Genomic DNA, 55852 nt, shown 5'->3' on the forward strand with positions numbered 1-55852 from the left:
CCGACCTCGCCTGGGGCGCAGTGCTCTGCGCGGTGACGACGGCGGCGGTGGTCACCCTCGTGCGGTCCCGGCGCCCACCGGCCGAGCGCGCCCCGGGCCGGGACTGACCGCGAACCCCGGTGTCGGTGCCGCGCAGGCTCAGGACGACCGGCCCTGCTCCGGGGGTAGCGGGAAGAACATGCTCGTGCGCTCCTGGTACTCGGGGTAGCCCGGACGCTTGGCCATCTCCGACTCCAGCAGCCTCGCGCCCGTGGCGAACGCGAGGAAGTACGTCATGACGACCGGCGACAGCACGGTGAGGACGCCGGGCCAGGCGCCGGCGGCGACGACCCACAGGCCCCACCACACGGCCGAGTCGCCGAAGTAGTTCGGATGCCGGGTCCAGGCCCACAGCCCGCGGTCCATGACCTTGCCCTTGTTCGCGGGGTCGGCCTTGAACGCCTTGAGCTGGGCGTCGCCCACCGCCTCGAAGGTGACCCCGACGAGCCAGACGAGCACTCCCAGCGCCGCGACCCAGCCGAGCGCGGTGTCGGTGGCCGCCGCCACCTGCAGTGGCAGCGACACGAACCAGGCCGCCACGCCCTGGGTGCCGAACACCCGCACGAGCGCGTACCGGAACCGTTCCTCCTCCGGCTTCTCCGACAGCAGCTTCTCGTAGCGCGGGTCCTCGCCCTGGCCGAGTGCCCGGCCGCGGATGTGCCACGCGAGCCGGCCGCCCCACAGCGTGACGAGCACGGCCAGCAGCAGCGAGCGGCCCGAGTGCTGCCCGACGGCGTAGGCGACCCAGCCGATGGCGACGAAGACGAGCCCCCACGTGATGTCGACGACCGCGACCTTCCCGACCCGGCGCGCGACGAGCGCCGTCACGCCCATCGCCACGGCGGACGTCACCGCCGACGCCACGACGACGGCGACCAGGGTGCCGCCCGAGAAGCCCTCGCCCATCAGCGGGCGGGGTCCGTGACGACCGGCTCCCCGCCCGGGCGGCGCAGCAGCAGCTGGTCGACGCCCATCCGGTTGTCCCGGAACGCCTGCGCGCCACCGACGAGGTACAGGCGCCACACCCGGGCACCCTCCTCGCCGATGAGCTCGACGGCGCGGTCCCACTGCTCCTCGAGGGTGCGGTGCCAGGCGTCGACGGTCCACACGTAGTGCTCGCGCATCGCGTGCACGCCGCGCACCTCGAGGCCGGCGCCCTGGAGGAAGCCCAGGGTCTCGCCGACCGGGCGCATCGTCATGTCGGGGGCGATGAACTGCTCGATGAACGGCCCGCCGCCGGGGTGCACTCCGCGCCGCGACATCTGCTGGACGAGCACGTAGCCACCGGGCCTGACCGACCGGTGCAGCATCGCGGCGTAGGCGTCGTAGTTCTTCTCACCGACGTGCTCGCCCATCTCCAGCGAGGCGACGGCGTCGAACGGCTCGTCGCGGACCTCGCGGTAGTCCTGCAACCGGATCTCGACCCGGTCCTCCAGGCCGCGCTCCCGGATCCGCGCGTCGATGAACGCCTTCTGCTCCGCGGCGATCGTGACACCCGTGACCCGCGCCCCGAAGTGCTCGGCCGCGTACAGCGAGAGCGACCCCCAGCCGCAGCCGACGTCGAGGAAGCGCATGCCCTCCCGCAGCCCGACCTTGCGGCAGACGAGGTCGAGCTTGGCGGCCTGGGCGTCCTCGAGCGCCATCTGCGGACCGTCGGCGTAGAACGCGCACGAGTACGCCATATGGGGGTCGAGGAGGAAGGCGTAGAAGTCGTTCGAGAGGTCGTAGTGATGACTGATCGAGGCGCGGTCGCGGGCCAGCGAGTGCAGCCGGCCCTTGACGACGGCCTGCGTGGCGGGTGGCGCCGGCGGCAGGGCCAGCGCACCGGTGTCCCGGGCGAGGCGGACGAGGTCGGGCAGCAGCCGCGCGACCCGGGCCGGAGTGAGCCGCGGGAGGTCGCGCGCGCCCACCGTCTCGCGGACGAGGTCGAGCGCCGCGCCGATGTCGCCGTGCACCTCGAGCTCGCCGGTGACGTACGCCTGGGCGGCGCCGAGCTCGCCGGGGTGCCAGAGCAGACGGGTCAGCGCCCGGGGGGAGCGGAGCTCGACGACCATGCCGTCCTCCGGTCCTGCCTCGGAGCCGTCCCAGGCGCGCAGCCGGACGGGGAGCGGACCGGCGAGGAGCGGCTGCAGTGCCTGCTGGATGCGCGCCGCGACGCCTGTGCGGGTCGCTTCCGTCGTGCGGGCGTCGTCGGTCAGCGTCACGGGTGCTCCTGGGTCGGGCGGGGCGGCGTGGCGCCGCGGGGTCACGAACGGTATTCGGAGTCGGCCGCGTCGGCGGATGCGGCGTCGGCGTCCGTGGTGACCTCGTCGTCGCCCGGGGTCGGCGCGGGCAGCTCGTCACCGCGTGCACGGCGGCGCTCCCGCGCGGCCTCGGTGAGGATGGCGACGTCGGCGACGAGGTCCGGGCCCAGGTGCTGCGCCCCGATCTCGTCGAGTACCCGCGGGGTCGTCCCGCGGCCCGCGAGCCACACCGGGTGCTTCTCGGCCATCGCCCGCAGGGACTTCGCGTGCCCGCGGAAGGAGGAGGGGCGTCGGGACGCGATGACCACGGCGTCCGGCCGGGTGAGGTCCGCGGCGGAGGAGAGCGAGGCGATCGGGGTGTCCGGGCCGAGGTAGCGGATGCGCCAGCCGGAGCGGCCGAGGAGCACGCCGAAGCTGAGCAGGATGATGTCGTGGAACTCGCCCGGGGGGCAGGCGAGCACGGCCACCGGGCCGGTCCCGAGCCCCCATGTCATGGACAGCGCCCCCAGCCGACGCCGGACCAGGCTCGACGCGAAGTGCTCCTGGGCGATGCCTATCCGGCCGAGCTCCCACTGCTCGCCGACCTTGACGAAGAAGGGGACGAGGACGTCGACGATGGCGCTCTCGACCGAGCGGTCGAGGAAGGCGGTGTCGAGGACGGCGTGTGCGCGGTCCTCGTCGAGCGCGGTCACGGCGTCGAGCAGCTGGGTCACGAGCAGGGGCGGGTCCGCCCGCAGGCCGGAGGTCTCGGAGCGCCCCCGCTCGTCGTCCACCCCGACGGGCTCGTCGAGGCTGCCGGCCCCGGCCCGCTCGGCCGCCAGCACCTGACGGGCCGCCTCCATCGCGCTCACGCCCTGGTCGCGCAGGCCGAGCACTTCGCGGACGCGCCGCTCGTCGTCGGCGCCGTACAGGCGGTAGCCACCGGGGGAGCGGCTGGGGCTGAGGAGGCCGTAGCGCGACTCCCAGGCACGGAGCACGTGCGTACTGACCCCCGTGCGGGCTGCGAGCTCGCCAATCCGCATCGACGGGGAAACCGAACGCCTCATCCACCCACCGTAAAGGTTCGTCACAGTCTTGACAAACCTTTGACGACATCCTGTGAAAGGTTCTACGGTCGTGCCCATGCCTCCCCCCTCCCAGCGGGACCGCAGCCACGGTCCCGAGCGCGTCGCCGTGGTCGGAGCGGGGGTGTCCGGCCTCACCGCCGCACACGTGCTGGCCGCGTCGCACGAGGTCACGCTGTACGAGGCGGAGCCGCGCCTCGGCGGCCACGCGCACACCCACACCGTGCCGACCGCCCGCGGCGACCTCAGGGTCGACAGCGGCTTCATCGTGCACAACGACCGCACCTACCCCCACCTGCGCAGACTCTTCCGCGAGCTCGGCGTCCAGGCGCGCGACACCGAGATGTCGATGAGCATCCGCGACGCCACCAGCGGCCTGGAGTACGCCGGAGGCCGGGGGGTCAAGGGCTTCGTCGCCCGTCCCCGCCAGCTGCTGGACCGCGACTACGTCGGGATGCTCCGCGCGGTGCGCCGCTTCCATCGCCTCGCCACCGAGTTCCTCGCCCGGACCGACGACGAGGACACGACGACCTACGGCGAGTTCGTCCGTGACGCCGGCTTCCCCGGCTCGTTCAGCCGGCTGTACGCCGTGCCCCTCGTGGCGTGCGTCTGGTCCAGCGGCAGCGGCGACGCCCTCGACTACCCGGCCCGCTACCTGTTCCGCTTCCTCGAGCACCACGGCATGCTCAGCATCGGCGACTCCCCGCAGTGGATGACCGTCGTCGGTGGCTCCCGCACGTACGTCGACCTCCTCGCGGCCCGGCTCGCCGACGTCCGCAGCGGCGACGCCGTGGTGTCGGTCGCGCGCACGCCGGACGGCGTCGAGGTCCGCACCGCCGCCGGGAGGCCGGACCGCCACGACAAGGTCGTCCTCGCCACCCACGCCGACGACGCCCTGCGTCTGCTCGCCGACCCCACGCCGGCCGAGAAGGAGGTCCTCGGTGCCTTCCGGTACTCGGCGAACGAGACCGTCCTGCACCGCGACCCCGCGTTCATGCCGCGCGCCCGGCTCGCCCGGTCCTCGTGGAACTACCTCGTCGGGGACGACCCCTCGCGCGGCCCGGTCGTCACCTACTGGATGAACCGGCTCCAGGGCCTGCCCGAGGACGAGCCGTTCTACGTGACGCTCAACGCGACGGACCGGATCGACCCGGCCCGCGTCGTCGCGACGATGCGCTACACCCACCCGCTCTACGACGTGCCCGCGGTCCGGGCGCAGCGCCGCCTGCCGGAGCTCTCGACGGACACGACGACCTTCGCCGGGGCGTACCACGGGTGGGGCTTCCACGAGGATGGCTGCCGCAGCGGCGTCGAGGCCGCCCGGGCGTTCGGGGTCGAGTGGTGACCACCACGGCCGACCTCCCCGACCTGCCGGCGCTCGTCGTCGGACGTGTGCACCACACCCGCCACCGGCCGGTGCGCCACTCGTTCACCCACCGGCACCACCAGTGGCTCGTGGACCTCGACCGGATGCCGCGCCTGCCGCGCTGGCTGCGCCCGTTCGCGACCTTCCGCGGCGAGGACCACCTCGCCGGCAACCCCGGAACGGCCGCGCTCAAGGCCAACGTGCTGCGCGTCCTCGAGCGTGACGGCGTCCCGACGAGCGCCCGTGACCGCGTCGTCATGCTGGCCCACGCCCGCGTCCTCGGGCACGTCTTCGACCCGATGTCGGCCTTCTGGGTCTTCGACCCGGCGGGCGACCTGCGCGCCGTCCTCGTCGAGGTGCACAACACCTACGGCGGTCGGCACGCCTACGTCCTGCGTCCCGACCCGGGTGGCCGGGCCGAGGTCGACAAGGACTTCCACGTCTCCCCGTTCAACGACGTCGAGGGCCGGTACGCCATCCGGCTCTCGCTGTCGCACACCGCGGTCGGGGTCGCCATCCGGCTCCGGGTCGGCGACGAACCCCTCGTGACCGCGACCGTGACGGGCACCCCCACCCCGGCGACGCTGCCGACGGTGGTCCGCACGGTCCTGCGGCACCCGCTGATGCCCCAGCGGGTGAGCGGGCTCATCCGCCTCCACGGTGTCTGGCTGTGGCTGCGGCGGCTGCCCGTGCGCCCCCGCCCCGCGAAAGACCTGGAGAGTGTGCGATGACCGTCGAGACCAACCGGCTCGAGCTGGCGGCCCCGAGCCTCGGGTTCCCCCGGGCGCTGACCCGAGGCGCCGTCGCCAAGGCGATCACCGAGGTCGCCGTGCGGCCCATGCCGGTGCGGATGCGCTACCCCGACGGCACCGTCGTCGGCAGCGGCGGCCCGGACTCGCCCGTGCTCGAGGTCGCCCGGCCACGCGCCCTGTTCCGGCGCCTCGAGGCGCACCCGAAGATCGGCCTCGGCGAGGCCTACATGGCGGGCGACTGGAGCGCGGCCGAGGGCACCGACCTCGCCCAGGCGCTCATGCCCTTCGCGGCGAAGATGGGCGACCTCGTCCCGAAGCCGCTGCTCTCGCTGCGCGGCCTCGTCGACCGCGCCATGCCACGGGCCCAGCGCAACACCCTCGAGGGGTCGCGCTCGAACATCAGCGCCCACTACGACCTCTCCAACGACCTCTTCGCCGCCTTCCTCGACCCGTCGATGTCGTACAGCTCGGCGCTGTTCGACCCGACGCGCCCGCTGGCCGAGCAGGACCTGCACGAGGCGCAGGTCCGCAAGGTCGAGGCCATCCTCGACGCCGCGGACGTGCGCGCCGGCTCCCGGGTCCTGGAGATCGGGACCGGATGGGGCGAGCTCGCCATCCGCGCCGCGGCGCGGGGCGCGACCGTGACGTCGGTGACGCTCTCCGCCGAGCAGCGTGCCCTGGCGCTGGAGCGGATCGCCGCCGCGGGGTACGCGGGCCGCGTGGAGGTGCTGCTCCAGGACTACCGCGAGACCACCGGCGAGTACGACGCGGTCGTCAGCGTCGAGATGATCGAGGCCGTCGGCGAGGAGTACTGGGACACCTACTTCTCGACGATCGACGACCTGCTCGCCCCGGGCGGGGCGGTCGCCATCCAGGCCATCCTCATGGAGCACCACCGCCTGCTGGCCACGAAGGGCTCCTTCGGGTGGATCCAGAAGTACATCTTCCCCGGAGGGCTCATCCCCTCGCTCCAGGCGATCCGCGACGTCACGCGTGAGCACAGCTCGCTGCGGGTAGACCGGGTGCAGGCGTTCGGGGCCGACTACGCAGAGACCCTCCGCCGGTGGCGCGAGACGTTCACGGAGCGCTGGGACGACATCCAGCACCACGGGTTCGACGAGACGTTCCGGCGGATGTGGGAGTTCTACCTCGCGTACTGCGAGGCGGGCTTCGCCACCGGCTACCTGGACGTCGCCCAGATCAGGTTCACCAGAAGGGACGGTCGATGACCACCACGATCGAACGCACGATCCGCACCAGCGCGGCGCCCGACGTCGTCTTCCCCTACCTCGTCGACTTCCGCAACGCGACGGAGTGGGACTACGGGACGGTGTCGTGCGAGCTGGTGTCCGGTGACGGCGGCCCCGGCACGCGGTACAAGAACGTGTCGAAGTTCGCCGGCAACACCGTCGAGCTCGAGTACACGACCGAGCAGGTCGAGGAGCCCGTCTTCGTCATCACCGGCCGCAACGACACCACGGTGAGCCACGACACGATCACGGTGCGGCCGGACGGCACCGGCTCGAGCGTCACCTACCGCGCCGACTTCGAGTTCAGTGGCCCCGCCCGCTTCCTCGGACCGGTCATCACGCCGCTGCTGAACCGCCTCGGCGACAACACGGCCCGCACCCTGCGGGAAGCGCTGGACCGCCTGTGACCGACGGCCGCGGCACCGGTCGCCGAGCGCTCGTCACGGGGGCCACCGGGTACATCGGGTCCCGGTTGGTCCCCGCGCTGCTCGACGCCGGATGGACGGTGCGCGTCCTCACCCGCGACGCCGGGAAGCTCTCCGACCGCCGATGGGTCGAGCAGGCCGAGGTCGTCGAGGGCGACGCCACCTCGCGCACCGATCTCGGCACGGCACTGGACGGCGTCGACGTCGCCTACTACCTGCTGCACTCGATGGACTCCGAGGGCGGCTTCGTCGAGCGGGACCGCGAGATGGCGCGGACCTTCGGTGTCGCCGCGTTCGAGGCCGAGGTCGGCCGCATCGTCTACCTCTCCGGGCTGCACCCGGACGACGGCCCGCTGAGCGACCACCTCGCCTCGCGGGTCGAGGTCGGCGACCTTCTCATGGCGAGCGGCGTGCCGACCGCCGTCCTGCAGGCCGCGATCATCCTCGGCTCGGGCTCGGCGTCCTTCGAGATGCTGCGCCACCTCACGACGCGGCTGCCCGTCATGGTCACCCCGAAGTGGCTCGAGAACCGGATCCAGCCGATCGCCGTGCGCGACGTCCTGCACTACCTCGTCGGCGCCGCCGACCTCCCGCCAGAGGTCAACCGCACCCTCGACATCGGCGGCCCGGAGATCCTCACCTACCGCGAGATGATCGCCCGCTTCGCGCGGCTGTCCGGGCTGATGGCGCGGCGCATCGTCACCGTCCCGGTCCTCACGCCGCGGCTGGCCTCGCAGTGGGTCGGCTTCGTCACGCCGGTGCCGACCGGCCTGGCCAAGCCGCTCGTCGAGAGCCTGCTGCACGAGGTCGTCTGCCAGGAGGACGACATCGACGACCTGGTCGGCGCCCCGCCGGGTGGGGCGCTCGGGTACGACCGCGCCGTCACCGACGCCATCGCCGGCGACCACGTCGACCCGCGGCCCGAGCCCGGCACCGTCGACCCCGCCCGCGTCACCGCGGCCGACCCGGCCTGGGCCGGAGGCGGCAGCGGCTCGGACCCGTGACGGGCCGCGGACGCGGGGGACGGCGGCGATGAAGGTCGTCACCGAGCTGCGGGCTTTCGTCCGGGCGGCCCTCGTCGACCCCGTCCCCCGCGACCACACCGAGCCGGACTGGGCGTTCCGCCGCCGGAGGGTCGTCGCCGTCGTCACGCTGCTCCTCGGTGCCGGCGTCCTCGCGTGGGCGCTGCGGATCGAGCCGGGGGACGCCACGTTCTACGTCGCCACCTTCGCGCTCGCCGGCGTGTGGGCGGTCGGGGCGTTCGCGTCCGGACCGCTTCACCTCGGGCGCGCGCACACCCGCGGCGGGAGCGGCGAGAGCCGGGCGGTCGTGCAGTCGCTCGCGATCGGCGGGATGCTCCTCGCGCTCTTCCTCGCCGGCGCTGTGCTCGTGGCCCAGGTCCCGTTCCTGCGCGACCCGGTGGAGCAGCTGCTCGACCACGCGTCGGTCGGCTCGCTCGCCGTCGTCGCCGCCGTGACCGCCGTGAACGGGGTCGCCGAGGAGCTGTACTTCCGCGGCGCGCTGTACGCGGGCGTCGGCCGCCGGCACGCCGTGGCGGTGACGACCGTGGTCTACGCGCTCGTCACGGCGGCGTCCGGCATCCCGCTGCTCGTGCTCGCCGCGGTGCTCGTGGGTCTCGTCGTCGGCCTCCAGCGACGGGTCACCGGGGGCATCCTCGGCCCGATCGTCACGCACCTCACGTGGTCGCTCGGGATGCTCTTCCTCCTCCCACCCGTGCTCGACCGTCTCTCCTGAGAGGGGACCCATGACCGCCGTCCTCTGGCTGCGCCGGGACCTGCGCCGCCGCGATCATCCCGCCCTGCTCGCCGCCCGGGACGCGGCCGGCGACGGCGACCTCGTCGTCGCGTTCGTCGTCGACCCCCGGTACTGGGACGGCGGCGGGCCGGTGCGCAACGCCTGGCTCGCGGCGAACCTCCGGGCTCTCGACGACGCCCTGGACGGCAACCTCACGCTGCTGCACGGCGACCCACGGCAGGTCGTGCCCGGGCTCGCGTCACGGGTGGGCGCGTCGTCGGTGCACGTGACGCGGGAGACCACCCCCGGCGGGGCGCGCCGCGACGCGGCCGTCGCCGAGGCGCTCGGGAAGGACGACGTCGAGTGGGTCGAGACCGGCACGCCGTACGCCGTCGGGCCGGGGCTAGTCGTCAACGGCTCGGGTGACCCGTACAAGGTCTTCACGCCGTTCGCCAAGGCGTGGCGCCGGCACGGGTGGCCGGAGCCGGCCGCGACCCCGCGCGAGCTGCCGCTGCGACACGCCCGCAACGACGCCGACGCCACCGCGGCGCTGGACGCCGCGCTGTCCGCGTCCGACCTCCCGGAGCTCCCGACGCCCGGCGAGGAGGCGGCACTGCGGCGGTGGCGCGCCTTCCGCGACGACGACCTCGGGGACTACGCCGGGTCGCGCGACGACCCCGCCGCCGACGCCACCTCGCGGATGTCGCCGTACCTCAAGCTCGGTGTCGTGCATCCGCGGACGCTGCTCGCGGAGGTCGCAGACCGCTCCGGGAAGGACGTCGAGACCTTCCGCGACGAGCTCGCCTGGCGGGAGTTCTACGCCGACGTGCTGCACCAGAACCCGAAGAGCGCCTGGCACGACCTCAAGCCGCTCACCGGGATGCGCTACGACGAGCCCGAGGACGCCGTCGAGGCGTGGAAGAGGGGCGAGACGGGCTACCCGGTCGTCGACGCCGGGATGCGCCAGCTGCTCGCCGAGGGCTGGATGCACAACCGGCTGCGGATGATCACCGCGAGCTTCCTCACCAAGGACCTGCACGTGTGGTGGCCGGTCGGGGCGCGGCACTTCCTCGACCACCTGTGCGACGGCGACCTGGCCTCGAACAACCACGGCTGGCAGTGGGTGGCCGGCACGGGGACGGACGCCTCGCCGTACTTCCGGGTCTTCAACCCGGTGACCCAGGGGCAGAAGTTCGACCCGTCCGGCGAGTACGTGCGGCGCTGGGTGCCCGAGCTGCGGCACCTGTCCGGCAAGGCCGCGCACGAGCCGTGGGAGCACGAGGACGGGTACGCGCACGGCTACCCGAAGCGGATCGTCGACCACGCCGAGGAGCGCCGCGAGGCCCTCGACCGCTACGAGCGCACCCGTCGCTGACCCGCGTCCGTCACGGGTAGGATGGGCGACGACGAGGGGAGTACTTCCCAAGTCCGCTCCGGTCAGTACGGACGCCCCAGCGCGTCCCCGGTGCGGCGCCGCGTCCGCGCGGTGAAGGAGACCTCAGGCCCGATCACCGTGCCCTGAGGAGCGTCATGTCATCCCTCCACACCCTTGCCCTGGCCGCCGAGCCGGCCACCAGCGGGAGCTCCGTCGGGACGCCCCTGCTGTGGGGCGTCACCGTCGCGGGCGTCCTCGCCCTCTTCGCCCTCGACTTCGTCCTCACCCGCACCCCGCACGAGGTGTCGATGAAGGAGGCGGCCGGCTGGTCGGCGTTCTACATCGCCCTGCCGCTGGCCTTCGGCGTCTTCGTGTGGACGCAGCACGGCGGCGACCGCGGCCTGGAGTACTACACCGGCTACCTCGTCGAGAAGTCGCTGTCGGTCGACAACCTCTTCGTCTTCATGCTCCTGCTCGCGGCCTTCGCCGTCCCGCCGGAGCTCAAGCAGCGGGTGCTGCTCATCGGTGTCGCGGGGGCGCTCGTCCTGCGCGGAGTCTTCATCGCGGTCGGCGCCCAGCTGATCGCGATGTTCTCGTGGACCTTCCTCCTCTTCGGCGTCATCCTGCTCGCGACCGCCGTCAAGGTGCTCAAGGACGCCATGTCGCACGAGGCCCACGCCGTCGACATCGGGTCGCTGCGCACGGTCGCGCTGCTGCGCCGCTTCTTCCCCGTCGTCGACGACTACCGCGGCCCGCGGATGACCGTCGTCGAGGGCGGCCGCCGCGCGCTCACCCCGTTCGCGCTCGTCGCCGTCGCGATCCTCGGGACGGACATCGTCTTCGCCGTCGACTCCGTGCCGGCGGTCTTCGGGATCACCGGTGACGCATACCTCGTCTTCGCCACGAACGCCTTCGCCCTCCTCGGCCTGCGCGCGCTGTACTTCGTCCTCGAGGGGCTTCTCGGGGCGCTGGCGCACCTCGGCTTCGGGCTGGGCGCCATCCTCGCGTTCATCGGGGTCAAGCTCGTCCTGCACTGGGCGCACGGCATCTGGCCCGCGACCCCGGAGGTCCCGACCCTCGCCTCGCTCGTGGTCATCGTCGGCATCCTCGCGCTCGTCACGGTCACCAGCCTCGTCGCGAACCGGCGTGCCCGGGAGGCCGGTTCGGACGGCCCCGCCGAGCGACCCGGCGCGGTCGGCTCGGACCGCCCCCGAGGGCGCCGCTAGGTTGGGGACGTGACCGACTCCCCGCCGTCCCGTGCCGTGACCGGCACGGTCTGCTCGGCGGAGGTGCTCGACGAGGGCGCGCTCGTCCTGCGGTGGCAGCCTGCCGGCCACGAGCCGGTGCTCTTCGTCCATCCGACGGTCGGGCCCCGCAGCGGACGGCCCCCGCACGCCGGCGTGCCGGTCTGCTGGCCGTGGTTCGGGCCCGGCCGGGCCGGTGGCGCGCCGTACGGCCACGGGTTCGCCCGGGGCGCCGTGTGGTCGCTCGTCGAGGAGACGCAGCGCGGCGACGCGACCGTCCTGCGGCACCGTCTCACCGAGGCGGACGCCACCGACCCCTTCTGGCCGCATCCCTACGTCCTCGAGCTCACCGCCCACCTCGGTGCTGACCTGGGGCTCGAGCTCGCGACGACGAACACCGGCGACGCCCCCGTGGTCGTCGAGGAGGCGCTGCACGCCTACCTCGCCGTCGGCGACGTGCGCCGGGTGGTGGTCTCCGGGCTCGACGGCGCCCCCTTCCACGACAAGGTCACGGGCACCGACCACGTCCAGGAGGGCGACCTCGTGCTCACCGGCGAGACCGACCGCGTCCATCGCGGCACGCGGCCGGTCACCGTGACCGACCCCGTCCTCGGCCGGCGCCTGCACGTCGAGACCGATGGCGCCGCGAACCGCGTCGTGTGGAACCCGTGGGCCGAGAAGGCCGCCGCGATCGACGACGTCGGCGACCACTGGCACCGCTTCGTCTGCGTCGAGGGCGCGAACGTGCTCGCGGACGCGGTCACCCTCCCGCCCGGGGCGACGCACACCCTCACCTACCGCCTCACCGTGGAGGACCTGTGACGAGCTGGCTCGACACCCCCGCACACCGGACGTGGCTGCAGCGCGGACTCGCCGACGTGCTGACGTTCGCCCTGGGCTCGGTCCGGGCCGACGGCGGGTTCCACTACCTCGACGCGGAGGGCCGCCCGGTGCCCGGTCGTGGGCCGGAGCTGTTCCTCACGGCACGGATGGCGTACGTGGCCGCGCTCGGTGTCCGGCACGGGGTCCCCGGCTCCGGGGAGCTGCTCGACCACGCGATGTCCTCGCTCTCGGGGCTGCACGCCGACCCGGTGCACGGCGGATGGCTCAGCGAGCCCGGGACCGAGACGCGGAAGATGACGTACGACCACGTGCACGTCGGGATGGCCGCGGCGACGGCGGCGAGCGTGGGGCATCCGGGGGCGAGCGCCCTGCTCGAGCAGGTGGCCGAGGTCGTCGACACCCGCCTCTGGGACGCTTCCACCGAGACGCTGCGCGAGTCGTTCGCTCCGGACTGGTCCGACCCGGAGGACTACCGCGGCGCCAACGCGAACATGCACGGCCTCGAGGCGATGCTCGCGATGGGCGACGCCACCGGAGACGCCGTCTGGCACCGCCGGGGGCTCGCCATCGCCGACCGGCTCGTCAACGCGGCCGCCCGGGAGCACGGATGGCTGCTGCCCGAGCACTTCACGTCCGACTGGCGGGTGCTCCTCGACTACAACCGGGACGAGCCGCTGCATCCGTTCCGCCCGTACGGCGCGACCTTCGGGCACTCGCTGGAGTGGGCGCGTTTCCTGCTCCTGCTCGACGCCTCCCCGCTGGTCGAGTCGCCGTCCTGGCTCGTCGAGGGGGCCGAGCAGCTGACCCGCCGGGCCCTCGACGGCGGATGGGGCCTCGACGGCCGCCCGGGCCTGGTCTACACGGTGGACTGGGACGGCACGCCGGTGGCCGACGTCCGGCTGCACTGGCCGGTCTGCGAGGGCATCCAGACCAGCGCGGTGCTGCTCCGGCGCACCGGTGACCCGCACTGGGAGGCCTGGTACCGCCGGCTGTGGGACCACGCGGCGCGCTACTTCGTCGACGAGCGCGGCACGTGGCGCAACGAGCTCGACGACGCGATGGCCGAGGGCGGCCGGATCTGGCCCGGACGCCCGGACGTCTACCACTGCGGCGGTGCGCTGGTCACCCCGCTGGAGGCCTGAACCGACGCCGCGCTGCGCTCGGCCGGGTGCGGAGGTCGCACGGCGCCGGGCCTGGCGACCCGTCAGCCGCCGGACGCGCCGCGGACGAACTCGGCGATGTCGGCGCTCTGCCGGGCGCGGGTCTCGTCGTGGACGTACATCATGTGGCCCGCCGGGTAGTAGCGGTGCTCGATGTTCGCGGAGAGCTCGGGCGGCAGGCCCATCCGCGAGAACGTCTCGCGCGCGGCGAAGTACGGCGTCGCCCCGTCGTGCCATCCGTAGGCCACGTGCACCTTGAGGTCGGGGTTGGCGCGCATCGCCTGCGCCAGCCGCCCGGTGACGTCGACCGACCGGCCCTCGAACTCGCTGTAGGACCACTCCTCGTGAGCGGCCATGGACAGCTGCTCGTAGGGGAGGTCGCTCTCGTAGCCGAGCTCGGTGCGGACGTAGTGGTGCCAGGCCGCGACGTAGGGCCCGACGATGGCGTCCATGCTGGGGTCGGCGTCCATCCGCTCGGCGACGGCGTTGCCGGCCGGGCCGGTGAAGCGGCCGTCGAGCCGGCCCACGACGCGGCGCTGCCGGCGGAGGAGCTCGACGAAGAAGTGCAGGTGCTCGACGCGCAGGTCGCTGAGGTCGACGTACTCCTCGCTGAGGCCGGTGAGTCGGGCGACGGTGCTGACCGCCTCGGCGCGCTCGTCGGCGGTCAGCCGGTCGCCGCGGGACAGCACCCACGGGTAGGTGCGCTCGGCATACCCCTCGGCCTCGGCCAGGACGTCCTCGAACGGCCGGTCGCCGTGCAGGCCGTGGTGGTGGGCGATCGCGGCGTACGTGGGGAGGAAGCCGACGTAGCCGCGGTCCTCGGGCTCGTGCAGGCCGATGGAGCCGAGGTCGAGCACGCTCGAGACGAGGACGACGCCGTTGAGGTACATCCCCCGGCGGGTCTGCAGGTGCTCGGCCACCGCGGCGGCGCGCACCGTCCCGTAGGACTCGCCGGCGACGAACTTCGGTGAGAGCCAGCGGTCGTTGCGGGTGGTCCACAGGCGGATGACCTCGGCGACGCTCTCGACGTCCCCGGTGAACCCGTGGAACGGCTTCGCCTTGCCGCCCTGGACCGCTCGCGAGTAGCCGGTGGAGACGGGGTCGATGAAGACGAGGTCGGTGGTCGCGAGCACAGTGTCGAGGTTGTCGGCGAGCCCGTACGGCGGGGTCTGCAGCGCACCGACGTCGCCGGACACCGCCCGGCGCGGGCCCAGCAGGCCGAGGTGCAGCCAGATCGAGCTCGACCCCGGGCCGCCGTTGAACGCGAACATCACCGGCCGCTCGGTGTCGGCGTGCGGCTCGACGACGTACGAGGTGAGGAAGACCTCCGCCTTCGGCTGGTGCCCGGTGAAGACGCCGTCCTCGTGGACCTCCTCGCGCAGCACCATCCGGCCGGTCGTGGCCGTGTACGCGAGGCGCTTGCGCCCGAGACGCAGGACGTGGTCGGTGGTGACGAAGTCGTCGGTGGGCGGGGCGGGCGCGGTCTCGGTGTCCTTGTGGTCCGCGGAGGGACGGTGCGGGTGGTCGGACGCCGGGTGGTCGGTCATGTCCCGACCCTAGCCGCGTCAGAACAGGCCGAGGCCCTCGGCGATGAGCAGCAGCCCGAAGGCCGCGAAGAGCGCCGCGGCGCCGATCCTGATGGCCTTCTCCGGCAGCGTGCGCCCGAGTACGGCACCGACGCCGATGGCGAGGGCGTCCGCCGCGACCATCCCGACGGTCGAGCCGATCCAGGTGCCGAGCCAGCCCTCCTGGGTGGCGAGCGTGATCGTCGCGAGCATCGTCTTGTCGCCGAGCTCCGCGAGAAAGAACGCCGAGCCGACAGCGACGAGCGCGGTGCCGGTGCTGCGCCGGGCCTTGTCGGCCTCGTCGTCGGTGAGCTCGTCGCCGCGCAGCGTCCAGGCGGCGAAGCCGAGGAAAGCGACGCCGGCGACGATGCCGATGACGCCCTGGTAGCTCTCGAAGGCCGTCCCGACCCACGCGCCGATGCCGACCGAGACGAGGTGGACGACGGCCGTGGCGGCGGTGATCGCGACGAGCACGTCCCGGACGCGGTACCGGGTGGCGAAGGTCATCGCCATGAGCTGGGACTTGTCACCGAGCTCGGCGACGAAGATCACCGCGGTGCTGAGCAGGAACGCGTACACGGGATGGTGGGGTCCTCGCACGGGGAGCTGTCGGCCGAGGGTCACGCTACCCAGCGGTCTCGGGTCGTGACCCGGCGGTCTCCGGCCGTGCTGAAGGGCCCGAGGCGTTCCCCGGGACCTGAGCGGCTCGGCGCTCCCGATGCCGGATCGTCGACGGGCGGGATACATCCGCGCCTGCCGGTCCGCGTCGCGCCGTACGGACCTGCGCGGGTCGCCAGTTCGGTGTATCCCGCCCGTCGTTGCGGTCCGATGCGGTGCAGGGCAGGGTGGACGAGGCCACGGCATAGAGGGGGTGGCCGGGCGTGTTCCATCCATCGACCGTCAACGACCCGCCGGAGGTTGCGCATGTCCGAGCCCACCAGCCCGTCCGTCCGTCCGCGCGAGTGGCGGCTCGTCTCCCGTCCGCACGGCGTGCCGACCGCCGATGACGTCGAGCTCGTCCCGAGCGAGGTCCCCGAGGTGGGGGACGGCCAGCTGAGGGTCCGCAACGTCGTGATGTCCGTCGACCCGTACATGCGCGGTCGGATGAGCGACGCGAAGTCCTACGCCGAGCCGTACGTGCTCGGTGAGGCGATGCACGGCGGCGCCGTCGGTGTCGTCGAGGAGTCGCACGCCGAGAGGTTCGCGGCCGGCGACCACGTCCTGCACGGGCTCGGCTGGCGCGAGGTGGCGGTCCTGGACGGCTCGTCCGCGCGGGTCGTGGACGTCGACGCCGCACCGGCCTCCGCGTACCTCGGGGTGCTCGGGATGACCGGTCTCACCGCGTACGCCGGGCTCACCCGGGTCGCGGCGATGGAGGAGGGCGACGTCGTGTTCGTCTCGGGTGCTGCCGGAGCCGTGGGCGGCGCGGTCGGCCAGATCGCCAAGGCGCTGGGTGCGTCGCGGGTCGTCGGCTCGGCGGGGTCGCCGGAGAAGGTGCGTCACCTGACCGAGGACCTGGGCTTCGACGCGGCCTTCTCGTACCGGGACGGCCCGGTGCGGCGGTCGCTGCGAGAGACGGCGCCGGACGGCATCGACGTCTACTTCGACAACGTGGGCGGCGAGCACCTGGAGGCCGCGGTGGGGTCGCTGCGGCTGAACGGACGCGTCGCGGTCTGCGGGATGATCTCGGTCTACAACGACACCGAGCCGGCGCCGGGGCCGCGCAACCTGTCCAGGCTCATCCAGACGCGTGGGCGCATCGAGGGCTTCCTCGTCGGTGACCACTACGACCTGGCGCGCGAGTACTTCGGCCGGGCGGCGGGCTGGCTGGCCGACGGGACGCTGTCGCTGCGGGAGACCTCGGTCGACGGGTTCGAGAACGCCTTCGACGCCTTCCTCGGTGTCCTCGGCGGGGACAACACCGGGAAGATGGTCGTCCGCCTCTGACATCGGGCGGATGCTCCCTCAGCCGGCCGACCAGGAATGTGCGGTCGGGGCCGCTTCTGGCGCAGAACCGTCCTGCGACGAGTAGTCCGTCGACGACAGGCTCTCGGCGGTGCCAGGCTCGGTGACCTCGGCTTCCGTGGGGGTCGGCCTGATCCTGGGGGGTGGTGCCGACCAGACCTTGAGGTCGTCGAGGACCGACTCGTAGAAGGCATCCACGCCGGAGAGGACGGAGTCGATGAACGCGCCTCGACCGCGGCCCCTCTTGGTACCCATCGGGGTCGACATCGCGACCCGGAAGCTGCGGATCTCCTTCGATGCGTCGAGGACGAGGCAGGCCGGGTCCTCTCGCACCGCACGCAGCAGCTCTGCGGATGTCGCGCCCCGCGAGTGCGCGATGGCGCACTCGACACGGATGGTGTCGGGTGCGTTCTTGAGCTGACGGACGAGCCAGTTGACCCGGGTCGTCGAACGCCCTTCGCGGGGGGCGTCCAGGTCCGCGTGACACGTGACCTGGCCGGCACGCAGGTCCGCGGTCACGGTGAGGTGTGCCGCGGCGTCGGGGATGCGGATCGACCCGCTGAGCTGACCGCTGGACACGAGCTGCTCGGTGAGGGCGGCGGCGCGCACCCCGGGGTCGGCGGACTCCTTGCGGGTGAGGACCGGAACCACCTCGGTCCCGAGCCGACGGCCCAGCGCCAGGCTGGCAAAGCGTAGAAGGGCATCGAACCGCGAGACGACCATGCGGATGCCCTGGTCGTTCGTGCGCAGCGTGCCGGCACCGACAGAGTCGCGGATCGATGTCCAGGAATCGCCCATGTCGTCGAACTCGAGTGCGCCGCTGCGTTTGTGCTCGAGGTATCGGATGAGCTCGCCCAGGATCCAGGCCTGGTCGGGGTCCGCGACCCCACGGAACTCCTTCTGCATGACGGCTTCGGTGAGCACCTGGGACCACGAGAGATGGTGGAGCTCGACCTTGCGCAGCTTCCGGCCGTCGATCTTCGTCGGGTGTTGGCCGGCAATCGCGGGGATCTCGTTGCTGATGGTGATGACTGCGTCGAACCCCTCGGTCCTCGCGATCTCCAGGTAGCTTTCCAGCTGCTCGGTCGTCAGTGCATTGCTGCCCGTCTTGACCTCGACAAGTGATGTCCACGAGCGCGTTCCGCGGGAGACGCGGATGAGGCCGTCAGGGAAGTAGCGCTTCTCGCCATGGACGAACGGGACCTCGATGTAGCACTCGACAGTCCCGGCGGGAGCGCCGAGAGGTTTGAGGAGTGCGCGGTTGAACTCCTTGACCGCGCTGAGAACCGCGAGGAGAGCCGAGGTGGCGCGGCGTTCCTGTTCTTCGGCGCCGTTGATCCCGGATGTAGGAATCAGGCGTGCTTCGTGCCACGACTGTTCGGCCATGTCGCAACCCCTCAGGCGTCGGTGCCCTGCGTTCAGCACCGTACCCGGTTATGCATCCGCTGTACCCCGGATCACTGGGGTGGTGGTTCGCGATGCCAGGAGGCTGGCGAGCGGGACTTCGCGCAGATCAGCGTGTGTCTCAGCCGGCGAAGGCACGGACGAAGCGACCAGGTGGTATGCCGAGGTAGCGGCGGAAGTGACGCGTCAGGTGGGCCTGGTCGAAGAAGCCGGAGTCGGCCGCTGCATCCGCGACGCTCACGCCGTCGAGCAGCCTCCGGCGGGCGATCTCGAGGCGGCGGCCGACGAGGTACCGGTGGGGCGTCATGCCTACCTCGCGCTGGAACGCCCGCACGAGTGCCGCAGGGGTGGAGTCGAGCTCGGCGGCGGCCTCGGCGAGAGTAACCCCGGTGACGGCGCGCTCGTCGAGGATGGCCCGCAGCCGGGAGACACGCCCGGCTTCCCGGCGCAGTGGTGTCGGGGCCGGGCCACCCCAGCGCGCTACGAGCCGCCCGGCGAGCAGGGTGAGGCGCTCCTCGGCGTCGGTCGTGTCGACCCCGGTGGCCGCGGTGAGCAGCGCCGTGTGGAGGTCGCTCACCTCCCGGACCAGGTCCCGGTCACCGTCGAGCGGGGTGGTGAGCACACGGTCGAGGGGCACGCTCGCGAGGACGTCGGGGGCGAGGTAGACGACGCGCTTGCGGAAGCCTGCGTCCGACGCCGCGGCGCCGTCGTGCGGCACGTGCGGCGGCAGGAGGGTGACGGCGGCCTGCGGCGCCAGCTGCTCTCGACGGTCGAGGTGGTAGACGACCGCCCCCTGGTCGACGACCATGAGCGTCCACGCGTCGTGGGTGTGCAGCGGGTAGGCGTGCGAGCGGGCCGGGAAGTGCGCGCGGAGCACCTCCCGAACCCCCGGCACGGCTGGGCGCGCCGGCCGGAGGACGGGGGCGTCGGGCATGTCAAGAACGTACAAGCCCAAGTGGGGTGCTCGCCCCGACGATGGGTGGATGAGCGACCTCCTCGTGCCCCCCTTCGCCACCAAGATCGCGGTCGTCGTCCGCGACGACCTGCAGTCCTGGCAGCGGCTGAACGTCACAGCCTTCCTGGCCAGCGGGATCGCGGCGGTCCTGCCCGAGCTCGTCGGCGAGCCGTACCGCGACGCGGACGGCACCGGTTACCTGCCGCTCCTCGGCATGCCCGTGCTCGTATTCGAGGGCCCGGGTGCCGTGCTGACGGCGGCCCGGGATCGGGCGCTCGGCCGAGGGCTGCCGCTCGCGGTCTTCACGTCCGAGATGTTCTCCACCGGGCATGACGCGGCGAACCGCGGTGTGGTGGCAGACGTGCCGGGCGCCGACCTCGACCTCGTGGGGCTGGCCCTGCACGGCCCGCGAAACGCCGTCGACAAGGTGGTCAAGGGCACGCGGATGCATCCCTGACGCCGGAGTGCGGGTCACCGGCCGCGCAGGACGTCGTGGAGCTGTCGGCACGCGTCGGCGATCGCTGCCTCGGCCGCCGGTTGCACCGCCGCAGGAGTGGAGGACTCGGTGAGCACCGACACGAGGATGCAGTGTCCGTCCGCGTGCTCGACGACGCCGACCTCGTGCCTGAGGTTGAGGACCGTCCCGGTCTTGGAGGCCCAGACGGCCGAGTCCGACGCGAAGTCCGGCCAGAGCCGCTGATGGTGGACGTTGCCCGACAGGAGCTCGCGCATCCGCCCGCGGACCCGGGGGTGCACGGGGCCGGTCTCGGACCAGATCCCCTCCATCAGGTGCGCCATGGACCGGGCCGTGCCCGTGTTCGCGCGGGCGACGTCGAGCTGGCGGACCCAGTGCCCGGAGCTGGACGTCCGGCCCGTGGTGGCGAGCACCTGCGACGGCGGGGCGTCGCGGCCCTCGACCCGGGGGACGTCGCCCAGCTCCTCCAGCCCGTGGCGGACGTGGATCCCGTGGAGCCCGTGCTCCGCGAGCCAGGCCGTCACCGCGGCAGGGGGGTACCGGTCGAAGAGGACGTCGGCGGCGATGTTGTCGCTCAGGCACACGGCGAGGTACACGAGGTCCTCGAGGGAGACGGTCGCCTCGTGCCGGAAGCGGCTCAGCCCCGGCCCGCTCCGGCCGCCGGCAGGCGCCGGGACGCGCACCTGCTCGGCCGGGTCCAGGTCGCCCCGTCGGAACGCGTCGAGGACCGCCAGCGCCAGGGGCACCTTGACGAGCGAGGCCAGGGGCATCTCGCGGTCCGGGGCGTGCCGGATCTCGGACCGGGTGTCGAGGTCGCGGACCACGAGGGAGGCGCTCAGGCCGGCCGCGTCGAGCTGCCGTTCCACCCGGGCGAGGACGCGGGCGGCGCCCTCGGGTGCAGGTCCTGAGCCGGGCGGCGTCACGGCGCGCCCGCCGTCCCGGCCGCGGGGGATACGGCGCCGAGGAGGTCCTGGAGGATGGGCCCGAGCGCCGGGGCGACGGTGCCGAGCCGCGGGTCGCTTCCCGCCAGCCGGTACCCGCGGGACAGTGCCGGGCGGAGCGGTGACCAGGAGAGGCCGAGACGTCGCGCCTCGGCGGCAGAGGTCACCAGGCGGTCGTTGCTGCCCAGGACGCGGGCGAGCGCCTGGGCCGGGTGTCCTGCCACGGCCACCTGCGAAGGGGCGAGCCCGACCGCTGCCGCGGCGGCCTCGAGCGGGTCGCGCACGTGGGGGGCATCGTCCTCGGGCAGGACCCACACGGTCGGCCGGCGGGAACCGCCACCACGACCGGTGCGCAGCTGCTCGAGGCGGGCCGTGGCCGGGCCGTCCACCGCGGATGCGAGACCGAGCGGGATGCGCCACGTGCCTGCCTCCGCCACGCAGGGGAGCAGGGCGACCCGGCTGCCGGTCTCCAGGGCGGCTCGCCGGTGGTCGGGCGCCGCCGACGAGACGTCGAGGTCGACCCCGGCGTCCTGCGCCGCGAGACACAGGTCGGCGAGGTCGGCGATCTGCCAGTGGTCCGGGACCAGGAGCTCGACCGGCTCCGAGAGCGCCGCGTCGGCGATCGCGTCGATGCGCTGAGCCACCTCGAGGAGACGACGCACCTCGGGGAGCAGCCGCAGTCCCACGGGTGTCACGGTGAGCCGACGGTGTGAGCGGTCCACCAGCTGCGTCCCGAGGTGGCGTTCGAGGGCGCCGACCCGTCGGCTGGCGGCCGACTGTGACAGGCCGGCGGCCTGCGCACCCGTCGTGAAGCTCGAGCGCTCGGCCACGTGGAGGAACGCGTGCGCTGCCGCGACGAGGTCCATGAGGCGGATGGTATGCGCTGGTCGCATGAGACCTGCGACTGGTGACTTGGACTGCATGCGCACCGCCGCCGGACAGTGGACCGCATGGACATCACATCGACTCACCTGCGTGCTGTCGGCTGGGGCCTCGCGACCGCCGCCCTCGCCGCCGCCTCGGCCACGGCCGTGTCGCCCGTCGCCTCGTCCGGCACGCCTGCGCCGACGACCTCGTCAGCCACCGGCGCCGCGCCCGGCCCCGGCTCGGACGGCGTGCGTCGTGAGCTGCGGGCGCTCGAGCGGGAGCGGGGTGCGCGGCTGGGCGTGTTCGCCGTCGACACCGGCTCCGGGCGGACTGTCGCCTACCGCGCCGACGAACGCTTCGCCATGGCGTCCACGGTGAAGGTGCCGGTGGCAGCGACCGTCCTCGAGAACCTGTCGACGCTCGAGCTGGAGCGGCGCGTGTTCTGGACGGAGGAGGACCTCGTCGCCTACTCGCCCGTGACCGAGACGTTCATCGCCGACGGGATGACGGTCCGGCAGCTCGTCGACGCGGCACTGACCCAGAGCGACAACACCGCCGCCAACCTGCTCTTCGAGATCGCGGGGGGCCCGGCGGCGGTCGACAGACGTCTGGCCCGGCTGGGCGACGACGTGACCTCCGTGGACCGCGTCGAGCCCGAGCTCAACGACTGGCGGCCGGGCGAGACGCGTGACACGAGCACTCCGCGCGCCCTGGCCGGCACGCTCGGGCGGCTCACCCTGGGCGGGGTCCTCGACGAGGAGGACGAGTGGATCCTCAACGACGAGCTCGGTGACAGCCTGACCGGGGCCGGGCTCGTCCGCGCCGGCGTGCCGGAGGGGTGGCCGGTCGGGGACAAGAGCGGCACGGCCTCGTACGGCACCCGCAACGACGTCGCGGTGGTGCGCCCGCCCGGCGAGGCCCCGTGGCTGGTCGTCGTGATGACGTCCCACGCCGAGGCCGACGCGGAGACCGACAACGAGCTCGTGGCCCGGGCGTCCGCCATCGTCACGGAGGCGCTCACGGCCGACGCCCCCGCTCGCTGAGGCGGGACGGTGCCGGGCCCGGCTCGGGTCCACGGCGAGCGCGGCGAGGGTGCCCTCGTGGGTGACGACCACGTGGAGCGCGGGTCAGCGGCCAGGAGGCTCCCAGCGGCCGTCGGGGCGGATCGCCGTCGTGATGCGCCGGCTGATCTCGCGCAGCTGGCGCGTCTGGGCCGCGGTGAGCGGGTCGAAGACCAGCCGGGTGACGGCCTCCACGTGCCCGGGGGAGGCGTCGGCCACCTTCCGTCGGCCGGACGCCGTGAGCGTCGCCCGGGTGTAGCGGCCGTCGTCCGGGTCGGTGGAGCGGTGGACCCAGCCCTTGCCCTCGAGTCGGGTCACCGCCCGGGACAGCCGCGACAGCGTGCTGTTGGCGTGGTCGGCGAGGGTGCTCAGCCGCAGGGTCGAGTCGGTGGCGTGGGACAGGGCGAAGAGGACGCCGAACTCGAAGTGGCTGAGCCCGGCGTCGCGCTGGAGCTGGGCGTCGAGGGCGCCGGGCAGCCACTCCAGGAGCGTCGCGACGCTGCTCCAGGTGGCGAGCTGCTCCTCCCCGAATCCGGCTGAGGTCGTGGTGCGCGACATGCGGCGATGCTACGTGAGCCGCGGCTGGAGCGACTTGACCGAGCAAGCATCTCGATGTGACGATTCACTTGCCTGAGCAAGTCATATCGACGGTGGAGGACGCGAGAGATGGACGTACGGCTGGACGGGAAGCGGGCCTTCGTCAGCGGGTCGACCCAGGGGATCGGGTTCGCGGTCGCCCGCGCGATGCTCGCCTCCGGGGCGGCCGTGACCGTCAACGGGCGGAGCCGGGCCCGCGTGGAGGAGGCGGTCGAGCGACTGCGGGTGGCGGTGCCGGACGGCGAGGTGTCGGGGGTCGCGGCCGACGTCGCGGACCCGAAGAGCGTCGACGCACTGATGCGGGGCCTGGGTCCGGTCGACATCCTGGTCAACAACGTCGGGATGTTCGGGGTCGCGCCCTTCGGTGACGTCACGGACGACGAGTGGCAGGCGTACTTCGACGTCAACGTGATGAGCGGGGTGCGCCTCAGCCGGCACGTCCTTGACGCGATGCTCGGCGCGGGGTGGGGTCGGGTGGTGTTCGTGGCCAGCGAGTCCGGTGTCGACGTGCCCGGTGACATGATCCCGTACGGCGCCAGCAAGGCGGCGATGCTGGCGGTGGCCAACGGTCTCGCCAAGCTCACCCGCGGCACCCAGGTGACCGTCAACAGCATCCTCGGCGGGCCGACGTACTCCGACGGTGTCGCCGCGGTCGTGTCCGGGATCGCCGCGGCGCAGGACGTCCCGGAGGAGGAGCTCAAGCAGGGCATCATCGCGGGGCGCGGGACCTCGCTCCTGCAGCGGTTCATCGAGCCGGACGAGATCGCGGACCTGGTCGTCTACCTGTCCAGCCCTCGGTCGTCGGCCACCAACGGGGCTGCCCTGCGGGCGGACGGTGGAGTGCTGACGACCCTGCTGTGAGTCGGGGGTGTGGCTGCAGGGGCCTGGTGCGGGAAGGCCGTGTCAGGCGGACTCCGGCAGGGTGAGCGAGTTCAGCGCGGCGAGTAGCCCCGCCTCCGACATCTCGCCGGCCTCGGCCTCGCGGACGATCGGCCCGCTGCGCATGAGCAGCACCCGGTCGCACAGCTCGGCGAGCTCGAGCATGTCGGTGGAGCAGACGACCACGGAGGACCCGCCGGCCGCGAGCCGCCGGACGATGGCGTGCAGCTCGGCCCGTGCCCCGACGTCCACCCCGCGGGTGGGGTCGTCCAAGAGGAAGAGAGTCGGCTCGAGCTGGAGCCACTTGGCGAGGACGACCTTCTGCTGGTTCCCGCCCGACAGGGAGGAGACGGTCGTGTCCACGTCGCCGCGGATGGGCAGCTCGTCGACCGCGTGCTGCCAAGCGCAACCATCGGCGTGGCGCAGTCAGGGTCCAAGTGCCCCGATGGGGACAACGACGACACCGTCCTCACGCGTGTAGCCGTACCCGCCGGTGGCGGTGATGACTCCCAGCACGGCTGGTTCGCCTACCTTGGCAGTATCGACTTTGGTCGCGAACTTGAGGAGCCCGATCGCCGCGTCGTCGATGGCCTTCTCGCCACCCAGTTTGACTTCGAATGCACCCCATGCGCCGTCCCGCGCCTGGACGATGAGGTCGACCTCGAGTGAGTCGCTGTCTCGGTAGTGATGGATGGTCGCGTCCAGAGTGGTGGCATAAACGCGCGCGTCTCTGACAACCAAGGACTCGAAGAGCAGGCCGAGATAGTTCAAGTCGTCCAGAAGGCGTTGAGGGCCTGCGCCGACGGCTGCTGCTGCCAAGGAGGGGTCGATGAGGTGCGTTCGGCTCGCCGTCCGCAGAGTGGCGCGAGAGCGCAGATGAGTGCTCCACGGTGGCTGTTCCTCCAGGATGAGCAGCCGCCTGAGTGCTTCTAGGAAGTCGTAGACGGTGGTTCTGGCGAGGGTGCCCTCCTCGCCTTCGACCTCAGCCGCGAGTCTGGCGACCTTCTGCTCCATGGCGATGTTGCGAGCCAGTGCCTGGATGAGCCGTTGGACCAGAGTCGGACTGCGGCGGATTCCGTCGAGTCGAGAAATGTCGACTTCGGCGACGGTGCGCACGTAGTCCGCGTTGGCTTGGGCGGCAGCCCGCAAGGGCAGCGGCAGGTTGAGTGGCCAACCTCCCCGGACGATGAGCTTCGCAACATCGGGAAGAGTCAGGCCGGCTGTGGCGGTCGGCCGTTCGCCGGCGAGAAGCGCCGTGAAGGACATTGCTCCACTGGAGTGCCCGCTTTCGAACAAACTCATGGGTCGCATGATGAGGCGGGCGAAGCGGCCCGCGCCGGTGTGGCGTCTGGTGTCGTCCTCTGGCACCGCTGATCCCGTGAGGACGTATTGACCGGGAGTTGCGCGCCGGTTCACCTCGCTGCGGACGTGGTTCCAGACGCGGGTGGCTTCGAGCTGCCATTCGTCGACGAGTTGGGGCGGCTTACCGTTGAGCACGAGGGACGGATCGATCCGGAGTGCTTCCAATGCGCCGTGATCGGTGTCGAGGTAGACCTGGCTAGTGGTGAACTGTTCACCCGTGAAGGTCTTGCCGCAGGCCTTGGGTCCTTCGATGAGGACCGCCCCCGCGGACTCCAAGCGCAGCTTCAAGACGTCGTCAAGGACTCGCGGCCGATAGTGGCCTGCTGGCTCGTTCGACTTGTTCACCACCGCAGACTACACTCTGCGACACTTCTGGGAGTCACTATATGGGATCCACAGACTCCACTCTGAGTGCTCACGAGGCTACACTTCAGTTACTGTCAACCAAGAGCCGATCGCCTACGGGCGTCCGGACGTCATCAGTGCCTTGCTCGTGGGGCTCATGGCCGCGCGAGATCTTCAGGGCACCTTGGCGCGGCTCACGCCTGGGGTTGACGCTGGATGAAGTCGGCCATGCCCGGAACCGTGAAGGCGACGACACCGTGCTCCGGTGCGTAGATCAACCCTTTGGCGATGAGGCTGGCTCTGGCGGGGCCGAGGCTGGTCACCTTTCGGCCCAGGCGGCTGGCGACCTCACCGGAGGAGGATCCGGCGTCGCCGTCGGCAGCCATCGCGCGGAGGTACTGCTGTTCCGCCTTGGTGGCCCTGTCCCATCGAGCACGGAAGAACCCGTTGTCGAGGGCGGCCCGGCCGCGCGCAGCACCGACTTGTGCGTCGGTCTCGGTGAGGTCAGGTCCTGGGGCGTAGTTCCACGTCTCTTGGCCGAACTGTTGCAGGAAGTAGGGGTAGCCCCGGGTCTCGCCGACCACGAGGGTCACGGCTTCGGGGGTCCACTCGGCCCCCTCGGCGACCGCCGGCACGGTAAGAGCCTGGCGGGCGAGATCGTCAGGAAGGTGTTCGATGCGTTCGAAGACGAAGAGTCGCTCGGAGTACGACTTCGCCTCGGCCAACACGCGAGGCAGGCTCGGAAGTCCGGCCAGGGCGAACAGGAGTCGCCAGCCTTGCTGGCCCGAGAAGTGAGCGATGGAGCAGACCGCGGTGAGCTCGTCCCGGGTCAGATCCTGCGCTTCGTCGATGAGGATGGCGACGCCGACGCGCTCTTCCTCGGCAGCTGCGCTGAGGTCCCGGAGCAGCTTCGTCAAGTCGGTCTCGAGGACTCCACTGTCAGCTCCGCCCCCGGCGCTCTGGGTGAGGTCGAGACCGAAGTTCCAGGTTCCGGTGGAGTCGTAGGACGCCTTGAAGCTGGACGCGGTCTTCAACGCCTTGAGTAGCCGGCGTCCGGCGGAAGGTCGGGCCAGGTCGCTCAAAGGGCCATGGAATGCCTCTCCGAGAGACTCACGCAAGGACTTGCCGGAGCCGGCTTCAACCTGCGCAGTGAGCCACTCGGCGCCGAGCGCGCTCTTGGCGAACTGTGACAAGAGCACGGTCTTACCGACACCGCGCAGGCCGTAGAGCACGATGGGCTGGGCCGTGCGCCCGGCCTGGACGCGGTTGACCGCCACATCCCATGTCCGGCGTTCGCGCTCGCGGCCCACCAATGCCGCTGGGGGCCGTCCGGCACCAGGTGAGTAGGGGTTACGTACCGGATCCATGCGACCTCTTAGCAACTTATGGGGCCGTGTAGCGTTTCACTATGCTAAGCCATAACTACGTACACATGGAGCCGCTGGACAAGCAAGTGCGCGACGGGACTGGGAGTGCTAAGTGACTGATAGAGCATCTGCGGATTGACTGATTCAGAACCGGCTAGTTGTAACTGCTCATGACGTTGGTGACACCGGTCTTGAGGCGTGAGGCGGGCGGGCGGTCACCGGCGGCGGTGTGGGGCCGATGGTAGTTGTAGTGAATCAGCCAGATGCCGATTCCTTCGGCGCGGTGGGCCTCGGAGGTCCAGGGGTGGGCGTAGAGCACCTCGCCTGCCATCGACCGCTGGTACCGCTCGACCTTGCCGTTGTGCTTGGGCGTGTACGGCTTGATCCGTTGGTGACGGGCGCCGTGGCCGGTCACGGCACGGCCGAAGGCGTGGGAGCGGTAGCAGGCGCCGTTGTCGGTCACCACGCGGGTCAGGCGGGTGATCCCGTGCGCGGTGAAGAACGCCCGGGCCCGTGCCAGGAACGCGACCGCGGTCGCGGCGGTCTCGTTCGGGAGCGGCTCGGTGTAGGCCAGGCGAGAGAACCCGTCGACGGCGGAGTGCAGGTAGGTGTACCCCGCGCGGGCACCGGTGGTCTTGGCCCGATCGGCGGCCTTGTGCTCGGCCGAGTCGCGCCCGTGGACCCGCCAGCCGCCGCCGTCGGGGATGCGGCCGACCTTCTTGACGTCGAGGTGGACCATGTGCCCGGGCCAGTGCGCGGTGATCGTCCCCGGCTTGCGCAGCGGCTGCCCGTCGACGTCGAGGTGGTCCAGCCGGGACAGCCCGAGCCGGCGCACCCACCGGGTCACCGTGGACAGCGAGATCGCGACCCCGTCGTTGTTCAACTCGGTGGTGATCCGCCGCGCCGACCACTTCTTCTGTCGCAGCTGCTCGATCCGGGCGACCACGGCCTCGGGGGTGCGGGTCGGGCGGTGCACCGGGGCGCTGGAGCGGTCCACCAGGCCGGCGTCGCCGTGCTCCCGGTGGCGGGCCACCCACTTACCCAGGCATCGGCGGGAGACCCCGGCCTCGGCCGCGACGTGCGCGATCGGGCGGTGTCGGCAGCGGCGGACCAGCCGCAGCCGGCCCTCCTCGGTCAACGGGGCATTACGGTGAGGCATAGGGCAGGTCCTCCGGCTGGCTCAGGCGAGTTGGTTAGCGCTACTCATCTTGCCGCCGAGGACCTGCCCGCCCTCACCTCACACCCGTGGCACCAACGCCATGCGCCGCAACAGCTAGTCGGCAAGACGACCACCGCCTCAGCGCGCGGTTGAGGTTGTGGCGCTCGACTCGCGCAGTGTGCGCACTGCAGTCGAGGCCGACCCCGAGATCGTGAGAGCCCGGCCGCGGCCGCTGCTGTTGGACGAGTGGCAGAAGGTCCCCGAGGTGTGGGACGTCGTGCGTCGGGCTGCCGATGACGACCCGACGGGAGGCCAGTTCCTGCTGGTGGGTAGCGCGACGCCCAGGCCGGGAGCAACCGCGCACTCCGGCGCGGGCCGGATCGGCCGGTTGCGGATGCGGCCGATGACGCTGTCGGAGCGCGGAGTCTCTACCCCGTCGGTGCGCCTCAGCGATCTGCTCGCCGGCGGCCGGCCACCGCTCGACGGGAGCACGTCACTGGGTCTCGTGGAGTACACCGAGGAGATCCTCGCATCGGGATTTCCGGGCCTGAGGCGACTTGGTACCCGCGCACTCGCGTTCCAGCTCGACTCCTACCTCCGAAACGCGGTGGACCGAGATGTTCCCGAGGCCGGCCTGGCTGTGCGCAAGCCCGAGTCGATGCTCGCGTGGCTTCGAGCGTATGCGGCTGCCACAGCGTCCACGGCAAGCTATTCGCAGCTGCTCGATGCAGCGACTCCCGGACAGCCTGACAAGCCTGCCCGCAGCACGAGCATCGCCTACCGGGATGTACTGACCTCGCTCTGGCTCCTGGACCCCGTGCCGGCTTGGACGCCGACAGGTGCGGTTCTGACCCGGCTCGGGCAGGCGCCGAAGCACCACCTGGCAGACCCTGCTCTGGCGGCGCGGCTTCTCGGCCTGAGCCGAGACGCACTGTTGGACGGCCAGGGGTCGGTGGTCGGTCCCCAAGCCGGGACGATGCTCGGCCATCTCTTCGAGTCCTTGGTGACCCTGTGTCTCAGGGTCGCTGCGCAGTCGGCTCAGGCGGTGACCGGGCATCTCAGGACTCGCAATGGGGACCATGAGTATCGACCTGGTCCTCGTTCGAGACGATGGAAGGGTTGTCGCCGTCGAGGTCAAGCTGGGGGCTGTTGTCGACGATCGGGATGTGAACCACTTGCGGTGGCTGACAGTTCAGCTGGGCGAGCGCCTGCTGGATGCGATCGTCGTCAACACAGGGCCGATCGCGTACCGGCGTCCGGACGGAATCGGCGTCGTGCCGCTGGGACTCATGGGCGCGTGAACGGCGTTACTCCACCTGTTCCTGGCTGCGTGTGACCCCGCATCTGTGCCCACGTGCCGTTCGGCCGTTATGGCCGCGGGCCGCTCAGGCCTCTGACCTGCGGTGATGGTGGGCCCCGTGGGACTCGAACCCACAACCTACGGATTAAAAGTCCGCAGCTCTGACCGATTGAGCTAGAGGCCCCTGCCGGCGCGCGACCCGGGGTCCGCGCGCCGGCCGCGGGCACCGCTCGGGGTGCGCGCCGCCGGTCGAGGGTACCGCGCGCGCATGGACGCCCACCGACCGTCCGGCCACGCCACGAACGGCGCCCCGAGTGCACCCGGCCGTAGGATCCGCGGCATGCCGAACGCCTCCCCGCCGACGATGGCCCACGTGGCCAGCCGCGCGGGGGTCTCCCACCAGACCGTGTCCCGTGTGCTCAACGACGCCGACGCCGTCCGCCCCGAGACCCGCGAGAAGGTCCTCCAGGCCATCGCCGACCTCGGTTACCGCCGCAACTCCGCCGCCCGCGCCCTCGTCACCAGACGCAGCGGCCTCATCGGGGTCATCGTCGACGAGCTGCCCCACTACGGCCCGGCCCGCACCGTCACCGGCATCGCCGAGGCCGCCCGCGAGGCGGGCTACGGCATCAGCCTCGACCCGCTGCTCAGCGTCACCGGCTCCACGCTCGACGCCGCCATCGAGCACCACCTGGAGCAGTCCGTCGAGGCGATCGTCCTCGTCACGGCGCGCGGCAAGGTGCCCGACGCCGCGACGCTGAGCGCTCTCGACGTCCCGCTCGTCGCCCTCGACGGGCAGCTGGGGGAGGGCGCGCCCACCGCCGGCGTCGACCAGCACGCCGGCGGCGTCATGGCCACCCGGCACCTGCTCGACCTCGGGCACACGGGCGTCGCCCACGTCGCCGGTCCGCAGGACTGGCCGCAGGCCCGGGCCCGCCTCGCCGGCTTCCGCGACTCCGCCGACCGCGCCGGGCTCGCGGAGGCGCCGGTCGTCGTGGGCGACTGGTCGCCGGCCTCCGGGCACGCCGCGGCCCTCGAGGCGCTCGACCGCCACCCCGACGTCACCGCCCTCTTCGTCGCGAACGACCAGATGGCCGCCGGCGTCCTGCGTGCGCTCGCCGAGCGCGGCCTGCGCGTGCCCGAAGACGTCTCCGTCGTCGGCTTCGACGACATCCCCGAGGCGGCGTTCCTCAGCCCGCCGCTCACGACCATCCGCCAGGACTTCGCCTCGCTCGGCCGCGAGGCCGTCCGCCTCGTCGTCAGCGCATTGGGTGAGAGCGAGCCGGAGCCCGCACTCGTCCCGCCTCGCCTGGTGGCCCGGGAGTCCACCGCGCGCCCACCGCGGGCCACCACGCCCGGCACCTGACCGAACCGCTCCGCGAGAAAGTCGGCCCAAAACCCTTGCGCGGCGCAAATGTGAGCGCTAACAATGTGAGCGTTCACACCCCGGTCGACGGCGACCGGGAGCGAGGGCGAAGGAGCCACGGACGTGACGGACGGCGAGCGGTACGTCGTGGGTGTCGACTTCGGCACCCTCTCGGGCCGGGCCCTCGTCGTCCGGGTCTCGGACGGTGCCGAGCTCGGCTCCGCGGTCCTCGACTACCCGCACGGCGTCGTCGACACCGTGCTGCCGGGGTCGGGCCACCGCCTCCCGCCCGACTGGGCGCTCCAGGTGCCGTCCGACTACGTCGAGGTCCTGCGCACCGCCGTCCCCGCCGCGGTCGAGGACGCGGGCATCGACCCCGCCCACGTCATCGGCATCGCCACCGACTTCACCGCCTGCACCATGGTCCCGACGACCGCCGACGGCACCCCCCTCTGCGAGCTCGACGCCCACCGCGACGAGCCGCACGCCTACGTCAAGCTCTGGAAGCACCACGCCGCGCAGGGCCAGGCCGACCGCATCACCCGGCTGGCGCAGGAGCGCGGCGAGCCTTGGCTCGCCCGGTACGGCGGTGTCATCTCCTCCGAGTGGGAGTTCGCCAAGGGCCTGCAGCTGCTCGAGGAGGCCCCCGAGCTGTACGCCGCCACCGAGCACTGGGTCGAGGCCGCCGACTGGGTCGTCTGGCAGCTCACCGGCCGCTACGTCCGCAACGCCTGCACCGCCGGCTACAAGGGCATCCGCCAGGACGGCACCTACCCGAGCCGCGACTACCTCGCCGCGCTGGACCCCGGGTTCGCCGGCTTCGTCGACGACAAGCTCGACCACGAGATCGGCGAGCTCGGCGACTCCGCCGGGACGCTCACCGCCCGGGCCGCCGGATGGACCGGCCTGCCGGAAGGCATCGCGGTCGCCGTCGGCAACGTCGACGCCCACGTCTCGGCACCGGCCGGGGACGCCGTGGCCCCCGGCCAGATGGTCGCGATCATGGGGACGAGCACCTGCCACGTCATGAACAGCCACGTCCTGGCCGAGGTGCCCGGCATGTGCGGCGTCGTCGACGGCGGCATCGTCCGCGGCCTCTACGGCTACGAGGCGGGGCAGTCCGGCGTCGGCGACATCTTCGGCTGGTTCGTCGCCCACCAGGTCCCCGCCGAGTACGCGCAGGCCGCACGCGACGCCGGCCGCGACGTCCACGAGCACCTCACCGCGCTCGCCGCCGAGCAGCAGATCGGCGCCCACGGCCTCGTCGCGCTCGACTGGTGGAGCGGCAACCGCTCGGTCCTCGTCGACCACGACCTCTCCGGCCTCCTCGTCGGCGCCACCCTCGCCACCCGCCCGGAGGACGTCTACCGCGCGCTGCTCGAGTCCACCGCCTTCGGCACCCGCGTCATCGTCGAGACCTTCGCCGCGTCCGGCGTGCCGGTCACCGAGCTCGTCGTCACCGGCGGCCTCCAGAAGAACCCCCTGCTCATGCAGATCTACGCCGACGTGCTCGACCTCCCGCTGTCGGTCGTCACGTCCTCCCAGGGCCCCGCGCTCGGCTCGGCCATCCACGCCGCCGTCGCGGCCGGTGCCTACGAGGACGTCCCCGCCGCGGCGAAGGCGATGGGCCGCCGCGAGGTCGGCGCCTACCGCCCCGTCCCCGAGAACGTCGCCGCCTACGACCGGCTCTACGCCGTCTACCGCGAGCTGCACGACCACTTCGGCCGCGGCGGCAGCACCGCGATGCGCACACTGCGCACCATCCGGCGGGAGGCCCTGGCATGACCGCCACCACCCCGCTGTCCGACGCCGTCCGCGCCACCGTCACCCACCTGCGCGCGGAGGTCGCCGACCTGCACGCCGAGCTCGTCCGCAACGGCCTCGTCGTCTGGACGGCCGGCAACGTCAGCGCCCGCGTCCCCGGTGCCGACCTCATGGTCGCCAAGCCCTCCGGCGTGCCCTACGCCGAGCTCGACGCCGACGCGATGGTCCTCACCGACCTCCACGGCCGCCTCGTCGAGGGCGACCGCACCCCCAGCTCGGACGCCGCGGCCGCGGCCTACGTCCTGCGGCACGTGCCCGACGTCGGCGGCGTCGTGCACACGCACTCCACCTACGCCACCGCGTGGGCCGCCCGCCGCGAGCCCATCCCGTGCGTCCTGACGATGACCGCAGACGAGTTCGGCGGCGAGATCCCCGTCGGCCCGTTCGCCCTCATCGGCGACGACTCCATCGGCCGCGGCATCGTCGCGACCCTGGCGGTCTCGCGCAGCCGCGCCGTCCTCATGGCCGGGCACGGCCCGTTCACCGTCGGCCGCGACGCCCGGGACGCCCTCAAGGCCGCCGTGATGCTCGAGGACGTCGCCCGCTCCACGCACATCGCCCGCCAGCTCGGCGAGCCCGTCCCGATCGACCCGGACGACGCGGCCCGCCTCTTCGACCGCTACCAGAACGTCTACGGACAGCACGACGACCAAGGAGACCCCCGGTGAGCGAGCGCGAGATCTGGTTCCTCACGGGCAGCCAGGGCCTCTACGGCGAGGACGTCCTCGCCCAGGTGGCCGAGCAGTCCCGCCGGGTCTGCGGCGCCCTGGCCGCGCACGACGGCATCGTCGCCGACGTCATCGCCAAGCCGGTGCTCACCGACGCCGCCGCGATGCGCCGGGTGATGCTCGACGCCACCGCGGACGACCGGGTCGTCGGCGTCATGACGTGGATGCACACCTTCTCCCCGGCCAAGATGTGGATCGGGGCCCTCGACGCGCTGCGCAAGCCGCTGCTCCACCTGCACACCCAGGCCGACCGCGACCTGCCGTGGTCGACCATCGACATGGACTTCATGAACCTCAACCAGGCGGCGCACGGCGACCGCGAGTTCGGGTTCGTCCAGACCCGGATGCGCCAGCAGCGGCTCACCGTCTCCGGGCACGTCTCCGACCCGGAGGTGCTGCGCCGCGTCGCCGACTGGTCCCGCGCCGCCAGCGCGGCCGCCGCCCTGCGCACCATGCGGGTCGTCCGCTTCGGCGACAACATGCGCGACGTCGCGGTCACCGAGGCCGACAAGGTCGAGGCCGAGATCCGGCTCGGCGTCTCGGTCAACACCTACGGCGTCAACGACCTCGTCGCCGTCGTCGACCAGGTCCCCGACGAGGAGGTCGGCCGCCTCGTCGCCGAGTACGAGGACGCCTACGACGTCGCCCCCGAGCTGCGCCGCGGCGGCGATCGCCACGACTCGCTCCGCTACGGCGCCCGCATCGAGGCCGGCCTGCGGCAGTTCCTGACCAACGGCGGCTACACCGCGTTCACCTCCAACTTCGAGGACCTGGGCGGCCTGCGCCAGCTGCCGGGCCTGGCCGTCCAGAGGCTCATGGCGGACGGCTACGGATTCGGCGGCGAGGGCGACTGGAAGACCTCCGTCCTCGTCCGCACGCTCAAGGTCATGGCCGACGGCCTGCCCGGCGCGACCTCGTTCATGGAGGACTACACCTACGACCTCCGGCCCGGCCGCGAGCTCGTCCTCGGCGCACACATGCTCGAGGTCTGCCCGACGCTGTCCTCCACCCCGGCCCGCGTCGAGATCCACCCGCTCGGCATCGGCGGCCGCGAGGACCCGGTGCGCCTCGTCTTCACCGCCGACCCCGGCGACGCGGTCGTCCTCGGGATGAACGACCTCGGCGACCGCTTCCGCCTCGTCGCGGGCGAAGTCGAGGTCGTCACGCCGCCGCAGGACATGCCCCGGCTCCCCGTCGGCCGCGCCGTGTGGCGCCCCAAGCCGGACTTCGCCACCTCCACCGAGGGCTGGCTCCTGGCCGGGGGCCCGCACCACACCGTGCTCAGCACCGCGCTGACCGCCGAGCACCTCGACCACCTCGCCGAGATCGTCGGGCTCGAGCTCGCCCTCGTCGGCGAGGGCACCACGCTGCGCGAGTTCCGCCAGGAGCTCCGCTGGAACGCGGCGTACCACCGACTCGCCGGGGGGCTGTGACCCCCGAGAAGGACCCGACGGCGGCAACGACGCCGCACGACGGAGAGACGGACCGGCGCCCGCCGGCCTCGACACGAAGGAGAACCACCACGATGCGCAAGGCACTTGCGGTCGCCGCCGTCGCGGCGCTGGCCCTCACCGGCTGCGGGCGGGAGACCGACACCGGAGCAGGCGGGTCCGAGTCGAAGGACCCCGCCGACATCACCGTCGGCGTCGCGATGCCGACCAAGACGTCGGAACGCTGGATCAAGGACGGCGACTACATCAAGGCCCAGCTCGAGGAGGCCGGGTACCAGGTCAACCTCCAGTACGCCAACGACGACATCCCCACCCAGGTCACCCAGCTGCAGGACATGGTGACCAAGCGCAACGACGTCCTCGTCGTCGCCTCGATCGACGGCACCGCGCTCAAGGGCGCGCTCTCGGACGCCAAGGCCGACGGCATCCCGGTCATCGCCTACGACCGTCTGCTGCGCGACACCGACGCCGTCGACTACTACACGACCTTCGACAACCTCAAGGTCGGCGTCATGCAGGCCGAGTCGCTGCTCGCGGGCCTCGAGGCCTCGGGCGCCCCGAAGCCCTGGAACGTCGAGCTCTTCGCCGGCTCGCCGGACGACAACAACGCGACGTTCTTCTTCAACGGCGCCATGCAGGTGCTCCAGCCGAAGATCGACGACGGCACGATCGTCATCCAGTCCGGTGAGACCGAGTTCAAGACGGTCGCCACGCTGCGCTGGGACGCCGCCGTCGCCAAGAAGCGGATGGAGAACCTGCTGACCAAGGCGTACTCCTCGAAGGACGTCAACGGTGTGCTCTCGCCCTACGACGGCCTCTCCCGCGGCATCATCGCCGCGCTCAAGGGCTCCGGCTACGGCTCCGGCGGCAAGGACCTCCCGGTCGTCACCGGCCAGGACGCCGAGCTCGAGTCGGTGAAGTCGATCCTCGCCGGTGAGCAGTACTCGTCGGTCTTCAAGAACACCCGCGACCTCGCCCAGGCGACCGTCACGATGATCCAGGAGATCCTCGGCGACCAGGAGGTCCAGGTGAACGACACCACCTCGTACGAGAACGGCGTCAAGACCGTCCCGACGATGCTCCTCGAGCCGGTGAGCGTCGACGAGGCCAACATCAAGGACGTCCTGCTCGAGGCCGACTACTACACCGAGGACCAGCTCGGCTGACCCCGACCCGGGAGGGTGGCGAACGCCTGGGCCCCGCCACCCTCCCGGCCGTCGGACCCCGGGCGGAAGGACCCCCATGACCACCGACACGATCCTGTCGATGCGCGGCATCACCAAGGAGTTCCCCGGCGTGCGCGCGCTCGAACGGGTGCACCTCGACGTGCGCCGCGGCGAGATCCACAGCATCTGCGGCGAGAACGGCGCCGGGAAGTCGACGCTGATGAAGGTGCTCTCCGGCGTCCACCCGTACGGCGAGTACGAGGGCGAGATCCACTTCGAGGGCCAGGAGGTCCGGTTCCGGACGATCCGGGACTCCGAGCGGGCCGGCATCGTCATCATCCACCAGGAGCTCGCGCTCGTCCCGCAGCTGTCCGTCACCGAGAACCTCTTCCTCGGCAACGAGGGCGCCCCGCGCGGTGTCATCAACTGGCTCTCGGCACGCAAGCGGGCCGCCGAGCTGCTGGCCCGGGTGGGTCTGGACGAGAACCCGGACACCCTCATCGGCGACATCGGCATCGGCAAGCAGCAGCTCGTCGAGATCGCCAAGGCGCTCGCGAAGGACGTCAAGCTGCTCATCCTCGACGAGCCCACCGCCGCGCTCAACGACGCCGACAGCCAGAACCTGCTGCGGCTGCTCGAGGGCCTGCGCGAGCGGGGCATCACCTGCGTGATGATCAGCCACAAGCTGGCCGAGATCGAGCAGATCTCCGACTCCATCACGATCATCCGGGACGGCCACACCATCGAGACCCTCGACGTCGCCGGCGACGGCGTCGACGAGGACCGGATCATCCGCGGGATGGTCGGCCGTGACCTCGACCACCGCTTCCCGCCGCACACCTCGCACCCGGCGGAGGTGCTGCTCGAGATCCGCGACTGGACCGTCGTCCACCCCGCCGACCCGCACCGGCTCGTCGTCGACCGCGCCAACCTCACCGTCCGCCGCGGCGAGATCGTCGGCCTCGCCGGGCTCATGGGGGCCGGACGCACCGAGCTCGCCCGCAGCGTCTTCGGCGAGTCCTGGGGCACCAAGCTGAGTGGCACCCTCCTCAAGGACGGCGCCGAGATCCGGGCCCGGTCGGTCAAGGAGGCCATCGCCGCCGGACTCGCCTACGTCACCGAGGACCGCAAGACCCTCGGGCTCAACCTCCTCGACCCGATCAAGGTGTCGATCACCTCCGCCGGGCTCAGCCGCATCCGCTCCGGCCTCGCCGTCGACGACAACGCCGAAGTCGTCGCCGCCGAGCGCTACCGGAAGTCGCTCAACATCAAGGCCCCGAGCGTCGACGAGGGCGTCTCGCGGCTCTCCGGCGGCAACCAGCAGAAGGTCGTCCTCGGCAAGTGGATGTTCACCGAGCCGGACGTCCTCATCCTCGACGAGCCCACCCGCGGCATCGACGTCGGGGCCAAGTACGAGATCTACGAGATCATCAACCAGCTGGCCGACTCCGGCCGTGGCGTCCTCGTCATCTCCTCCGAGCTCCCGGAGCTCCTCGGCATCTGCGACCGCATCTACACCCTGAGCGCCGGCGTCATCACCGCCGACGTCCCGCGCGAGCAGGCGGACCAGGAGGTCCTCATGCGCTACATGACCCAGAGAAAGGCAGGCTGACCATGGCCACCGACGTCACGCGCGACGCCGCGACGGAGGGCCGCGGCTCCCTCGCCGCGCAGATCCGCACCAGCCTCGGCGGGAACATCCGGCAGTACGGCATGCTCATCGCGCTGCTGCTGCTCGTCGCGATGTTCACCGTGATGACCGACGGGCTCTTCCTCGAGCCGCGCAACGTCACCCTGATGCTCGTGCAGAACGGCTACGTGCTGATCCTCGCGATCGGCATGGTCATGGTCATCATCGCCGGGCACATCGACCTCTCGGTGGGGTCGGCGTGCGCCTTCGTCGGGGCGAGCGTCGCCATGGCGATGGACGCCTGGAGCCTGCCGTGGCCGGTGGCGATCCTGCTGGGCGTGGCGCTCGGCATCCTCGTCGGGATGTGGCAGGGCTACTGGGTGGCGTACGTCGGCATCCCCGCGTTCATCGTCACGCTCGCCGGGATGCTCCTCTTCCGCGGCCTGGACCTGATGATCCTCAACGCGCAGTCCATCCCGGTGCCGAGCGGCTTCCAGAAGATCGCCAACGGCTACCTGCCCGAGATGGGGCCGGTCACCGGGTACCACAACCCGACCCTGGTCCTCACGCTGCTCGCCATCGCCGCGCTCGTGTTCTTCGAGCTGAAGAACCGCGCCGACCGGGTGAAGTACGACATGGAGACCGGGCCGGTCGCCGTGACCGTCGCCAAGCTCGTCGTCGCCGGCGGGCTGCTGCTGGCCCTCGGGCTGCTGCTCGCGTCCTACCGCGGCGTGCCGGTCATCGGGCTCATCCTGCTGGCGCTCGTCATCCTCTACACCTTCGTCACGCAGCGGACCGTCACCGGCCGGCACGTCTACTCGGTGGGCGGCAACCGCAAGGCCGCGGCGCTGTCCGGCGTCGACACGAAGAAGGTCGACTTCCTCGTCATGGTCAACATGGGCTTCCTCGCCGGGGTCGCCGGGATGGTCTTCACGGCCTACCTCAACGCGGCGAACCCCAAGGACGGCGTCGGCTTCGAGCTCGACGCCATCGCGGCCGTCTTCATCGGCGGCGCGGCGGTGGCCGGCGGCATCGGCACCGTGACCGGCGCGATGATCGGCGGCCTCGTCATGGGCGTGCTCAACCTCGGCCTGGCGAACATGAGCGTCGACAGCAACTGGATCCAGGTCATCAAGGGGCTCGTGCTGCTCGGCGCGGTCGCCTTCGACGTCCTCTCCAAGCGGGCCGGCCGGCGCTCGTTCGTCGGGATGGTCATGGACGCCGTCAGCGGCCGCGGCAGGGCGGACGGGCCCCCGCGGCACGACACCGACGCCGGCGGTGCGAGCGCCGAGGTCGGCACCGGCTCCGCCGAGGAGGTGGACCGCGCCGCGCACTCCATCCACGTGGACGAGGTGGTCGAGGAGGAACCCTCCCCCCGGCCGTAGCCGGGGGAGGCTAGGCGTTCTCGCGCCGGAACGTCGCCGTGCCCCACCACATCGCCGCCACGAAGAGCCCCACGGCCCACAGCGTGCCGAAGAGCACCTGGTCGTTGCCCAGCTCGCCGAGGAACGTCGAGCGGACGGCGTCGACGATCCAGCGCACGGGCATGAAGTCGCTCACCGTCTGCAGCCACGCCTTGCCGAGCGTCATCGGCAGGAGGATCCCGGACAGCAGCAGCACCGGCATCATGACGACGTTGATGACCGGCGCCATGACGTCCTCGCTCTTGGTCGTCAGCGCCAGTGCGTTCGACGCCGCGGCGCACGCCCCGCCCATGAGCAGCGTGAGCAGCACCCCGAGCGCGGCCCCGCCGGCCGAGGCGTCCATCCCCATGAGGTAGCCGAGCCCGATGAGGACCAGGGCCTGGACGAAGAGCTGCAGCAGGTCGCGCATGAGCCGGCCGAAGAGGAGGGCGGTACGGCTCGCCGGGGTCACCCGCTCGGCCTCGACGACGCCGTCGCGCCACTCCGCGATGAGCCCGAAGCCGGCGAAGAACGCCCCGAAGAGACCGAGCTGCACGAGCATCCCGGGCACGAAGAACGTCCAGCTGTTCTCGTACCCGATCTGCCGGGCGAGCGGCTCGAGCAGCGGACCGAAGAGGAACAGGTAGAGCGCCGGCTGCATGAGGCCGATGAGCACCCAGGCCGGGTTGCGCAGGTTCATCCGCAGCTGACGGCGGAAGATGACGAAGGACTCGCGGAGGAAGGTCATGCGTGGGCTCCTGCCTGGGTGGTCGGGGCGGGCTCGGCGGGCCCCGAGTGGTCGGGGCGTTCGGTGGCGGCCTCGGCGTCGCGCAAGGACCGTCCGGTGAGGGTGAGGAAGACGTCGTCCAGCGTGGGCCGCTTGACCTCGAAGGACGCGAGGTCGACCCCGGCCGTCGTGAGGTCGCGCAGCAGCCCGGGCACGGCCTGCGCCGCGCGGGCCACCCGGCCGCGGGCGTGCCGGCCCTCGACCTCGACGCCCTGGGCGATGGCCTCCAGCCGGCTCGCCGCGTCGGAGACCCGGGTCTCGTCGAGGACCTCGAGGTCGACGAGGTCACCGGAGACCTGCGCCTTGAGGTTGTCGCTCGTGTCGGCCGCGACGATCCGGCCGTGGTCGATGATGACGATCCGGTCCGAGAGGGCGTCCGCCTCGTCGAGGTAGTGGGTGGTGAGGAACACCGTGGCGCCACGGTCGCTGCGCAGGCTGCCGATGTGCTCCCACAGGTTGGCCCGCGCCTGGGGGTCCAGCCCGGTCGTCGGCTCGTCGAGGAAGACGAGGGTCGGGTCGTGGATGAGCCCCATCGCGATGTCGAGCCGCCGGCGCTGGCCACCGGACATCGACTTGGGTTGCCGGGTCCACAGCCCCGGCAGGTCGAGCTGCTCGAACAGCTCCTGCCCGCGGCGTCGGGCGTCGGCGGCGGACATCCCGTAGAGCATCCCGTGGTCGACGACCTCGTCACCGGCCCGGGCGAAGCTGCCCGTGGAGCCGCTCTGCGAGACGTACCCGATGCGCCGCCGGACCTGCGCCGACTCCCGCACGACGTCGTGCCCGGCGACGGTGGCGGTGCCGGCGGTGGGCTTGAGCAGCGTCGTGAGCATCCGGAGCGTCGTCGTCTTCCCCGCGCCGTTCGGGCCGAGGAAGCCGACCACCTCCCCCTCGGCGACGTCGAGGTCCACGCCGTCGACGGCGCGCACCTCCTTCTTGTGTCGTCCTTCACGCGTCGTGAAGGTCTGGACGAGACCTCGCGCGGTGATCATGCGTCTCCTTCGGGGTTCGAGCGGTCGCGGTGCCACCAGTGTTCAACCTTGAACATTGTCGGTCAACCGAATAGTCCGCGAACGGGCGGGGCACGGTGGACGGACCGGCGGGGGCGCCGGAAGTCATCGGTGGGGTCAGCGCCGAGCGGTGATGAGGCTCAGGTAGCGCTCGCGGTCGCGGGCGATCGCCCAGCCCGGGTCGTCCGCCGGCGGGGCCCAGCGCTCCGGCTCGCCACGGAAGTCCAGCTCGCCCGCCCGGATCCGCCGGCGCAGGTCGGCCAGCCACTCGCGTTCGGTGCTCGCGAGCCCGGCCCACAGGTCCGCCATCGCCCGCACGTGGGGAGGCGCGACGTCACCGCCGGCCCGCTCGACGTGCCCGCGCAGTTCGGCGTCCAGGTGGGCCAGGCGTACGTTCACCGCCTCCGCGGCGTCCTCGCGCGTCACGAGGCTCATCAGCGCGAGCGCAGTGTGGAAGGCCAGTGGCGTCAGCAGGTCGACGGTCTCGGTCGCCTCGCGCCACATCGTGGAGAACGCCTCGCGCCCCCGGGCGGTCGTCGTGTACACGGCCACCTCTCTGCCTCCGTCGACGAGGTCGTGCCTGTCGAGGTCGCCGCGGCGGGTCAGGGTGGCGAGCCCGGAGTAGATGGAGCCCGGGTTGACGTGGGCCCAGTCCTGGACGTTCCACGACAGCAGCTCGCGCCGGATCTGGTAGCCGTTGACCGGCTCGAAGATCATGACGGACCCGAGGAGCAGGAGCCGGGTCTCGGTGGCCGCCATGCGGGCAGTCTACGGAGCGCCGACCTGCGGAGACTGCGCCGCGAGTCCGTCCGGCGGGGGAGGGAGGTCCCGACCCAGGGCGGATGTCGCCCTCGGTGGACGCGCGTAGACCTGGTGGTGGCGTCGGACGCATCGCGGCGCACACCACCGAGCGCGAGGGAGCTCCGACATGACCACATCCACCATCCAGCCGGGTCGCCGTCCACGGCGGCCCGCCGTCCGCGCCGCCGCCGTGGCGGCGTGCGTCGCCACCGCGGTGGCCACGGGTGCGGCCGCACCGGCTGCGTCCGCCGCGGCCTCCGGCACGATCGCCACCGGGCGGCACGCGCCGGCCTTTCCGCCCGACGTCACCGCCACCCTCGACGCCGACCTCCGGGCGGTCGTCGACGCGGGCGCCGTCGGGGTCGTCGGGTACGCCCGGGACGGGGACCGCCGCACCTGGTCCGGCGCGGCGGGCGTGCGGCATGTGGACCGCTCGCATCCCGCGGAGCCCGGCGACGTCGCACGCATCGGCTCCGTGACCAAGGCGATGGTCGCGACGCTCGTCATGCAGGAGGTCGACCGCGGCCGGTGGACCCTCGGCACGACCGTCGACGACGTCCTCCCGGGTCTGCTGCCCGAGCACGGCGACGTCACGCTGGAGCAGCTGCTCGGCCACCGGTCCGGCCTGCCGGAGTTCATCCCGCCGGTCCTCGGTGCGGTCGAGACCCCCGAGCAGTTCGTCGAGGTCCTCCGCGAACGGCGGACCGACCGCGAGCTCGTCCGGGCCGCGCTCACCCAGCCGTGGCTCTTCGAGCCGGGCACCCAGTTCTCGTACTCGAACACCAACTACGTCGTCGCCGGGATGATGCTCGAACGGGCGAACCACCTCCCGTTGCGGGTCCTCCTCCGCTGGCGCGTCTTCCTCCCCGCAGGGATGCGGGACGCTCGCTACCCCGTCCCCGGGCGGACGTTCAGCGGGCCTGACCACCTCGGCGACTACGCGATCTTCGACCGCCCCTACGAGCTCGACCACACGAGCTCGACCATCTTCTCGGCCGCCGGGGCGGTCGTGGCGAGCGCGCCCGACATCGCGCGGTTCTACCGCAGCCTGTTCGCCGGACGCCTCGTCTCGAAGGCCTCGCTGCAGGAGATGACCGAGCCGCGGAGCACCGACCCCCTGGTCTACGGGCTCGGCATCTACGCCATCCCCGACCCGTGCCCCGGCCCGGACGGCGAGACGCGGCCGCTCTACGGCCACGACGGTGCGACGTTCGGCACCCTCACGGTCGTCTTCACCTCGGCCGACGGCGAGCGCCAGGTGAGCATCGCCTGGGGTGGGCGCGACGTGACGCAGCCCATCCCCCCGACCACCGAGCCGGCCAACCGGTTCCTCGTGGACGCTCTCGTCGCGACGTGCGAGCGGCCGGTCCCGCCAGGCGCCCGGGCGAGGACCGCGGAGAGCGTCGAGGGGCTGCCCGCGTGGACCGACCTCGGTCGGCCCGTCACCGGGGGCCGCTGACCCCGGACAGGCGAACGCGCCGCCTGCGACAGGGACAGGCGGCGCGTTCGGCGCTGTCGCCGGGATGCACCCGGCGACGGGTCTCAGGCCGCGCAGTCGCGGCAGAGGCTGGTGCCCGGCTTGGACTCCTGACTGCGGTGCACGAGGAGGAAGCAGCCGATGCACGAGAACTCGTCGGCCTGCTGGGGGACGACGTGGACCTCGAGCGAGAGGTCGGACAGGTCGGCGCCGGGAAGCGTCACGCCGTCGCCGCTGGTGTCGGTGTCGTCCTCGAGGAGGTCGGTGGAGGTGCGTGAACGGGCCGCGTCGAGCTCGACGACGGAGTCGTTCTTCTCCTCCTCGCCGTCGCGGACCCGGGGGGCGTCGTAGTCGGTGGCCATGGCCCTTCCTCTCGTCTCGTGAGGGCCGCCGTCGACCCCTCCGTGGGAGGGAGTATGCCCAGGTGGCGGCCGGTATGTCAAAGGTTTGTCTCAACTCTTGCCGAGACGCTGTCGATGCTCCCAACGTCCGGTCCCCGCGGTCTGTTCCCAGGGGTGCCGGTGGGGTGCGCGACGCTCTCGCGAGAGGGGGGGACGCGGGCCGGCAGACGGTGGCCGGTTGCCCGGGCGGGTCAGCGCGCGGCGAGGAAGGCGAACGCGGTCGCGAGCGCCAGGGCCACGCCGGACGCGGGCACCCAGGCCCAGTGCACGTGGAGGGAGCGCGGGCCTCCGTGCTGTGCGCGCCGCCGCCGCGAGCCGGCGACCGAGACCGGGGTGGGCGTGGGGTCGCCCTCGCGCGGAGGAGCCGCCGGCCGGTCGTCGGTCTCCTCCTCGGCGGCGGCCCCGAGGATGTCGGCTGCCGTGACGTCGACGTCGCCCAGCTCGCCCTCGGGCAGCCCGAGCCGTTCGCCGAGCTCGTGGGCGCTGTGCGGGCGCGCCGCGGCGGACTTCGCGAGACACTGCTCGACGAGCGCGCGGAGCTCGGACGGGACGTGGTGGGGCAGCGGCGGCGGCGGGTCGTTCACCTGCGACAGGGCGGTCGCGACCGGCGTGTTCTTCTCGAACGGGCGGCGGCCCGTGAGCATCTCGTGCGCGACGACGCCGAGGGCGTAGAGGTCGGAGGAGCCGGTGGCGGGCTCGCCGAGCGCCTGCTCGGGTGACAGGTAGTGCGGCGTGCCGAGGATCTCGCCGGTCTGGGTCTGGCCCGAGCCGTCGACCGCCCGGGCGATGCCGAAGTCGGTGAGCTTCACCGTGCCGTCCGGCATGACGAGGATGTTCGCGGGCTTGACGTCGCGGTGCACGACACCGGCCTCGTGCGCGGCCCCGAGCGCCAGGGCGGACTGGGCCATGATCGAGCGCACCCTCGCCGGCTCGAGGGCGCCCTCGCGCTGGACGATGGCGGACAGGGGCTCTCCCGGCACGAGCTCCATGACGAGGTAGGCGAGGGAGTCCTCCTCGCCGTAGTCGTAGACCGTCGCGATGTTCGGGTGGCAGAGGTTGGCCGTGTAGAGGGCCTCGTTGCGGAACCGCTCGGCGAAGACGGGCTCGCCGTCTGTAGTAGGCCGCATGACCTTGACCGCCACGGTGCGCTCGAGGACGTCGTCGGCGGCCTCCCACACGTCCCCCATCCCGCCGGATGCGACCCGTGACTGCAGGGAGTAGCGACCGCCGAGGCGGAAGCCTTCGACGAGCCGGTTCATCCGGTGGGTCCTAGCTGCACGGTGCCGATAGTAGCCCGCCGAAGGCCCGTTGTCACCCGCCGTGACCTGCAATGTTAAGGCTTTGTCAAGAGTGCCCCGTCGCGGGGTGCATCACGAGGTGTGTGTGCCCGACCCGTCCCGGCGCTGCGCCGCAGCGGAATCCGACGGCAGGGGCTCCAGCCGTACGTCCTCCGGCGTGGCCGCCCCGTGGCGCCGACGACGGCGCTCCGGGAGCGCCCCGGTGGCGCCGTCGGCGACCGCGGCACGCCGGATGGCGCGCCCCTCCGCGATCCGCTCCTCGAGCTTCTCCCTGGCCTTGTCGGACTGCGTGGTGTCGCGCGGGGGCAGCTGGATGGCCCGCTCGGCCCGCATCCCCGCCTCGAGCTCGCGGACCCGCTCGAGCTCGGCGTCGACCTCGGCGCCCAGGAGCAGGGCGATGTTCGTCAGCCACAGCCAGAGGAGGAAGACGATGACGCCGCCGAGCGAGCCGTACGTCGACTGGTACTTGCCGAAGTTGGCGATGTAGAAGCCGAACGCCACGGAGGCGAGCACCCACACGAGGATGGCCGCGACGGCACCGGGGGAGAGCCACCGGAAGCGGGGCTGGCGGATGTTGGGCGTGGCCCAGTACAGGAGCGCGACCATCGCCATGACGATGACGAGCATGACCGGCCACTTCGCGTAGCCCCACACGACGACGCTCTGGTCCCCGAGGCCGATGAGGTCGCCGACGGCCTCGGCGACCGAGCCGCTGACGACGAGCCCGAGGAGGACCAGCGCGGCCCCGACGACGAGCCCGAGCGTCACGGCGAAGGTGACCGGCCGCAGCTTCCAGATCGGACGCCCCTCGTCGACGCCGTAGACCCGGTTGAGGGCCCGGCCGAAGGCGCCGACGTACGCGGATGCCGACGACAGGGCCGTGAGCAGACCGACGACGAGGGTGAACCCGGCCGCCTCGCTCTGCACCATCCCCTCGATGGGCCCGCGCAGCTGCTCGGCGACGTCGCCCTGGCCGAGCTGCCGGACGAGGTCGAGCATGGTCTCGACCGTCTGCTGGTCCTGGCCGACCACGCCGAGCAGCGACACCAGTGCCAGCAGCGCCGGGGCGACGGACAGCACGGAGAAGTACGTGAGGGCCGCCGCGAGGTCGGTGCACTGGTCGCGCTGGAACTCCTGGACCGCGGCCTTCAGCGTGTGCGTGAGCCCGCGGCGGGTGAGGTCCGTCGGAGAGTCGGCCTTGGCGGAGGCGTCGGGCTCCGGGGCGGTGTCGGCCCGTGCGGCAGCCGATCTCTCGGTGGGCATCCGGTCTCCTCCGGTCGTGGGCGCACGGGCGCCGTGGGTGGTCCGCCCCAACCTAGCCGCGGCACGGTGTCGGTGCAGGTGAGCGGGACGCGCCTTCTCACGGACCGTCACCTGACACACTGGCCGGGTGAGCAGCGACGGCGGCCGGTCCGTGCCGCGTCGGCCGGTCCACTTCGGGCCGGACGACCTCGAGGCACACGGCGGGACCCTGCCCGGACCCGCGGAGACCACCGAGATCGCGCACCAGACCGCCGCGATCCTCGTGGGCACCGGACGGGCCGCCCACGACCCGGAGGTGACGACCCGGCTCGTCGGCCTCGTCGACGACCTCGGCCTCCCGACCGTCGCCGACCTGTGGTCCTCCCGGCCGGCGCGGACCCTGCCCGGAGCGCTCTGGCGGCTCTACGCGCTGCGCGAGTGGGTCCGGCGCAGCCCGGAGGAGGCGAGCCGGGAGTACGCCGCGGGCATCCGCTTCACCGACGTCGCACACGCCGTCGCCGGCATCGCCGAGCCGCCCCGGCCCGAGGAGCTGCAGCGGGTGGCCGACCAGATCCTCGCCGGGGTCTTCTCCGGCGACCTCGCCGTGGCCCTCGAGCGGGCGTCCGCCTTCTGCGCGGTCATCGCCGCAGGCCGCGCCGAGCTCGCGCACGACACCGACACCCTGGACCCGGACGGCGCGAGCGGGCTGACCCGGAGCGGCGCCGCGCTGCTGTCGACCGGGGAGGACCTGCGGGCCTGCGCCAGCCTCTGGCGCGCCGGCGAGCTCGACTGACCTCCGCTTTCCCGCCTGATGCCCGAAGGTTCGGTCGCACACCCGGAACGTCGCCGCACGAACCCGAAGGTTCCGGCACCAGGCGAGAAAGCGGGGCGCGGGGACGCCGGGGACGGGGCTCGGGGCGCGGGGCCGTTCGGACGGTGTCGGGCGCGCGGGAACACCCGGCCCCGGTCGACGCGTTAGGGTCGGTCGTGGGTGCCGGGCCGCGGCAGCCCCGGGTCCCAACATCAGCCGCTACGAGCGGCCACGCGCCGTGAGGCGCTCCCGGCCCGGCACCCGCTCCTCTGTCCCCCGCGGGAGGGCGGTCACCCCGGCACGGCGTCGAACCCTCACATTCCGACGGATTGGGCCGCACCGCACCCGCCCATTCCGGTCCGGGCCGCCTACCGTGGGCGGATGGCAGCAGGGGACGACTCGCTCACCGACGACGCGATGCAGGAGGAGATCGACCTCGTCGGCGCTCTCGTCCTGGCCGCGTCGCGAGCCGACGGCCCCATGACGCAGGAGAGCATCGACGAGGCCCTCGGCATCCAGGGCGGGCCGGGCGCCACGCCTCCGGAGTCCCTGCCCCGCGGCTGACCGCTGTCCGCCGACCGACCGGTCCGGGCCGCCCGCCGTCCATGCGAAGCGCTGGCCCTAGCCTGTACCCAGCATCGGGACACACCATCCGGAGAACGACATCGTGGGCCTACGCCTGACCCCCCAGGACCCCACCTTCTTCGCGCTGTTCGCGGCATCCGCCGGGCAGCTCGTCGAGGGTGCCCAGGAGCTCACCGCGCTGCTCGGCGCCGAACCGGACGAGCGCGACGCGGTGCTGGGCCGCATGCACGAGATCGAGGCCGCCGCCGACGACGCGACCCACGAGATCGTCCGCAAGGTGCACGGCTCGTTCGTCACGCCGTTCGACCGCAGCGACATGCACGGTCTCGCGGTCGCCCTCGACCAGTGCGTCGACCTCATGGCGGCCGCCGTCGACCTCATCGTGCTGTACCGCGTCGACACCCTCATGCCGCGGGTGGCCAAGGTCGTCGAGATCATCGCCCGGATGGCCGACGTCACCGCCGAGGCCATGCCCCGGCTGCGCTCGATGAAGGAGATGGGCGGCTACTGGGTCGAGATCACCCGGCTCGAGAACCGGGCGAACAAGCAGTACCGCAAGATGCTCGGCGAGCTCTTCGCCGACCCGAAGGCCGACCCCCTCACGGTCATGCGGCACAAGGACATCGTCGACGCGCTCGAGGCGACCGCGAACGGCTTCGAGCAGGTGGCGCTCAAGGTCGAGGCGATCGCGGTCCGGGAGTCCTGACCGCCCGTGGACTGGTGGCCCGTCGTCCTCGTCGTCCTCGTCGCGATGGGGTTCACGTACACGAACGGCTTCCACGACGCCGCGAACGCCATCGCCACCTCGGTCGCGACCCGGGCCCTGACGCCGAGGATCGCCCTCGGCCTGGCGGCGGCGATGAACCTCGTCGGCGGCTTCGCCGGGATGCGCGTCGCCGAGACGATCGGCGCCGACATCATCGTCGTGCCGCTCGGCGCCCAGGGCATCGTCGTCTGCGTGGGCGCGCTCGGCGGCGCCGCCGCGTGGAACGTCCTCACCTGGTGGCGCGGACTCCCGTCCTCCTCCTCGCACGCCCTCGTCAGCGGTCTGGCCGGCGCGGCCGTCACGGCCGGCGCGACGGTGCAGTGGCGCAGCATCCTCGACAAGGTCGTCGTGCCGATGCTCGTCTCCCCCGTCGTCGGGCTGGTCGGCGGCTTCCTCGTCATGACGGCCGTCCTCTGGCTGTTCCGGCGCGCCGCGCCCGGTCCCACGGCACGCGGCTTCCGCTACGCGCAGACCGTCTCCGCGGCCGCGATGGCCTTCGGCCACGGGATGCAGGACGCGAGCAAGACCGCCGGCGTCGTCGCGCTCGCCCTCGTCGCCAGCGGGCACCGCAGCGGGACCGACGACTCCATCCCCTGGTGGGTCATCGCACTGTCGGCCGTCGTGCTCAGCCTCGGGACCTACGCGGGCGGCTGGCGGATCATCCGCACCCTCGGCCGCGGGATCATCCACCTGGACCCGCCGCAGGGCTTCGCCGCCGAGGCCACGGCCGCCTCGATCCTGTACGTCGCGACGGCCACGGGGGCGCCCGTCTCGACGACCCACGCCATCACGTCGGCGATCGCAGGGGTCGGCGCCACCCGCTCGCGCAAGTCCGTCCGCTGGGGGATGGCGCGCCAGATCCTCGTGGCCTGGGTCCTCACCGTCCCCGGGGCGGGGCTCGCCGCCGCCCTCCTCGTGCTGGCCCTCCGCCCGCTCGCCTGAGCTGCGCCTCCGGGGAGTTCACAGCTCGGTCACCGTCCGTTCACCATGGCCGCCCGGTGTGGACACCTCCCATCCCTACCTTCACGGGTGTCGGCAGGGAAGCCGACCGTGCCCGCGGCCCAGCACAGCCGCCCCCCGTCCTGAAAGAGGAACCTCGTGAAGCTCCACCGCATCGGGATGACGGCCGCTGTCGCCGTCGCCTCCCTGGCTCTCGCTGCTTGCGGCAACGACAACCCGACCGGCACCTCCACCCCGGCCTCGACCGAGGGTGAGGGCGGCTCGCTCTCCGGGACCCTCAAGGGCGCCGGCGCGACCTCGCAGGAGTCGGCCATGACCGCCTGGATCGCCGGCTACCAGGGCGTCCAGCCCGGCGTCACCGTCCAGTACGACTCGGTCGGCTCGGGCGCCGGCCGCGAGAACCTCATCTCGGGCGCCGTGAGCTTCGCCGGCTCCGACGCCTACCTCGACGACGAGGAGCGGGAGAAGGTCAAGGACACCTGCGGCCCCGACGGCGCGATGAACATCCCCGTGTACATCAGCCCCGTCGCGATCCCCTACAACCTCGAGGGCGTCGACGAGCTCAACCTCAAGCCGGCCACCCTGGCGATGATCTTCGACCAGAAGATCACGAAGTGGAACGACCCGAAGATCGCCGCCGACAACCCCGACGCCGACCTCCCCGACCTCAAGATCACCGCGGTGAACCGTTCCGACGAGTCGGGCACCACCGAGAACTTCATGGAGTACCTCTCGGCCGCTGCCGCGGACTCGTGGTCCTACGAGGCCGACAAGGCCTGGCCGGTCTCCGGTGGCGAGGCCGCGGCGCAGACCACGGGCGTCATCGAGGTCGTCGGCAGCACCAACGGTGCGATCGGCTACGCCGACGCCTCGGCCGTCGGTTCGCTCCAGGCCGCGAAGATCGGTGTCGGTGAGGAGTTCGTCGAGTTCTCCCCCGAGGCCGCGGCCAAGGTCGTCGACGCCTCCGAGCCGGCCGACACCGGCGTCGAGGGCGACCTCGCGCTCGACCTCGCCCGGGACACCACCGAGTCGGGCGCCTACCCGATCGTCCTCGTGAGCTACCACATCGTGTGCAAGACGTACTCCGACCAGGAGACCGCCGACCTCGTCAAGGACTTCGTCGGCTACGTCGTCTCCGAGGACGGTCAGCAGGCCGCCTCCGGTGCTGCCGGCTCCGCGCCGATCTCGGCCGACCTCCGCTCGAAGGCGGAGCAGTCGCTGGAGCTCGTCAAGGCCGGTAGCTGACCGGTCGGCCGACAGGCCATGGACCGCGACGCGGCGGCCACCCGGCAGAATCGGGTGGCCGCCGCGGCGCGGTGTCCGCGGCCGGGTCCGACGCCCGTCCCCGGCAGCCCCTGCCGCGGACGGACGACGAGCACCCGCACGACCCGCACCATCCAGGAAGGACCGGCATGACCGCCACGTCCGCGCCCGAGGCGCAGGCCCGCCCCAAGCGGCGGCCCGGTGACATCGTCTTCGGAGGGCTCTCGACGGCCTCGGCCTTCAGCATCCTGCTGATCCTCGCCGGCGTCGCGATCTTCCTCATCTCGGAGGCCGTGCCGGTCTTCGGGGCCGACCCCGCCGAGATCACCGGCGGCGAGGGGTTCCTCTCGTACGTCTGGCCACTCGTGTTCGGGACGCTCGTCGCCTCCCTCGTGGCGATGGCCGTCGCCACCCCGGTCGCGGTCGGGATCGCGCTCTTCGTGTCCCACTACGCCCCGACGCGGGTCGGGACCGCCGTCGGGTTCGTCATCGACCTCCTCGCGGCCGTGCCGAGCGTCGTGTTCGGCATGTGGGGCTTCCAGGTGTTCGCCCCCAAGCTCGTGCCGCTCTTCATCTGGCTGCAGGAGCATCTCGGCTTCCTGCCGTTCTTCGAGTCCGCCTCGCGCACCGGGCGCACGCTGTTCACCGCATCGCTCGTCCTCGCCGTCATGATCCTGCCGATCATCACCGCCGTCTCCCGCGAGGTGTTCCTCCAGACACCCACGCTGCACGAGGAGGCCGCCCTGGCGCTCGGCGCGACCAAGTGGGAGATGATCCGCACCGCGGTCCTGCCGTTCGGCAAGCCCGGGGTCATCGGCGGCACGATGCTCGGTCTCGGCCGGGCGCTCGGCGAGACGATGGCCGTGGCGATCATCCTCTCGCCCGGGGTCTTCACCTGGAACCTCATCGACAGCGGGAACACCACCGTGCCGGCCGAGATCGCCCTGAACTTCCCCGAGGCCGCGGGCCTGCGGCTCTCCGAGCTCATCGCCGCGGGACTCGTCCTCTTCGGCATCACCCTCGCCGTCAACCTCGGCGCCCGCGCCATCGTGAACCGCCGCGCCGAGTTCTCGGGAGCCAACTGATGAGCGTCGACACCGCGCCGAAGCCCCGGCAGCGCAAGCTCGCGGACATCGAGGGCGTCGAGATCGACAAGGTCCGGGCCTCCTCGAACCGGCAGGCCTACGTCGTCCTCGCGGCCGCCGCCGCCGTCGCCGCGCTGCTGTGGCTCATCGGCCTCAACCCGGCCCTGGCCCTCGTCCTCGGGTACGCCGGCTACCTCGTCGCCGTGTACACCGTGTACCGCGCCGTCGCGGGCAAGCGGGTCGCGGCCGACCAGGTCGCGCGGGGCCTGGTGCTCGGGGCGTTCGTCGTCGCGGTCGTCCCGCTGCTGTCCCTGCTCTACACCGTCGTCGTCCGCGGGGGCGCCACCGCGCTCGACCCCGCGTTCCTCAACCAGACGATGAACGGCATCACCGGCCTGCAGGACCAGGCGACCCAGCGCGACGGCGCCCCCCTCATCGGCGGCGCGTACCACGCGATCATCGGGACGCTCATCATCACCGGCATCGCCGCCGCCATCTCGGTGCCCATCGGCGTCTTCACCGCGATCTTCCTCGTCGAGTACCAGCCCAAGGGGCGGGTCTCCCAGATGATCCGGTTCCTCGTCGACGTCATGACCGGGATCCCCTCCATCGTCGCCGGTCTGTTCGCCTTCGCCCTGTGGGCGGTGCTGTTCGGCATCGGGACCAAGAACGGCTTCGCGGGTGCCGTCGCGCTCTCCGTCCTCATGATCTCCACCGTCGTGCGCAACAGCGAGGAGATGCTGCGGATCGTCCCGAACGAGCTGCGCGAGGCGGCCCTGGCCCTCGGCGTGCCGAAGTGGCGCACGATCGCCAAGGTCGTCCTGCCCACCGCGGCCTCCGGCCTCGCCTCCGGCGTGACCCTCGCGATCGCCCGCGTCATCGGTGAGACCGCACCCCTGCTCGTGGCCGTCGGGTACGCCCGCGGGCTCAACGTCGACCCGAGCCAGGGGCCGATGAACACCCTCGCCGTGTACGCCTACTACATGTTCACCAAGCCGCTGAGCCCCGGCTTCCGCGAGCCCAGCCTCGACCGCGCGTGGGCCGCGGCGCTCCTGCTCGTGCTCATCGTCGTCGTCCTCAACCTCACCGCCCGCCTCATCGCCAAGGCCTTCGCGCCCAAGACCGGTCGCTGACCAGGAGACCACCACCCCCATGTCCAAGCGCATCGACGTCAAGAACCTCGACATCTTCTACGGCGCCTTCCACGCCGTGAAGAGCGTCTCGATGACCATCGAGCCCCGCTCGGTCACGGCCTTCATCGGCCCCTCCGGCTGCGGCAAGTCCACCGTGCTGCGCACCCTGAACCGGATGCACGAGGTCATCCCCGGCGCGTACGTCACCGGTGAGGTCCTCATGGACGAGAAGAACCTCTACGCCAAGGACACCGACCCGGTCGACGTCCGCCGGCAGGTCGGGATGGTCTTCCAGCGGCCCAACCCGTTCCCGACGATGTCCATCCGCGAGAACGTCCTGGCCGGCGTCCGGCTCAACTCCTCGAAGCTCTCGAAGTCGGCGTCCGACGAGCTCGTCGAGCAGTCGCTGCAGGGCGCGAACCTGTGGTCCGAGGTCAAGGACCGGCTCGACCGGCCCGGGTCGGGGCTGTCGGGTGGGCAGCAGCAGCGCCTGTGCATCGCGCGGGCCATCGCCGTCCAGCCCGAGGTCATCCTCATGGACGAGCCGTGCTCGGCGCTCGACCCCATCTCGACACTCGCCATCGAGGACCTCATCAACGAGCTGAAGAGCGAGTACACGGTCGTCATCGTCACCCACAACATGCAGCAGGCGGCCCGGGTGTCCGACCGCACCGGGTTCTTCAACCTCGAGGCCACCGGGATGCCGGGCGAGCTCGTCGAGATGGACGAGACCGCGAAGATCTTCAGCAACCCGAGCAAGCCCGCGACCGAGGACTACATCTCCGGCCGGTTCGGCTGACCCGCGCCGGAGCCACGGACCCGCGCCCGAGCCACGGACCCGCGCGCTCAGGGGCGGTGCCGCTCGACGGCGACCACCCGAGCGCCGGCCCCGGCGCCCGAGACGTGGCAGACGAGCGCCTCCCCCTTGGCGAGGTTGCCCTGCGCGGCATCGGCCAGCGGCTCGCGGGCGGCGTCGTCGTCGGCCAGCGGCCGCAGCACGTCGAGCAGTGGGGGCAGCACCGGCCCGTGGGTGCACAGCACCGCAGGGCGGCCCGCCTCGAGCACCGTCCCGAGCCGGCGCACCGCCCGCTCCGGGTCGGCCTCGAAACCCTCCTCGGAGAGGCTCTTCCGGGTGCGCAGCCGCACTCCCGACGCCGCCGCGAACGGCTCGACCGTGGCGGTGCAGCGCAGCGACGGTGAGGTGACGACCCGCTCGGGCCCGTAGGCGGCGAGGAGCGGGACGAGGGCGCCGGCGCGTTCGCGTCCCGCGTCGTCCAGCGGCCGGTCCCGGTCGTCCGCCCCGTCCCAGGACCCTCGCCCGACGGCGTGGGCGTGCCGGACCACCACGAGCGGCCAGGTGTCGAGCATCCCGCCCTGGTGACGGCGCACGAGCGAGCGCAGCTGGTCGCGGTCGCGCGCGTAGTCGAGCCGGTCGTGGGCCGTGCGCGGGTCGAGCCAGGCGACGTCGTCGATCTCGTTGACCAGCTTGCCGCTGCCCCCGGTGACCTTCGCCGCCCAGTAGCGGACGACCTTGTCGCCGGGGCGCCCGTCCTTGCCGAGCACCGTGTAGCGCGACTCGGGCAGCGGCACCCCGAGCGCCACCCGCAGCCCGGTCTCCTCATGGGTCTCGCGGACGGCGGCCACCGCCGACTCCTCGCCCGGGTCGAGCTTGCCCTTGGCCCAGGACCAGTCGTCGTACCGCGGACGATGGACGAGAGCCACCTGGAGCTCACGCCCGTCGAGCCGCCAAGGCAGGGTCCCCGCGGCGGGGATCGTCGTGGGCATCGCTGCGGCGGCTACCGGCGCCGGGCCTTGCGGCGGCGCTTGGCGTGCATCTCGACGAGCGAGGTCTGCAGGTCCTCGAGCGCCGCGCCGTCCTCGCCGAGGTGCCGGCGGGTCCACCGGCCGTCGCCGCCGAGCCACCAGTGCGAGTAGCGGTCGGAGCCGGCGCGCTCGAACAGCCCCCGGAGGTCGTCGAGGTGCCGCGGGTCGGTGACCCGCACCAGGGCCTCGACCCGGCGGTCGAGGTTGCGGTGCATCATGTCGGCGCTGCCGATGTACGCGACCGGCTCCCCGCCGCCGCCGAACCAGAAGATCCGGGAGTGCTCGAGGAAGCGCCCGAGGACCGAGCGCACCTCGACGGTCTCGGACAGCCCTTCGACCCCCGGCCGGATGGCGCAGATGCCGCGGACCCAGAGGAAGACCCGCACGCCGGCCCGGGAGGCCCGGTAGAGCGCGTCGATGACCTGCTCGTCGACGATCGAGTTGACCTTCCAGGCGATGAGGCCCGAGCCCGGCTCGGCCCGCTCGTGCTCGATCTCCTGCTCGATGTGCGCCAGGAGCCCGGAGCGCACCGACCGGGGCGCCACGAGCAGCCGCTTGAACTTGCTGCGCGGCGCGATGCCGGAGAGCTGGTTGAACAGCCGTCCGAGGTCCTCGCCGACCTGCTGGTCGTCGGTGAGCAGGCCCAGGTCCTCGTAGAGCCGGGCCGTCTTCGGGTTGTAGTTGCCCGTGCCGACGTGGCAGTACCGCCGCATGCCCTCGGCCTCCTGGCGGATGACGAGGCACAGCTTGGCGTGGGTCTTCAGCCCGACGATGCCGTAGACGACGTGCACGCCCGCGTGCTCGAGCTTGCGGGCCCAGGAGATGTTGTTCTCCTCGTCGAACCGGGCCTTGATCTCGACGACGGCGAGCACCTGCTTGCCGGCCTCGGCGGCGTCGATGAGGGCGTCGATGATCGGGCTGTCACCGCTCGTGCGGTAGAGCGTCTGCTTGATGGCGAGCACGTGCGGGTCGGCCGCGGCCTGCTCGAGGAACGCCTGCACCGACGTGGAGAACGAGTCGTACGGGTGCTGCAGCAGCACGTCCTGCTTGCGGACCGAGGCGAAGATGTCGCGCGCCTTGGCCGAC

54 protein-coding genes, 1 tRNA gene and 1 pseudogene (2 of these 56 running past the window's edge) are annotated in these 55852 nt (G+C 72.2%); 33 read left to right on the plus strand and 23 right to left on the minus strand.

The features are described 5' to 3' along the window. Positions 1-107: the final stretch of a DUF2177 family protein gene (locus tag JQN72_RS02230; RefSeq protein ID WP_204133531.1), read on the plus strand. It extends 352 nt beyond the left edge of the window; the window shows 107 of its 459 coding nt (coding positions 353-459); the start codon falls outside the window, past its left edge; its stop codon occupies positions 105-107. 31 nt (positions 108-138) lie between these two features. Here JQN72_RS02230 and JQN72_RS02235 read toward each other — a convergent pair whose 3' ends face one another. From JQN72_RS02235 to JQN72_RS02245, 3 genes are read right to left on the minus strand one after another with little or no spacing between them, the layout of a single operon-like run. After that, positions 139-945: a DUF1295 domain-containing protein gene (locus JQN72_RS02235; RefSeq protein WP_204133532.1), complete on the minus strand. Its 807-nt coding sequence runs from the start codon at positions 943-945 to the stop codon at positions 139-141. Further along, positions 945-2243 (minus strand): cyclopropane-fatty-acyl-phospholipid synthase family protein, encoded by a 1299-nt coding sequence (locus JQN72_RS02240; RefSeq protein ID WP_204133533.1) that lies wholly within the window; start codon positions 2241-2243, stop codon positions 945-947. The genes JQN72_RS02235 and JQN72_RS02240 overlap by 1 nt, the downstream gene beginning before the upstream one ends. A 41-nt stretch (positions 2244-2284) precedes the next feature. Then, positions 2285-3328 (minus strand): B12-binding domain-containing protein, encoded by a 1044-nt coding sequence (locus JQN72_RS02245; protein ID WP_204133534.1) that lies wholly within the window; start codon positions 3326-3328, stop codon positions 2285-2287. Between the two features lie 76 nt (positions 3329-3404). Between JQN72_RS02245 and JQN72_RS02250 the strand changes: the two genes are divergently transcribed. The 10 genes from JQN72_RS02250 (at position 3405) to JQN72_RS02295 (ending at position 13498) form a co-directional block, all read left to right on the plus strand. Continuing rightward, complete coding sequence (locus tag JQN72_RS02250; RefSeq protein WP_204133535.1) at positions 3405-4691, plus strand: NAD(P)/FAD-dependent oxidoreductase; 1287 nt, start codon at positions 3405-3407, stop codon at positions 4689-4691. Continuing rightward, the gene (locus JQN72_RS02255) at positions 4688-5443 is read left to right on the plus strand and encodes a DUF1365 domain-containing protein (protein WP_307812371.1); all 756 of its coding nucleotides are present in this window, start codon (positions 4688-4690) and stop codon (positions 5441-5443) included. Before JQN72_RS02250 ends, JQN72_RS02255 begins: the two co-directional genes overlap by 4 nt. Next, positions 5440-6693, plus strand: coding sequence for a cyclopropane-fatty-acyl-phospholipid synthase family protein (locus JQN72_RS02260; protein WP_204133536.1), 1254 nt, complete (start codon positions 5440-5442; stop codon positions 6691-6693). Before JQN72_RS02255 ends, JQN72_RS02260 begins: the two co-directional genes overlap by 4 nt. Next, positions 6690-7121, plus strand: coding sequence for an SRPBCC family protein (locus tag JQN72_RS02265; protein WP_204133537.1), 432 nt, complete (start codon positions 6690-6692; stop codon positions 7119-7121). Before JQN72_RS02260 ends, JQN72_RS02265 begins: the two co-directional genes overlap by 4 nt. Then, positions 7118-8143 (plus strand): NAD(P)H-binding protein, encoded by a 1026-nt coding sequence (locus tag JQN72_RS02270; protein WP_204133538.1) that lies wholly within the window; start codon positions 7118-7120, stop codon positions 8141-8143. The genes JQN72_RS02265 and JQN72_RS02270 overlap by 4 nt, the downstream gene beginning before the upstream one ends. 28 nt (positions 8144-8171) lie before the next feature. Further along, the gene (locus JQN72_RS02275) at positions 8172-8894 is read left to right on the plus strand and encodes a CPBP family intramembrane glutamic endopeptidase (RefSeq protein WP_204133539.1); all 723 of its coding nucleotides are present in this window, start codon (positions 8172-8174) and stop codon (positions 8892-8894) included. A gap of 10 nt (positions 8895-8904) precedes the next feature. Then, on the plus strand, positions 8905-10269 hold the full coding sequence (locus JQN72_RS02280; RefSeq protein ID WP_204133540.1) for a deoxyribodipyrimidine photo-lyase: 1365 nt from the start codon (positions 8905-8907) through the stop codon (positions 10267-10269). A gap of 155 nt (positions 10270-10424) precedes the next feature. Continuing rightward, entirely contained in the window at positions 10425-11495 is a 1071-nt protein-coding gene (locus JQN72_RS02285) for a TerC/Alx family metal homeostasis membrane protein (protein WP_204133541.1), read from the plus strand. Between the two features lie 9 nt (positions 11496-11504). Continuing rightward, on the plus strand, positions 11505-12335 hold the full coding sequence (locus JQN72_RS02290) for a D-hexose-6-phosphate mutarotase (RefSeq protein ID WP_204133542.1): 831 nt from the start codon (positions 11505-11507) through the stop codon (positions 12333-12335). Continuing rightward, a complete protein-coding gene (locus JQN72_RS02295) occupies positions 12332-13498 on the plus strand; it encodes an AGE family epimerase/isomerase (RefSeq protein ID WP_204133543.1) in 1167 nt (388 codons plus the stop codon). Before JQN72_RS02290 ends, JQN72_RS02295 begins: the two co-directional genes overlap by 4 nt. 62 nt (positions 13499-13560) lie before the next feature. Here the strand turns inward: JQN72_RS02295 and JQN72_RS02300 are convergent, their stop codons facing one another. Together JQN72_RS02300 and JQN72_RS02305 are read right to left on the minus strand one after the other, a co-directional pair. Continuing rightward, entirely contained in the window at positions 13561-15063 is a 1503-nt protein-coding gene (locus tag JQN72_RS02300; protein ID WP_204133544.1) for a S10 family peptidase, read from the minus strand. Between the two features lie 18 nt (positions 15064-15081). Then, complete coding sequence (locus tag JQN72_RS02305; RefSeq protein ID WP_204133545.1) at positions 15082-15660, minus strand: TMEM165/GDT1 family protein; 579 nt, start codon at positions 15658-15660, stop codon at positions 15082-15084. A 345-nt stretch (positions 15661-16005) separates the two neighbouring features. On the opposite strand from JQN72_RS02305, the gene JQN72_RS02310 reads away from it, so the two are divergent. Further along, the gene (locus JQN72_RS02310) at positions 16006-17028 is read left to right on the plus strand and encodes an NADP-dependent oxidoreductase (protein WP_204133546.1); all 1023 of its coding nucleotides are present in this window, start codon (positions 16006-16008) and stop codon (positions 17026-17028) included. Between the two features lie 18 nt (positions 17029-17046). Here the strand turns inward: JQN72_RS02310 and JQN72_RS02315 are convergent, their stop codons facing one another. Both JQN72_RS02315 and JQN72_RS02320 read right to left on the minus strand, forming a co-directional pair. Beyond that, complete coding sequence (locus JQN72_RS02315; protein WP_239099990.1) at positions 17047-18432, minus strand: hypothetical protein; 1386 nt, start codon at positions 18430-18432, stop codon at positions 17047-17049. 139 nt (positions 18433-18571) lie between these two features. Then, complete coding sequence (locus JQN72_RS02320) at positions 18572-19384, minus strand: AraC family transcriptional regulator (protein WP_204133547.1); 813 nt, start codon at positions 19382-19384, stop codon at positions 18572-18574. Between the two features lie 49 nt (positions 19385-19433). Between JQN72_RS02320 and JQN72_RS02325 the strand changes: the two genes are divergently transcribed. Then, on the plus strand, positions 19434-19862 hold the full coding sequence (locus JQN72_RS02325; protein ID WP_204133548.1) for a DUF2000 domain-containing protein: 429 nt from the start codon (positions 19434-19436) through the stop codon (positions 19860-19862). Between the two features lie 14 nt (positions 19863-19876). Here the strand turns inward: JQN72_RS02325 and JQN72_RS02330 are convergent, their stop codons facing one another. Continuing rightward, complete coding sequence (locus tag JQN72_RS02330) at positions 19877-20746, minus strand: serine hydrolase (protein WP_307812372.1); 870 nt, start codon at positions 20744-20746, stop codon at positions 19877-19879. Positions 20747-20799: 53 nt separating this feature from the next. After that, a complete protein-coding gene (locus tag JQN72_RS02335) occupies positions 20800-21687 on the minus strand; it encodes a LysR family transcriptional regulator (RefSeq protein ID WP_204133550.1) in 888 nt (295 codons plus the stop codon). Between the two features lie 84 nt (positions 21688-21771). Here JQN72_RS02335 and bla point away from each other — a divergent pair, with 84 nt between their 5' ends. Next, positions 21772-22731 carry a class A beta-lactamase gene (bla, locus tag JQN72_RS02340; RefSeq protein ID WP_204133551.1) on the plus strand — a complete coding sequence of 320 codons (960 nt, stop codon included), beginning with the start codon at positions 21772-21774 and terminating at the stop codon, positions 22729-22731. A gap of 84 nt (positions 22732-22815) precedes the next feature. Here bla and JQN72_RS02345 read toward each other — a convergent pair whose 3' ends face one another. Then, on the minus strand, positions 22816-23307 hold the full coding sequence (locus JQN72_RS02345; protein ID WP_204133552.1) for a MarR family winged helix-turn-helix transcriptional regulator: 492 nt from the start codon (positions 23305-23307) through the stop codon (positions 22816-22818). A gap of 108 nt (positions 23308-23415) precedes the next feature. On the opposite strand from JQN72_RS02345, the gene JQN72_RS02350 reads away from it, so the two are divergent. After that, positions 23416-24207 (plus strand): SDR family NAD(P)-dependent oxidoreductase, encoded by a 792-nt coding sequence (locus JQN72_RS02350; RefSeq protein WP_204133553.1) that lies wholly within the window; start codon positions 23416-23418, stop codon positions 24205-24207. Positions 24208-24249: 42 nt separating this feature from the next. Here the strand turns inward: JQN72_RS02350 and JQN72_RS02355 are convergent, their stop codons facing one another. From JQN72_RS02355 to JQN72_RS02370, 4 genes are all read right to left on the minus strand, one after another. After that, positions 24250-24651, minus strand: coding sequence for an ATP-binding cassette domain-containing protein (locus tag JQN72_RS02355; RefSeq protein ID WP_255541700.1), 402 nt, complete (start codon positions 24649-24651; stop codon positions 24250-24252). Then, entirely contained in the window at positions 24652-25932 is a 1281-nt protein-coding gene (locus JQN72_RS02360; protein WP_204133555.1) for an ATP-binding protein, read from the minus strand. Between the two features lie 194 nt (positions 25933-26126). After that, positions 26127-27242 (minus strand): ATP-binding protein, encoded by a 1116-nt coding sequence (locus JQN72_RS02365; protein ID WP_307812373.1) that lies wholly within the window; start codon positions 27240-27242, stop codon positions 26127-26129. A 211-nt stretch (positions 27243-27453) separates the two neighbouring features. Continuing rightward, positions 27454-28458 (minus strand): IS481 family transposase, encoded by a 1005-nt coding sequence (locus JQN72_RS02370; protein WP_204133557.1) that lies wholly within the window; start codon positions 28456-28458, stop codon positions 27454-27456. A 211-nt stretch (positions 28459-28669) separates the two neighbouring features. On the opposite strand from JQN72_RS02370, the pseudogene JQN72_RS19020 reads away from it, so the two are divergent. Together JQN72_RS19020 and JQN72_RS18150 are read left to right on the plus strand one after the other, a co-directional pair. Further along, positions 28670-29482, plus strand: a pseudogene (locus JQN72_RS19020) (ATP-binding protein); the annotation flags it as partial. A gap of 55 nt (positions 29483-29537) precedes the next feature. Next, on the plus strand, positions 29538-29759 hold the full coding sequence (locus JQN72_RS18150; protein WP_239099991.1) for a DUF4143 domain-containing protein: 222 nt from the start codon (positions 29538-29540) through the stop codon (positions 29757-29759). A 106-nt stretch (positions 29760-29865) separates the two neighbouring features. Here JQN72_RS18150 and JQN72_RS02380 read toward each other — a convergent pair. Then, positions 29866-29942: transfer RNA gene (locus JQN72_RS02380), tRNA-Lys, on the minus strand. Between the two features lie 156 nt (positions 29943-30098). Here JQN72_RS02380 and JQN72_RS02385 point away from each other — a divergent pair. The 7 genes from JQN72_RS02385 (at position 30099) to mmsB (ending at position 39308) form a co-directional block, all read left to right on the plus strand. Next, entirely contained in the window at positions 30099-31124 is a 1026-nt protein-coding gene (locus JQN72_RS02385; protein WP_204133559.1) for a LacI family DNA-binding transcriptional regulator, read from the plus strand. Positions 31125-31247: 123 nt separating this feature from the next. Further along, positions 31248-32909 carry a ribulokinase gene (araB, locus tag JQN72_RS02390; protein ID WP_204133560.1) on the plus strand — a complete coding sequence of 554 codons (1662 nt, stop codon included), beginning with the start codon at positions 31248-31250 and terminating at the stop codon, positions 32907-32909. Then, the gene (locus tag JQN72_RS02395) at positions 32906-33616 is read left to right on the plus strand and encodes an L-ribulose-5-phosphate 4-epimerase (protein WP_204133561.1); all 711 of its coding nucleotides are present in this window, start codon (positions 32906-32908) and stop codon (positions 33614-33616) included. Before araB ends, JQN72_RS02395 begins: the two co-directional genes overlap by 4 nt. After that, positions 33613-35109, plus strand: coding sequence for an L-arabinose isomerase (araA, locus tag JQN72_RS02400; protein WP_204133562.1), 1497 nt, complete (start codon positions 33613-33615; stop codon positions 35107-35109). Before JQN72_RS02395 ends, araA begins: the two co-directional genes overlap by 4 nt. A gap of 92 nt (positions 35110-35201) precedes the next feature. Then, on the plus strand, positions 35202-36293 hold the full coding sequence (gene chvE / locus JQN72_RS02405) for a multiple monosaccharide ABC transporter substrate-binding protein (RefSeq protein ID WP_204133563.1): 1092 nt from the start codon (positions 35202-35204) through the stop codon (positions 36291-36293). A gap of 76 nt (positions 36294-36369) precedes the next feature. Next, positions 36370-37905, plus strand: a complete 1536-nt coding sequence (gene mmsA, locus JQN72_RS02410) for a multiple monosaccharide ABC transporter ATP-binding protein (RefSeq protein ID WP_204133564.1) — start codon at positions 36370-36372, stop codon at positions 37903-37905. Positions 37906-37907: 2 nt separating this feature from the next. Then, entirely contained in the window at positions 37908-39308 is a 1401-nt protein-coding gene (gene mmsB / locus JQN72_RS02415) for a multiple monosaccharide ABC transporter permease (protein ID WP_204133565.1), read from the plus strand. 10 nt (positions 39309-39318) lie between these two features. On the opposite strand, the gene JQN72_RS02420 is transcribed toward mmsB, so the two are convergent. The 3 genes from JQN72_RS02420 to JQN72_RS02430 all read right to left on the minus strand — a co-directional run bounded on the left by JQN72_RS02420 (position 39319) and on the right by JQN72_RS02430 (position 41879). Then, the gene (locus tag JQN72_RS02420; RefSeq protein WP_204133566.1) at positions 39319-40074 is read right to left on the minus strand and encodes an ABC transporter permease; all 756 of its coding nucleotides are present in this window, start codon (positions 40072-40074) and stop codon (positions 39319-39321) included. Continuing rightward, complete coding sequence (locus tag JQN72_RS02425) at positions 40071-41102, minus strand: ATP-binding cassette domain-containing protein (RefSeq protein ID WP_204133567.1); 1032 nt, start codon at positions 41100-41102, stop codon at positions 40071-40073. Before JQN72_RS02425 ends, JQN72_RS02420 begins: the two co-directional genes overlap by 4 nt. A gap of 135 nt (positions 41103-41237) precedes the next feature. After that, positions 41238-41879: a PadR family transcriptional regulator gene (locus JQN72_RS02430; protein ID WP_204133568.1), complete on the minus strand. Its 642-nt coding sequence runs from the start codon at positions 41877-41879 to the stop codon at positions 41238-41240. 169 nt (positions 41880-42048) lie between these two features. Here JQN72_RS02430 and JQN72_RS02435 point away from each other — a divergent pair, with 169 nt between their 5' ends. Then, positions 42049-43380, plus strand: a complete 1332-nt coding sequence (locus JQN72_RS02435) for a serine hydrolase (protein WP_204133569.1) — start codon at positions 42049-42051, stop codon at positions 43378-43380. Between the two features lie 83 nt (positions 43381-43463). Here the strand turns inward: JQN72_RS02435 and JQN72_RS02440 are convergent, their stop codons facing one another. The 3 genes from JQN72_RS02440 to JQN72_RS02450 all read right to left on the minus strand — a co-directional run bounded on the left by JQN72_RS02440 (position 43464) and on the right by JQN72_RS02450 (position 46360). After that, positions 43464-43760, minus strand: a complete 297-nt coding sequence (locus tag JQN72_RS02440; protein WP_204133570.1) for a DUF4193 family protein — start codon at positions 43758-43760, stop codon at positions 43464-43466. 230 nt (positions 43761-43990) lie between these two features. After that, positions 43991-45058 carry a serine/threonine-protein kinase gene (locus JQN72_RS02445; RefSeq protein ID WP_204133571.1) on the minus strand — a complete coding sequence of 356 codons (1068 nt, stop codon included), beginning with the start codon at positions 45056-45058 and terminating at the stop codon, positions 43991-43993. 111 nt (positions 45059-45169) lie between these two features. Beyond that, entirely contained in the window at positions 45170-46360 is a 1191-nt protein-coding gene (locus JQN72_RS02450; protein WP_204133572.1) for a YhjD/YihY/BrkB family envelope integrity protein, read from the minus strand. A 127-nt stretch (positions 46361-46487) separates the two neighbouring features. Here JQN72_RS02450 and JQN72_RS02455 point away from each other — a divergent pair, with 127 nt between their 5' ends. The 8 genes from JQN72_RS02455 (at position 46488) to pstB (ending at position 53741) form a co-directional block, all read left to right on the plus strand. Further along, positions 46488-47132 (plus strand): hypothetical protein, encoded by a 645-nt coding sequence (locus JQN72_RS02455; protein WP_307812374.1) that lies wholly within the window; start codon positions 46488-46490, stop codon positions 47130-47132. A 399-nt stretch (positions 47133-47531) separates the two neighbouring features. After that, a complete protein-coding gene (locus JQN72_RS02460; RefSeq protein ID WP_204133573.1) occupies positions 47532-47714 on the plus strand; it encodes a hypothetical protein in 183 nt (60 codons plus the stop codon). Positions 47715-47817: 103 nt separating this feature from the next. After that, complete coding sequence (locus tag JQN72_RS02465; RefSeq protein ID WP_204133574.1) at positions 47818-48441, plus strand: DUF47 domain-containing protein; 624 nt, start codon at positions 47818-47820, stop codon at positions 48439-48441. 6 nt (positions 48442-48447) lie between these two features. Beyond that, positions 48448-49443 carry an inorganic phosphate transporter gene (locus tag JQN72_RS02470; protein WP_204133575.1) on the plus strand — a complete coding sequence of 332 codons (996 nt, stop codon included), beginning with the start codon at positions 48448-48450 and terminating at the stop codon, positions 49441-49443. A 156-nt stretch (positions 49444-49599) separates the two neighbouring features. Then, positions 49600-50706, plus strand: coding sequence for a phosphate ABC transporter substrate-binding protein PstS (gene pstS / locus JQN72_RS02475; RefSeq protein ID WP_307812375.1), 1107 nt, complete (start codon positions 49600-49602; stop codon positions 50704-50706). Positions 50707-50873: 167 nt separating this feature from the next. Continuing rightward, positions 50874-51809: a phosphate ABC transporter permease subunit PstC gene (pstC, locus tag JQN72_RS02480; RefSeq protein ID WP_204133576.1), complete on the plus strand. Its 936-nt coding sequence runs from the start codon at positions 50874-50876 to the stop codon at positions 51807-51809. Next, positions 51809-52942, plus strand: coding sequence for a phosphate ABC transporter permease PstA (pstA, locus tag JQN72_RS02485; protein WP_204133577.1), 1134 nt, complete (start codon positions 51809-51811; stop codon positions 52940-52942). Before pstC ends, pstA begins: the two co-directional genes overlap by 1 nt. Positions 52943-52961: 19 nt before the next feature. Next, a complete protein-coding gene (gene pstB / locus JQN72_RS02490) occupies positions 52962-53741 on the plus strand; it encodes a phosphate ABC transporter ATP-binding protein PstB (protein ID WP_204133578.1) in 780 nt (259 codons plus the stop codon). Between the two features lie 47 nt (positions 53742-53788). Here the strand turns inward: pstB and JQN72_RS02495 are convergent, their stop codons facing one another. Beyond that, the gene (locus tag JQN72_RS02495; RefSeq protein ID WP_204133579.1) at positions 53789-54727 is read right to left on the minus strand and encodes an NUDIX hydrolase; all 939 of its coding nucleotides are present in this window, start codon (positions 54725-54727) and stop codon (positions 53789-53791) included. Between the two features lie 11 nt (positions 54728-54738). Further along, on the minus strand, positions 54739-55852 hold the final stretch of the coding sequence (locus JQN72_RS02500; RefSeq protein WP_204133580.1) for an RNA degradosome polyphosphate kinase. It continues 1193 nt past the right edge of the window; 1114 of the gene's 2307 nt are visible here — the last part of the coding sequence; its start codon lies off the right edge, out of view — the gene reads right to left on this strand; its stop codon occupies positions 54739-54741.

Source organism: Phycicoccus sp. CSK15P-2 (assembly GCF_016888005.1).
In the GTDB taxonomy this organism is placed as follows: domain Bacteria; phylum Actinomycetota; class Actinomycetes; order Actinomycetales; family Dermatophilaceae; genus Phycicoccus.

Excerpts from the sequence above, each read along its gene's own strand:
- JQN72_RS02315 (WP_239099990.1), bottom strand. The coding sequence starts at position 18,432 with ATGGCCGAACAGTCGTGGCACGAAGCACGCCTGATTCCTACATCCGGG.
- pstC (WP_204133576.1), top strand. The coding sequence starts at position 50,874 with ATGACCGCCACGTCCGCGCCCGAGGCGCAGGCCCGCCCCAAGCGGCGG.
- JQN72_RS02335 (WP_204133550.1), bottom strand. The coding sequence starts at position 21,687 with ATGGACCTCGTCGCGGCAGCGCACGCGTTCCTCCACGTGGCCGAGCGC.
- JQN72_RS02320 (WP_204133547.1), bottom strand. The coding sequence starts at position 19,384 with ATGCCCGACGCCCCCGTCCTCCGGCCGGCGCGCCCAGCCGTGCCGGGG.
- JQN72_RS02450 (WP_204133572.1), bottom strand. The coding sequence starts at position 46,360 with ATGCCCACCGAGAGATCGGCTGCCGCACGGGCCGACACCGCCCCGGAG.
- JQN72_RS02350 (WP_204133553.1), top strand. The coding sequence starts at position 23,416 with ATGGACGTACGGCTGGACGGGAAGCGGGCCTTCGTCAGCGGGTCGACC.
- chvE (WP_204133563.1), top strand. The coding sequence starts at position 35,202 with ATGCGCAAGGCACTTGCGGTCGCCGCCGTCGCGGCGCTGGCCCTCACC.
- JQN72_RS02310 (WP_204133546.1), top strand. The coding sequence starts at position 16,006 with ATGTCCGAGCCCACCAGCCCGTCCGTCCGTCCGCGCGAGTGGCGGCTC.
- JQN72_RS02430 (WP_204133568.1), bottom strand. The coding sequence starts at position 41,879 with ATGGCGGCCACCGAGACCCGGCTCCTGCTCCTCGGGTCCGTCATGATC.
- JQN72_RS18150 (WP_239099991.1), top strand. The coding sequence starts at position 29,538 with ATGAGTATCGACCTGGTCCTCGTTCGAGACGATGGAAGGGTTGTCGCC.
- JQN72_RS02245 (WP_204133534.1), bottom strand. The coding sequence starts at position 3,328 with ATGAGGCGTTCGGTTTCCCCGTCGATGCGGATTGGCGAGCTCGCAGCC.
- mmsA (WP_204133564.1), top strand. The coding sequence starts at position 36,370 with ATGACCACCGACACGATCCTGTCGATGCGCGGCATCACCAAGGAGTTC.
- JQN72_RS02325 (WP_204133548.1), top strand. The coding sequence starts at position 19,434 with ATGAGCGACCTCCTCGTGCCCCCCTTCGCCACCAAGATCGCGGTCGTC.
- JQN72_RS02260 (WP_204133536.1), top strand. The coding sequence starts at position 5,440 with ATGACCGTCGAGACCAACCGGCTCGAGCTGGCGGCCCCGAGCCTCGGG.
- JQN72_RS02300 (WP_204133544.1), bottom strand. The coding sequence starts at position 15,063 with ATGACCGACCACCCGGCGTCCGACCACCCGCACCGTCCCTCCGCGGAC.
- mmsB (WP_204133565.1), top strand. The coding sequence starts at position 37,908 with ATGGCCACCGACGTCACGCGCGACGCCGCGACGGAGGGCCGCGGCTCC.
- JQN72_RS02275 (WP_204133539.1), top strand. The coding sequence starts at position 8,172 with ATGAAGGTCGTCACCGAGCTGCGGGCTTTCGTCCGGGCGGCCCTCGTC.
- bla (WP_204133551.1), top strand. The coding sequence starts at position 21,772 with ATGGACATCACATCGACTCACCTGCGTGCTGTCGGCTGGGGCCTCGCG.
- JQN72_RS02435 (WP_204133569.1), top strand. The coding sequence starts at position 42,049 with ATGACCACATCCACCATCCAGCCGGGTCGCCGTCCACGGCGGCCCGCC.
- JQN72_RS02395 (WP_204133561.1), top strand. The coding sequence starts at position 32,906 with ATGACCGCCACCACCCCGCTGTCCGACGCCGTCCGCGCCACCGTCACC.
- JQN72_RS02445 (WP_204133571.1), bottom strand. The coding sequence starts at position 45,058 with ATGAACCGGCTCGTCGAAGGCTTCCGCCTCGGCGGTCGCTACTCCCTG.
- JQN72_RS02345 (WP_204133552.1), bottom strand. The coding sequence starts at position 23,307 with ATGTCGCGCACCACGACCTCAGCCGGATTCGGGGAGGAGCAGCTCGCC.
- JQN72_RS02440 (WP_204133570.1), bottom strand. The coding sequence starts at position 43,760 with ATGGCCACCGACTACGACGCCCCCCGGGTCCGCGACGGCGAGGAGGAG.
- JQN72_RS02265 (WP_204133537.1), top strand. The coding sequence starts at position 6,690 with ATGACCACCACGATCGAACGCACGATCCGCACCAGCGCGGCGCCCGAC.
- JQN72_RS02250 (WP_204133535.1), top strand. The coding sequence starts at position 3,405 with ATGCCTCCCCCCTCCCAGCGGGACCGCAGCCACGGTCCCGAGCGCGTC.
- JQN72_RS02285 (WP_204133541.1), top strand. The coding sequence starts at position 10,425 with ATGTCATCCCTCCACACCCTTGCCCTGGCCGCCGAGCCGGCCACCAGC.
- JQN72_RS02495 (WP_204133579.1), bottom strand. The coding sequence starts at position 54,727 with ATGCCCACGACGATCCCCGCCGCGGGGACCCTGCCTTGGCGGCTCGAC.
- JQN72_RS02460 (WP_204133573.1), top strand. The coding sequence starts at position 47,532 with ATGGCAGCAGGGGACGACTCGCTCACCGACGACGCGATGCAGGAGGAG.
- JQN72_RS02425 (WP_204133567.1), bottom strand. The coding sequence starts at position 41,102 with ATGATCACCGCGCGAGGTCTCGTCCAGACCTTCACGACGCGTGAAGGA.
- JQN72_RS02420 (WP_204133566.1), bottom strand. The coding sequence starts at position 40,074 with ATGACCTTCCTCCGCGAGTCCTTCGTCATCTTCCGCCGTCAGCTGCGG.
- JQN72_RS02385 (WP_204133559.1), top strand. The coding sequence starts at position 30,099 with ATGCCGAACGCCTCCCCGCCGACGATGGCCCACGTGGCCAGCCGCGCG.
- JQN72_RS02280 (WP_204133540.1), top strand. The coding sequence starts at position 8,905 with ATGACCGCCGTCCTCTGGCTGCGCCGGGACCTGCGCCGCCGCGATCAT.
- pstA (WP_204133577.1), top strand. The coding sequence starts at position 51,809 with ATGAGCGTCGACACCGCGCCGAAGCCCCGGCAGCGCAAGCTCGCGGAC.
- pstB (WP_204133578.1), top strand. The coding sequence starts at position 52,962 with ATGTCCAAGCGCATCGACGTCAAGAACCTCGACATCTTCTACGGCGCC.
- JQN72_RS02235 (WP_204133532.1), bottom strand. The coding sequence starts at position 945 with ATGGGCGAGGGCTTCTCGGGCGGCACCCTGGTCGCCGTCGTCGTGGCG.
- JQN72_RS02370 (WP_204133557.1), bottom strand. The coding sequence starts at position 28,458 with ATGCCTCACCGTAATGCCCCGTTGACCGAGGAGGGCCGGCTGCGGCTG.